General features: G+C 73.6%; 50 protein-coding genes and 2 pseudogenes (2 of these 52 running past the window's edge). 31 read left to right on the top strand and 21 right to left on the bottom strand.

Going from position 1 to position 56368, the window contains the following annotated elements; translation table 11 throughout:
• The 3 genes in view from ACFYMU_RS04520 to ACFYMU_RS04510 are tightly spaced (at most 36 nt apart) and all read right to left on the bottom strand, a layout consistent with a single transcriptional unit that may run on beyond the window.
• A protein-coding gene (locus tag ACFYMU_RS04520) for a DUF742 domain-containing protein (protein WP_388367641.1) crosses the window boundary here: on the bottom strand, window positions 1-176 show its start. 274 nt of this gene lie to the left of the window's left edge; 176 of the gene's 450 nt are visible here — the first part of the coding sequence; its start codon is at window positions 174-176; the stop codon falls past the left edge of the window.
• 36 nt (window positions 177-212) lie between these two features.
• Window positions 213-689 (bottom strand): roadblock/LC7 domain-containing protein, encoded by a 477-nt coding sequence (locus ACFYMU_RS04515; RefSeq protein ID WP_388367638.1) that lies wholly within the window; start codon window positions 687-689, stop codon window positions 213-215.
• Complete coding sequence (locus ACFYMU_RS04510; protein WP_388367635.1) at window positions 686-3382, bottom strand: ATP-binding protein; 2697 nt, start codon at window positions 3380-3382, stop codon at window positions 686-688. The genes ACFYMU_RS04515 and ACFYMU_RS04510 overlap by 4 nt, the downstream gene beginning before the upstream one ends.
• A gap of 421 nt (window positions 3383-3803) precedes the next feature.
• Here ACFYMU_RS04510 and ACFYMU_RS04505 point away from each other — a divergent pair, with 421 nt between their 5' ends.
• Both ACFYMU_RS04505 and ACFYMU_RS04500 read left to right on the top strand, forming a co-directional pair.
• A complete protein-coding gene (locus tag ACFYMU_RS04505; RefSeq protein ID WP_388367633.1) occupies window positions 3804-4766 on the top strand; it encodes an ABC transporter substrate-binding protein in 963 nt (320 codons plus the stop codon).
• A 10-nt stretch (window positions 4767-4776) separates the two neighbouring features.
• Window positions 4777-6273: an aromatic amino acid ammonia-lyase gene (locus tag ACFYMU_RS04500; protein ID WP_388367630.1), complete on the top strand. Its 1497-nt coding sequence runs from the start codon at window positions 4777-4779 to the stop codon at window positions 6271-6273.
• A gap of 46 nt (window positions 6274-6319) precedes the next feature.
• Here the strand turns inward: ACFYMU_RS04500 and ACFYMU_RS04495 are convergent, their stop codons facing one another.
• The 3 genes from ACFYMU_RS04495 to ACFYMU_RS04485 form a co-directional block, all read right to left on the bottom strand.
• Window positions 6320-7135, bottom strand: coding sequence for an SAM-dependent methyltransferase (locus ACFYMU_RS04495; RefSeq protein ID WP_388367627.1), 816 nt, complete (start codon window positions 7133-7135; stop codon window positions 6320-6322).
• Between the two features lie 103 nt (window positions 7136-7238).
• Window positions 7239-7451, bottom strand: coding sequence for a DUF397 domain-containing protein (locus ACFYMU_RS04490; protein WP_388367624.1), 213 nt, complete (start codon window positions 7449-7451; stop codon window positions 7239-7241).
• 26 nt (window positions 7452-7477) lie between these two features.
• Window positions 7478-8353 (bottom strand): helix-turn-helix domain-containing protein, encoded by an 876-nt coding sequence (locus tag ACFYMU_RS04485; protein WP_388367622.1) that lies wholly within the window; start codon window positions 8351-8353, stop codon window positions 7478-7480.
• 266 nt (window positions 8354-8619) lie between these two features.
• On the opposite strand from ACFYMU_RS04485, the gene ACFYMU_RS04480 reads away from it, so the two are divergent.
• From ACFYMU_RS04480 to ACFYMU_RS04470, 3 genes are all read left to right on the top strand, one after another.
• Window positions 8620-9162, top strand: coding sequence for an ATP-binding protein (locus tag ACFYMU_RS04480; protein WP_388367619.1), 543 nt, complete (start codon window positions 8620-8622; stop codon window positions 9160-9162).
• Entirely contained in the window at window positions 9140-9628 is a 489-nt protein-coding gene (locus ACFYMU_RS04475) for a hypothetical protein (protein ID WP_388367616.1), read from the top strand. The genes ACFYMU_RS04480 and ACFYMU_RS04475 overlap by 23 nt, the downstream gene beginning before the upstream one ends.
• A gap of 161 nt (window positions 9629-9789) precedes the next feature.
• On the top strand, window positions 9790-10590 hold the full coding sequence (locus ACFYMU_RS04470) for a VOC family protein (protein WP_388367999.1): 801 nt from the start codon (window positions 9790-9792) through the stop codon (window positions 10588-10590).
• Between the two features lie 55 nt (window positions 10591-10645).
• Here ACFYMU_RS04470 and ACFYMU_RS04465 read toward each other — a convergent pair whose 3' ends face one another.
• Complete coding sequence (locus ACFYMU_RS04465) at window positions 10646-11581, bottom strand: helix-turn-helix domain-containing protein (protein WP_388367613.1); 936 nt, start codon at window positions 11579-11581, stop codon at window positions 10646-10648.
• Window positions 11582-11829: 248 nt separating this feature from the next.
• Here ACFYMU_RS04465 and ACFYMU_RS04460 point away from each other — a divergent pair, with 248 nt between their 5' ends.
• From ACFYMU_RS04460 to ACFYMU_RS04440, 5 genes are read left to right on the top strand one after another with little or no spacing between them, the layout of a single operon-like run.
• Window positions 11830-13176, top strand: coding sequence for an ATP-binding protein (locus ACFYMU_RS04460; RefSeq protein WP_388367610.1), 1347 nt, complete (start codon window positions 11830-11832; stop codon window positions 13174-13176).
• Window positions 13173-13604, top strand: coding sequence for a roadblock/LC7 domain-containing protein (locus tag ACFYMU_RS04455; RefSeq protein ID WP_388367607.1), 432 nt, complete (start codon window positions 13173-13175; stop codon window positions 13602-13604). Before ACFYMU_RS04460 ends, ACFYMU_RS04455 begins: the two co-directional genes overlap by 4 nt.
• Window positions 13601-13960, top strand: a complete 360-nt coding sequence (locus ACFYMU_RS04450; protein ID WP_388367604.1) for a DUF742 domain-containing protein — start codon at window positions 13601-13603, stop codon at window positions 13958-13960. Before ACFYMU_RS04455 ends, ACFYMU_RS04450 begins: the two co-directional genes overlap by 4 nt.
• On the top strand, window positions 13938-14546 hold the full coding sequence (locus tag ACFYMU_RS04445; protein WP_388367601.1) for an ATP/GTP-binding protein: 609 nt from the start codon (window positions 13938-13940) through the stop codon (window positions 14544-14546). The genes ACFYMU_RS04450 and ACFYMU_RS04445 overlap by 23 nt, the downstream gene beginning before the upstream one ends.
• Window positions 14547-14602: 56 nt before the next feature.
• A complete protein-coding gene (locus ACFYMU_RS04440; RefSeq protein ID WP_388367599.1) occupies window positions 14603-15943 on the top strand; it encodes a cytochrome P450 in 1341 nt (446 codons plus the stop codon).
• A 13-nt stretch (window positions 15944-15956) separates the two neighbouring features.
• On the opposite strand, the gene ACFYMU_RS04435 is transcribed toward ACFYMU_RS04440, so the two are convergent.
• Window positions 15957-17201: a cytochrome P450 gene (locus tag ACFYMU_RS04435; RefSeq protein ID WP_388367597.1), complete on the bottom strand. Its 1245-nt coding sequence runs from the start codon at window positions 17199-17201 to the stop codon at window positions 15957-15959.
• Between the two features lie 236 nt (window positions 17202-17437).
• Here ACFYMU_RS04435 and ACFYMU_RS04430 point away from each other — a divergent pair, with 236 nt between their 5' ends.
• Window positions 17438-17782 (top strand): hypothetical protein, encoded by a 345-nt coding sequence (locus ACFYMU_RS04430; RefSeq protein ID WP_388367594.1) that lies wholly within the window; start codon window positions 17438-17440, stop codon window positions 17780-17782.
• A 125-nt stretch (window positions 17783-17907) separates the two neighbouring features.
• Here ACFYMU_RS04430 and ACFYMU_RS04425 read toward each other — a convergent pair whose 3' ends face one another.
• Window positions 17908-18327 (bottom strand): DUF6114 domain-containing protein, encoded by a 420-nt coding sequence (locus ACFYMU_RS04425; RefSeq protein WP_388367591.1) that lies wholly within the window; start codon window positions 18325-18327, stop codon window positions 17908-17910.
• Complete coding sequence (locus ACFYMU_RS04420; RefSeq protein WP_388367588.1) at window positions 18327-18989, bottom strand: DUF6230 family protein; 663 nt, start codon at window positions 18987-18989, stop codon at window positions 18327-18329. Before ACFYMU_RS04420 ends, ACFYMU_RS04425 begins: the two co-directional genes overlap by 1 nt.
• 631 nt (window positions 18990-19620) lie before the next feature.
• Here ACFYMU_RS04420 and ACFYMU_RS04415 point away from each other — a divergent pair.
• Window positions 19621-20283: a Tat pathway signal sequence domain protein gene (locus tag ACFYMU_RS04415; RefSeq protein ID WP_388367585.1), complete on the top strand. Its 663-nt coding sequence runs from the start codon at window positions 19621-19623 to the stop codon at window positions 20281-20283.
• Window positions 20284-20375: 92 nt separating this feature from the next.
• On the opposite strand, the gene ACFYMU_RS04410 is transcribed toward ACFYMU_RS04415, so the two are convergent.
• The 3 genes from ACFYMU_RS04410 to ACFYMU_RS04400 all read right to left on the bottom strand — a co-directional run bounded on the left by ACFYMU_RS04410 (window position 20376) and on the right by ACFYMU_RS04400 (window position 23564).
• A complete protein-coding gene (locus tag ACFYMU_RS04410; protein WP_388367582.1) occupies window positions 20376-21296 on the bottom strand; it encodes a lytic polysaccharide monooxygenase in 921 nt (306 codons plus the stop codon).
• Between the two features lie 157 nt (window positions 21297-21453).
• Window positions 21454-22722 (bottom strand): cytochrome P450, encoded by a 1269-nt coding sequence (locus ACFYMU_RS04405; RefSeq protein WP_388367579.1) that lies wholly within the window; start codon window positions 22720-22722, stop codon window positions 21454-21456.
• Window positions 22719-23564 (bottom strand): alpha/beta fold hydrolase, encoded by an 846-nt coding sequence (locus tag ACFYMU_RS04400; protein ID WP_388367576.1) that lies wholly within the window; start codon window positions 23562-23564, stop codon window positions 22719-22721. Before ACFYMU_RS04400 ends, ACFYMU_RS04405 begins: the two co-directional genes overlap by 4 nt.
• Before the next feature lie 135 nt (window positions 23565-23699).
• Here ACFYMU_RS04400 and ACFYMU_RS04395 point away from each other — a divergent pair, with 135 nt between their 5' ends.
• The 6 genes from ACFYMU_RS04395 (at window position 23700) to cyc2 (ending at window position 30960) form a co-directional block, all read left to right on the top strand.
• Entirely contained in the window at window positions 23700-24671 is a 972-nt protein-coding gene (locus ACFYMU_RS04395) for an ABC transporter substrate-binding protein (protein ID WP_388367573.1), read from the top strand.
• A 22-nt stretch (window positions 24672-24693) separates the two neighbouring features.
• Window positions 24694-25473 (top strand): ABC transporter permease, encoded by a 780-nt coding sequence (locus ACFYMU_RS04390; protein ID WP_388367570.1) that lies wholly within the window; start codon window positions 24694-24696, stop codon window positions 25471-25473.
• The gene (locus tag ACFYMU_RS04385; RefSeq protein WP_388367567.1) at window positions 25470-26288 is read left to right on the top strand and encodes an ABC transporter permease; all 819 of its coding nucleotides are present in this window, start codon (window positions 25470-25472) and stop codon (window positions 26286-26288) included. The genes ACFYMU_RS04390 and ACFYMU_RS04385 overlap by 4 nt, the downstream gene beginning before the upstream one ends.
• Window positions 26285-27907 (top strand): benzoylformate decarboxylase, encoded by a 1623-nt coding sequence (mdlC, locus tag ACFYMU_RS04380; RefSeq protein ID WP_388367564.1) that lies wholly within the window; start codon window positions 26285-26287, stop codon window positions 27905-27907. Before ACFYMU_RS04385 ends, mdlC begins: the two co-directional genes overlap by 4 nt.
• Window positions 27908-27916: 9 nt before the next feature.
• Window positions 27917-28678, top strand: a complete 762-nt coding sequence (locus ACFYMU_RS04375; protein ID WP_388367561.1) for an ABC transporter ATP-binding protein — start codon at window positions 27917-27919, stop codon at window positions 28676-28678.
• A 110-nt stretch (window positions 28679-28788) separates the two neighbouring features.
• Window positions 28789-30960 carry a germacradienol/geosmin synthase Cyc2 gene (gene cyc2 / locus ACFYMU_RS04370; protein ID WP_388367558.1) on the top strand — a complete coding sequence of 724 codons (2172 nt, stop codon included), beginning with the start codon at window positions 28789-28791 and terminating at the stop codon, window positions 30958-30960.
• A gap of 124 nt (window positions 30961-31084) precedes the next feature.
• Here the strand turns inward: cyc2 and ACFYMU_RS04365 are convergent, their stop codons facing one another.
• Window positions 31085-31822, bottom strand: coding sequence for a hypothetical protein (locus tag ACFYMU_RS04365; RefSeq protein WP_388367555.1), 738 nt, complete (start codon window positions 31820-31822; stop codon window positions 31085-31087).
• Between the two features lie 94 nt (window positions 31823-31916).
• On the opposite strand from ACFYMU_RS04365, the gene ACFYMU_RS04360 reads away from it, so the two are divergent.
• From ACFYMU_RS04360 to ACFYMU_RS04350, 3 genes are all read left to right on the top strand, one after another.
• On the top strand, window positions 31917-32867 hold the full coding sequence (locus ACFYMU_RS04360; protein ID WP_388367553.1) for a LysR family transcriptional regulator: 951 nt from the start codon (window positions 31917-31919) through the stop codon (window positions 32865-32867).
• A 384-nt stretch (window positions 32868-33251) separates the two neighbouring features.
• Window positions 33252-34397: a M24 family metallopeptidase gene (locus ACFYMU_RS04355; protein ID WP_388367550.1), complete on the top strand. Its 1146-nt coding sequence runs from the start codon at window positions 33252-33254 to the stop codon at window positions 34395-34397.
• 47 nt (window positions 34398-34444) lie between these two features.
• Entirely contained in the window at window positions 34445-35368 is a 924-nt protein-coding gene (locus ACFYMU_RS04350) for an aminoglycoside phosphotransferase family protein (protein ID WP_388367548.1), read from the top strand.
• Between the two features lie 239 nt (window positions 35369-35607).
• On the opposite strand, the gene treZ is transcribed toward ACFYMU_RS04350, so the two are convergent.
• Window positions 35608-37353, bottom strand: coding sequence for a malto-oligosyltrehalose trehalohydrolase (gene treZ, locus ACFYMU_RS04345; RefSeq protein WP_388367545.1), 1746 nt, complete (start codon window positions 37351-37353; stop codon window positions 35608-35610).
• Between the two features lie 170 nt (window positions 37354-37523).
• Here treZ and ACFYMU_RS04340 point away from each other — a divergent pair.
• From ACFYMU_RS04340 to ACFYMU_RS04330, 3 genes and pseudogenes are all read left to right on the top strand, one after another.
• Window positions 37524-38069: pseudogene (locus ACFYMU_RS04340) on the top strand (FHA domain-containing protein); the annotation flags it as partial.
• 289 nt (window positions 38070-38358) lie between these two features.
• Entirely contained in the window at window positions 38359-39684 is a 1326-nt protein-coding gene (locus tag ACFYMU_RS04335; protein WP_388367542.1) for a M14 family zinc carboxypeptidase, read from the top strand.
• The gene (locus ACFYMU_RS04330; protein ID WP_388367539.1) at window positions 39681-40121 is read left to right on the top strand and encodes an SSI family serine proteinase inhibitor; all 441 of its coding nucleotides are present in this window, start codon (window positions 39681-39683) and stop codon (window positions 40119-40121) included. The genes ACFYMU_RS04335 and ACFYMU_RS04330 overlap by 4 nt, the downstream gene beginning before the upstream one ends.
• Window positions 40122-40276: 155 nt before the next feature.
• Here ACFYMU_RS04330 and lpdA read toward each other — a convergent pair whose 3' ends face one another.
• A complete protein-coding gene (lpdA, locus tag ACFYMU_RS04325; protein WP_388367536.1) occupies window positions 40277-41695 on the bottom strand; it encodes a dihydrolipoyl dehydrogenase in 1419 nt (472 codons plus the stop codon).
• A gap of 96 nt (window positions 41696-41791) precedes the next feature.
• Between lpdA and ACFYMU_RS04320 the strand changes: the two genes are divergently transcribed.
• Complete coding sequence (locus ACFYMU_RS04320; RefSeq protein WP_388367533.1) at window positions 41792-42712, top strand: LysR family transcriptional regulator; 921 nt, start codon at window positions 41792-41794, stop codon at window positions 42710-42712.
• A 78-nt stretch (window positions 42713-42790) separates the two neighbouring features.
• On the opposite strand, the gene treY is transcribed toward ACFYMU_RS04320, so the two are convergent.
• Both treY and glgX read right to left on the bottom strand, forming a co-directional pair.
• Complete coding sequence (gene treY / locus ACFYMU_RS04315) at window positions 42791-45139, bottom strand: malto-oligosyltrehalose synthase (RefSeq protein ID WP_388367530.1); 2349 nt, start codon at window positions 45137-45139, stop codon at window positions 42791-42793.
• A gap of 76 nt (window positions 45140-45215) precedes the next feature.
• Complete coding sequence (gene glgX, locus ACFYMU_RS04310; RefSeq protein ID WP_388367527.1) at window positions 45216-47324, bottom strand: glycogen debranching protein GlgX; 2109 nt, start codon at window positions 47322-47324, stop codon at window positions 45216-45218.
• A gap of 206 nt (window positions 47325-47530) precedes the next feature.
• On the opposite strand from glgX, the gene ACFYMU_RS04305 reads away from it, so the two are divergent.
• The 4 genes from ACFYMU_RS04305 (at window position 47531) to ACFYMU_RS04290 (ending at window position 51937) form a co-directional block, all read left to right on the top strand.
• A complete protein-coding gene (locus ACFYMU_RS04305) occupies window positions 47531-48337 on the top strand; it encodes a Tat pathway signal sequence domain protein (RefSeq protein WP_388367524.1) in 807 nt (268 codons plus the stop codon).
• A 110-nt stretch (window positions 48338-48447) separates the two neighbouring features.
• Window positions 48448-49758 carry a copper amine oxidase gene (locus ACFYMU_RS04300; protein ID WP_388367521.1) on the top strand — a complete coding sequence of 437 codons (1311 nt, stop codon included), beginning with the start codon at window positions 48448-48450 and terminating at the stop codon, window positions 49756-49758.
• A 115-nt stretch (window positions 49759-49873) separates the two neighbouring features.
• Complete coding sequence (locus ACFYMU_RS04295) at window positions 49874-51112, top strand: SAV2148 family HEPN domain-containing protein (RefSeq protein ID WP_388367518.1); 1239 nt, start codon at window positions 49874-49876, stop codon at window positions 51110-51112.
• A gap of 102 nt (window positions 51113-51214) precedes the next feature.
• Window positions 51215-51937, top strand: coding sequence for a 3'-5' exonuclease (locus ACFYMU_RS04290; protein WP_388367515.1), 723 nt, complete (start codon window positions 51215-51217; stop codon window positions 51935-51937).
• 10 nt (window positions 51938-51947) lie between these two features.
• On the opposite strand, the gene ACFYMU_RS04285 is transcribed toward ACFYMU_RS04290, so the two are convergent.
• Entirely contained in the window at window positions 51948-52445 is a 498-nt protein-coding gene (locus tag ACFYMU_RS04285; RefSeq protein ID WP_388367513.1) for a YbaK/EbsC family protein, read from the bottom strand.
• Window positions 52415-53389 (bottom strand): DMT family transporter, encoded by a 975-nt coding sequence (locus ACFYMU_RS04280; protein ID WP_388367511.1) that lies wholly within the window; start codon window positions 53387-53389, stop codon window positions 52415-52417. The genes ACFYMU_RS04285 and ACFYMU_RS04280 overlap by 31 nt, the downstream gene beginning before the upstream one ends.
• Before the next feature lie 81 nt (window positions 53390-53470).
• Here ACFYMU_RS04280 and ACFYMU_RS04275 point away from each other — a divergent pair, with 81 nt between their 5' ends.
• The gene (locus ACFYMU_RS04275) at window positions 53471-54394 is read left to right on the top strand and encodes a LysR family transcriptional regulator (protein ID WP_388367510.1); all 924 of its coding nucleotides are present in this window, start codon (window positions 53471-53473) and stop codon (window positions 54392-54394) included.
• 39 nt (window positions 54395-54433) lie between these two features.
• Here the strand turns inward: ACFYMU_RS04275 and ACFYMU_RS04270 are convergent, their stop codons facing one another.
• Window positions 54434-55297: a phosphotransferase enzyme family protein gene (locus ACFYMU_RS04270; protein ID WP_388367509.1), complete on the bottom strand. Its 864-nt coding sequence runs from the start codon at window positions 55295-55297 to the stop codon at window positions 54434-54436.
• A 110-nt stretch (window positions 55298-55407) separates the two neighbouring features.
• Between ACFYMU_RS04270 and mgt the strand changes: the two are divergent.
• Window positions 55408-56368, top strand: a pseudogene (mgt, locus tag ACFYMU_RS04265) (macrolide-inactivating glycosyltransferase); it runs 300 nt beyond the window's last position.

Genomic DNA, 56368 nt, shown 5'->3' with positions numbered 1-56368 from the left:
GCGGTGGCCACCACCTGGGTCTCGACGGGAACCGGCCGGCCGGACGCGGTGGGCGCCACCCGGCCGGCGGTGACCAGGAACGGCCGTACGGCGGGTGCGGGGCCGACCGGGTACGGCGGGCCCGGGGGCGAGAAGCCGTCTTCGCCGGCACTTCGCGGAGTGCGGCCGTCCGCCATCGGTGGTACTTCCTTCCTCGACCGGGCCGAATCCGGTCACCCCGTCGATGTGGCGCCGACGTTGTTCTTCAGCTCCAGCACCAGCTGGGGGCTGAGCGCCGCACCGGCCCGGTTGGCGAACAGGGTCATCTCGTAGGCGATGTTGCCCAGTTTGGCCTCCTTGTCGGTGACCACGCCGAGCACGGCGCCGCTGCCGATCGCGGAGACCAGGACGTGTCCGCCCTCCAGATCGATGATGACCTTGTTGAGGCCGCCGAGGCCGTAGTTGCCCGAGGCGCCGGCGGCCAGGCTGGTGATGCCGGAGACGATGGCGGCGAGCCGCTCCGAGTCGGCGTGCTCGCGCAGTTCGGAGACGGCGATGAGCAGTCCGTCCGAGGAGACGGCGATGGCGTCGACGACGCCCGCGGTCTCGGTCGCGAAACGGTTGAGCAGCCAGGTGAAGTCGGCTGCGGCGGCCTGCAGGTCGGTCGGCGTGATGCCGTCTGCCGAGGTGTCACCCGTCGACGTACTCACTGCTCCGCTCCTTCCGTGAGGTGGTTCTGGTCGCGCCTGTCGCGCGGGGCGGTCTGGCCGGAACTGTCGCGGTGCGCGCGCTCCACCGCGGCCTCGAACTCCTCGAGGGCGGAGCGGACCGCGTCCGCGTCGGCCGGTCGGGGAGCGGGCGCCACCTGGCGGGCGGCATCGGCGGTGCTGCGCAGCGTCGCGCCCCGCACCCGCCGGCGCAGCGGGCGGGGTGCGCCGGCGGCGTCCTCGGCCGGGCCGGGGGCGGTCGGCCGAGGGGCGGCGGCGCCGGGCGCCGGTGCGCCGGCCTCGTGCCGGGGGCGGGGGACGAGCGGGGCGGCCTCGGCGCGGTCGTGCGACGCGGCACCGTCCAGGGGACCGGGGGAGTACGCGCCGTCGCGGTCCGTGCGTCCGCCGGAGGCCCGCACCGTTTCGCCGCCCGGTCCCGGCTCGCGGCGGGGGACCCGGCGGGGCAGGGCATCGGGCCACTCCGCGGCCCACGGGTCCTCCGCGGTGACCGCCCACGACGGCACGGGCCCGGACGGGGCCTCGGCGGGTTCCGGCCCGGTCCCGGCCGCCACTCGGGTGCCCGGCTTCGCCTCGGCACCGCGCGGCGTCCGGTGGGCCGGCCTCGCGCCGGCGGCCGTCACCTCGGTCCCGGACTCCGCCCGGGCGATCGGCGCCGCAGTGACGGCGGTGGCCGCCGGTTTCGGCTCCGCCGCCGGGGCGCTCAGCGGGCTCATCGTCAGCAGCAGCGACGAGGGGATCTCCACCGTCGCCGTGACGCCGCCGCCGGGCGTGCGGGACAGCGCGACCGCGACCTCCCAGCGGCGGGCCAGCGTGCCGACCACGAACAGACCGAGCACCTTCGTCGGGACGAGGTCCAGGCGTTCGCGGCGGATCAGCCGGGCGTTCTCCTCGGTGAGCCGCTCGGCGCTCATGCCGAGACCGTGGTCGGCGACCTCGATCAGCGCGCCCTCGCCGCCCACGCGCACCGTCACCTCGACGGGGCTGCCCGCGGGCGAGAACGCGACGGCGTTCTCCAGCAGTTCGGCGATCATCAGCGTCAGGTCGCCGACGATGTCGGGCTCCACCACGATCTCGGTCTCGGCGTGCAGCCGTACCCGCTGGAAGCCCTCGATCTGGCCGAGCGCGGCACGCACCACGTTGGTGAGGGCGGTGGGACCGGCGTCGAGGACCGTCTCGCGGATGCCGGCGAGCAGCATCAGGCTGTCCGCGTTGCGGCGCAGGCGTACCGCGATGTGGTCGATGGAGTAGAGCCGTTCGAGGACCGCGGGGTCGGTCTCGCCGCGCTCCACCGCGTCGATGAGCGCCAGCTGGCGGGTCGTCAGGTTGCTGACCCGTCGCCCGACGTTGCCGAACATCTCGGCGACGTTGCGGCGGCTGAGCACCTGACGCTCCAGCAGTGCGGCCGCGGTGGTCTGCACATGGTTGAACGCCTCGGCGAGTTCGCCGATCTCGTCGTGCGCGGTGACGGGCATGTCGCGCAGCATCGGCGAGGTGTCGTCCTCGGCGTCGTCGTCGGCCACCCGGGCGAGTTCGCGGCCGGCGACCTCCGCGACCTGCTGGGCGGCGCCGGTGAGGGCCTGCACCGGGCGGACCACCGAGCGGCGCACCGCCACCGAGAAGGCGATCCAGACGCCGAAGCCGAGCAGGGCGAGGCTCAGCAGCAGCCCGGCCCGCCACTGGGCGTCGGAGGAGGCGCTGTCGGCGCGGTCGGCGATCTGGCCGATGAGCGAGCCGATGATCTTCAGCCGGCTCCCGGCCTGCTGAGGATAGGCGGGGTAGTCGCTCAGCGCGTCCGCGAACGTCCTGCGGATCTCGTCCCGGCCGTCCGCCTGGAGCCCGCTGGGGTCGACCTGGAGTTCCGCGTACGCCTCGGCGATGGACCGCTGCGCGACGGTGTGCTCGATGCCGGAGAGCTGGTCCGCCTGCTGCTCGGTGGCGAAGCGCCTGAACCGGTCGGCCTGGTAGGTGTACAGCTCGTAGGAGCCGACCGAGCCCGTGAACTCGATGAGCGCGTTGGTGTCCCCGGTCGTCGCCGAGAAGACGCCGGTCTCGAAGGCGGCGTGCGCGGCGTCGGCGCGCAGCAGGGAGTCGAGCAGATTGCCGGTGAAGGTGGCCGCGAGGTCCCCGTTGCGGTCCAGGCCGAGACCGTCGATCAGGCCCTTGGCGGCGTTCATGTAGGCCGGGTCGATGTTGTCGGCGGGCAGATAGCTCTGGGAGACGGTCTCACGCAGACTGCTGAGGCCCTCGATCTCCTTGAGGGCCTGGGCCTCGGTGGCCGGCAGCCGGTCGCCGAAGGTGCCGCGCACCTTCTCGACCTGGGCGTCCACGGCGGCCTGTGCCCTGCGGTAGGCGGCCGGCGAGGGCTTGGCCCCGACCCCGGCCTCGTAGCGCACGGAGAGCAGGACGGCCTGCTGGTGCTCGCGCTCCACATGGTCGACGAGGACCGCCACCTGCTCGCTGTCGCGGACGAGCCGGGCCGCCGACTCCGCGCGGTCCGACTGCTGCCACAGGTCGACGATCAGGTAGCTGAGCAGCACGGCGACCACGGCCAGCGGCACACCGACGAGGACATTGAGTTTGCGCCGGAACGGCCATCGGTCGGCGAAGCCGCGCCGGCCACCGCCGGACGGCGACGGGGCCGGGCGGGTCGACGCGTCCACCTTGTTCGTGGACACCAAGCCTCCTTCGAAGGCGTCTTGGGGCGCGCGAAGAAATCACGTGACCGTTGTGGAGCGACCGGAGTCGGCAGGACCAACCGAAAGGGTCGGCGCAAGAACGGTGCTGGACGGCCCGGAACGCCTTGTCGGACCGCAGCCCGTCGCCAACTCCCCCGGAGACTACCGCCTCTTCAGGGGCCCAAACCGGTCGCCCTACGTCAAGAATCCATTACAAAGAGCGTGTGGTTCCGCCTCGGTCCGTTCGCGACTTCTCCACAAGTGAAACCCGGCAACCCGCTGTGGGTCTAGGCCAATTGATGCCCAGAAGGCCCTTGACCGAGGCGGAACGAGCTGTATTGGATCAGTGCATGTGCGGAGCCCGTACCTCCGCACGCCTTTGCCACGTCCTGCCAGAACCTCTGAGCCCGGAACGGGAATCGTGACCTCTACCGCGAACACCAGAACGTCCAGCAGAAGACTCCCCGTGGCGGCCGCCGTCGCGCTCGCCGTCGGCGCGACGCTGCTCGCCGGGTGTTCCTCGTCCTCCGACAACAAGTCCGACGACCCCCTCTCCGGTGACAAGGGGGGCGGGAGCACCGTCGTCGTCGGCTCCAACAACTTCGCCGAGAGCATCCTGATCGCCGACATCTACGGAGAGGCCCTCAAGGCCAAGGGCGTCAAGGTCGACTACAAGCCCAACATCGGCAGCCGCGAGACCACCTACGGGCTGCTGAAGAACGGCGCCATCACCGTGCTGCCGGAGTACAACGGCGCGCTGCTGGCCTACCTCGACCCGAAGGCGACGCCGAAGACGGTGGCCGCGACGACGGCCGCCATCGACGCCAAGCTCGACGCCAAGTTGACGCTGCTCGAACCGGCGCCCGCACAGGACAAGGACTCCGTCACCGTCAACGCGGCCACCGCCAAGAAGTACAACCTCACCGACAAGTCCAGCATCGCGGACCTCAAGGACGCCGCCAAGGACCTGGTGATCGGCGGCTCGCCGGAGTTCCAGACCCGGCAGCAGGGGCTGGTGGGCCTGAAGTCCGTGTACGGCGTGGAGTTCAAGTCCTTCAAGGCGCTCGACGCGGGCGGTCCGCTGACCCAGGCGGCGCTGAAGAAGGACACCGTGCAGGCGGCGGACATCTTCACCACGGACCCGACCATCTCCAAGGAGAAGTTCGTCGTCCTCCAGGACCCGCAGAACCTCTTCGGGTTCGAGAACGTGCAGCCGCTGGTCTACAAGTCGGGGCTGCCCCAGAAGGGCGTCGACGCCCTCAACGCCGTCTCGGTCAAGCTCGACACGGTGACGCTGCTCGACCTGGACGCCCAGGTGCAGCTGGAGAACAAGGACCCGCTGGACGTCGCCAAGGCGTGGCTGAAGTCGGCCGGCCTCGTCTGACCTCCGCTCCGTGGACACCGCCGCGGACGGACCCGTGCGGGTGCCTCCGTCCTCCGGGACCGACGGCGCCCGCGTCGTCCTGGACGGCTGCGGCCTCGACGCCGACGGGGTGGTCCGCCTCGCCGACGCCGAGGCCGTGCCCGTCGTCACCCCGGAGGCGCTGGAGCGGGCCCGGCGTGCCTGGCGCACGGCACAGCGGCTCGCCGGTACGGGTCGGCTGTACGGCCGCGGCACCGGCGTCGGCGCCCACCGCTCGGTGGCGGTCGCGGCGGACGACGAGGCCGGGCACGGCCTGCGGCTGCTGCGCAGCCACGCGGGCGGCGCCGGCGGTCTGCTGCCGGCCCGCGAGGTGCGGGCGATGCTCGCCGTACGCGCGAACCAGCTGCTGGCGGGCGGCTCCGGCATCCGGCCCGCCTTCGTCACCGCGCTCGCCGAGGCGCTGCGGCTCGGGGTCCTTCCCGCCGTCCACGAGTACGGGGGCGTGGGCACCGGCGATCTGACCGCGCTGGCCCAGACCGGGCTGACCCTGATCGGTGAACGCCCCTGGCTCGGTGACACGGCGGGCGGCCTGCCCGCACCGGTGGCCCCGCACCCCGGTGACGCGCTGTCGCTGCTCAGCAGCAACGCCCTCACGCTCGGCCAGTCCGCGCTGGCCTGCCACGACCTGACGGTGCTGCTGCACGCCACGCACGCGGTGGCGGCCCTGTCGCTGGCGGCGGTGTCCGGCTCCCTGGAGGCGTATGCGGCGCCGGTGCACGCCCTGCGCCCGTACCCGGGGCCGGCCCGCGCCGCCGCCGAGGTACGGCGGCTGCTCGGCGCCCCGGACCGGCCGGTCCCGGCGCAGGGGCGGATCCAGGACCCGTACGGCTTCCGGGCGTTCCCGCAGGCGCACGGGCCCGCCCTGGAGGCCGCCGACGCGCTGCGGAGGATCGTCCGGGTGGAGGTCAACTGCCCCTCCGAGAACCCGCTGATCGGTGCGGACGGCACGGCCCTGCATCACGGCGGCTTCTTCGCGGCGCCGCTCGGGCTCGCCCTGGACGGGCTGTGCCTGGCCCTCCTGGGGACCGCGCAGCTGTCCGCCGCCCGGCTGGCCGCGCTCGGCAGGCCCGACCTCACCGGGCTGCCCGCCTATCTCGCCTCGGGTCCGGCGAGCAGCTCCGGCACGATGATCCTGGAGTACACCGCCAACTCCGCGCTCGCCGAACTGCGCACGTGCGCGGCACCCGCCTCGGCCGGCCACGCGGTCCTCTCGCACGGCCTGGAGGAGGCGGCGAGCTTCGCCCCCCAGGCGGCCCGCCAGGCCCTGCGCGCCGCGGACGCCTACCGCACCGTCCTCGCGTGCGAACTGGTCGTTGCCGTACGGGCGCTGCGGCTGCACCCGGCACCGCCGCGCGTGCCCGCGTTCACGGTGGCCGCCGCGGCGCTCCCGGCGGGCACCGAGGACCGCCCGCTGACCGCGGACGTGGCGGCGGCGGCCGAACTGCTGCCCGCGCTGGCGCGGTTGTAGCGGGCCCCGCGCCCGCCCGTACCGGACGCGGGCCCCGACGCGTGCCTCACGGCTTACGGGCGACCGCCCCGTACATCGCGATGTCCTCGTCACGGATGCCCTGCTCCCCGGTGCCGTCCGGGCGCCACTTGTGCACCTGGACCACGCCGGGCTCCACCAACTCCAGCCCCTCGAAGAACTCGTGGGCCTCGCCGATGGTCCGCAGCCGCATCGGCATGTTGCGCGCCGCGTACTCGCGGGCGACGCGCCCCACCTCCTCCGGCGCGAACTCCGCGGTCCCGATGGACATCGCGAGACAGCTGCCGGACGGCAGCGGTTCGAGCAGCCGGCGCACGATGCCGGCGGCGTCGTCCTCGTCCAGCATGAAGTGGACGATCGCGATCACCGTCAGGGCCACCGGCCTGGCGAGGTCCAGGGTCTCGCGGAACTCCGGGGCGCGGAGGATGGCGTCCGGGTCGCGGAAGTCGGCCTCGATGTACGACGTCTTCCCCTCGGGCGAGCTGGCGAGCAGCCCCTGGGAGAGGGTGAGCACGATCGGGTCGTTGTCCACGTACACGACCCGGGACTCGGGCGCGACCGACTGGGCGATCTCGTGCAGGTTGGGGGAGGTGGGGATGCCGGTGCCGATGTCCAGGAACTGGCGCATCCCGGCCTCCTCGGCGAGCCAGCGCACCGCCCGGTTCATCCAGTCGCGGTTGGCGCGCATGTGCACGGGGAGGGCGGGCCACTCCCTGGACATGGCGTCCCCGGCCTCCTTGTCGGCCGGGTAGTAGTCCTTTCCCCCCAGGATGTAGTCGTAGATGCGCGCGGAGTGCGCGCTCTCGGTGTCGATACGGTCGGCCGGCCATCCGTCGTCGGGCAACGCCGCCTCCTCTTCCAGAGGTCTCGTCGGTGGGGTGGGTGGGGAGCACGAGCGGTCAACGGGGAGGGCGCACGGGCAGTGCGCCGCAACGCACAACAGGGTGTCAGAGAAGGAAGTCGGCAGCGCCCGCCCTCACACCCGCCAGGAATTCCGCCAGTTCCCTCGGCGTGAGGACGAGCGCCGGGCCGTCGGGGTCCGTGGACTGCCGCAGCGCCACACTGCCGTCGGCCAGTCTCTTCGCCTCCACGCACGCGCCGCCCGCGTCGTCGCTCCACGGCTTGCACCAGCCGCGGCTGCCCAGCGTGTGGGACGGCATACAGCTCCGTATCGAACGGGGCACTCTCACAACTCCTTGCGTATCGCGCCGAGAACGGCCTCGGTCTTCGTCGCGGGCGCCGACTGCGCGCCCAACCGGTCCAGTGCCTCGCGGTAGACCACGACGTCGTCCGCCTTGTCGAGGTAGACGGCGCCCACGAGGCCGCTCAGGTACACGATGTCCGGCAGCTCGGGGACCCTGAACCGGAAGAGGTGGAACGCACCCGCGCGCATCGCCGGGTGCGGGCCGTTGCGGAACTGCATGATCTGCACGGTGACATGGGGCAGCGAGTTCACCGCGATCAGATGGTCGACCTGGGCGCGCATCACCCGGGAGCCACCGACCGGCCAGCGCAGCACCGTCTCGTCCATCACCACCCACACGCGCGGCGGCGAGGGCCGTGACAGCAGCTCCTGCCGCCGCATGCGCAGCGCGACCCGACGCTCGGTCGCCTCGGCCGGGGCGTGCGGATTGCCGGCGCCCAGCAGGGCGCGCGCGTAGTCCTCCGTCTGCAGCAGCCCGTGCACGAACTCGGGTTCGTAGGCGCGGATGTGGAGCGCCGCCTGCTCCAGGCTCAGATACGCGGCGAACCAGTCCGGCAGCACGTCGCGGTAGGTGTGCCACCAGCCACGCTTGTTGGCCTCGCGGACCGACTTCAGGAACGTGTCGATCTCCTGCCGGTCGGTGACGCCGTACGTCTGCAGGAGCTTCTCGGCGTCCGTGAGGCGCAGCCGGGCCACCTTGGCCGACTCCATGCGGCGGATCGTGGAGTGGCTCACGCCGATCGCCTCCGCGGCCTGCTCATAGCTCAGGCCGGCACGCGTCCGCAGCTCCTCCAGCTGCCGGCCGAGGATCATGCGCAGCACGGTGGGGGCGCCGCCCCAGTCGGTTTCCGCGGTCACGCCTACCCCCTCACCAGGGCTGCACGGTCGCAGGGTGTCACGACCACCCGCCGACGGGAGCAGCATGCACCCGGCGAATTGCAATTTTCAACTTGCCGGTTGCGAGGCGTTGTTGGCAGGTGCCACAGTGGTCATACCGTCGGCAGTCGGTGAACGAGGCTGCTGAGCAGCGCAGTTGGGGGAGACGGGGCTGCTGTTCGGTGCGCTGCGGCGTCCGGCGGTGGGCACCGGCCAGGGTGCCCAGGCAGACGAAAGGCGAACGGCTGATGGCTCCGCCCTCCCTCCCCCAGCCCGTGGACCGCCTGTCCGGGCACACGCGGTCCCACAGATCCGACGTCTTCCACCTCCCGGCCGTCCCCGCGGCCGTGGGCACCGCCCGCAGGAACGTGCGTGCCCTGCTCGAACGGTGGGGCACCGGACGGGAGACCTCTGACAACGCTGTCCTGGTCACCTCCGAGCTCGTCACCAACGCCGTCATGCACACCGGGAGCGAACGGGTCGTCTGCCGGGTGCGCACCGACGGCCGCCGGCTGCGCATCGAGGTGGAGGACGAGAACCGGGCCGCGCCCGTCGCGCTCAGCTCCGGGCCCGACGACCAGGGCGGCCGCGGGCTGGCACTGGTGTGCGCGCTCAGTGGCGACCGGGGGGTGCGGGACGCCCCGGGCGGCACCGGGCACGTCATCTGGGCCGAGATCGTCCCGGAGGCGGGCGAGGCGGTCGCGACCGGCCCGCCGTCCGCCCCGTACCTCGGGCCCGTCCCCCACCCGGCCGAAGGACCGCCACCCCATGGAACGACTGCACGTCTTTGAACCCCGGTCGCACCGCGCCCCGGCCCCCGTCCCGGACCGGGCCCTCCCGCCCGGGCCGGTCGGCCGTCTCCTCCTTCCCGAGGAGCTGCCCGCCACCCTGGGGTACGACGCCGTGGGCACCCCCAGGGACCAGGGCGAGAGAATCATGAAGTGCCTGCCTCGCGTCGGATGCGTCTTCGCCGACGACCTGCGCTGGTGGTGGATCGTCCCCTCGGGCTCGCAGATCGGCGTCACCTGGCCGCCCTCGACGAGCTACGCGGTCGATGCGCGTGTGGGGCGGCAGGCGGTACCGGCGACCGGCGTCCGGCCGGCCGACCCCTCCTGGAGCGGCCCGCGCCCGGATCACCCGGTGCTGATCCACCGCCCGGACGGTGACTCTCCGTACACGCCCCCCATCCCGCTGTACTTCCTGACCTGCCGACTGGCCGGTATCGCCCCCCACTGGTCGCCGGGTGTGGGCGCCTGAGGCTGTTCCGGGCCTCGGGCGCCCGGGCAACGCCTCCTCCGGATGACGCCCGGCGCCCGGTGGCGCATCCTTGCAGGGGTGCGATCGGGGTACCCGTGGGCCCTGAGCGAACGGCGGAGGAGGTGCCCGGCATCTCCCTCCCGGAACCGGGCGGTGTGGTCATGGTCAAGAACGAGGCACGCGGCAGGGGGGACGTCTCCGGTCAGGCGGTGTTCGGCGCACCGTGCTGGGTCAGTCTCACCACGCGCGACGTCGAGGCCGCGGAGGAGTTCTACCAGGCCGTTTTCGGGTGGGAGTGGCGGCCGAACAGCCTCGGCGACCGGTTCCGGATGGCGCAGGCGGACGGCGTGCCCGTCGCCGGGATCGCCGCCGTGGCCTCGATGTGGCAGATGGCCGTCGCCTGGACCCCGTACTTCGCGGTGTCCAGCGCCGACGACGCCGTGGCCCGCTGCCGGGAGCGGGGCGGTACCGCGGCCGTCGGGCCGCTGGCCTTCCCGCCCGGCCGGGCGGCCGTGCTCGCCGACCGGGACGGGGCCGTCTTCGGCATCTGGGAGGGCCGGCTCGTGTTCGGCTGGGCGGAGTGGCGCGAGGCCGCCCCCACCTTCATCCGGCTGCACACGCGTGACGCCTTCGACGCCGCCATCTTCTACGGGGAGGTGCTGGGCTGGGCGACCGCGCCCCCCGGCTGCTGCGAGGTCCACTACGACGGCGACGAGGTCGTCCTGAGGAGCGGCGGGTCGGTGGTGGCGCGCATCCACTCGGGTGCGGTGGAGGCCGCACCCGACCCCACGATCCGCCCGCACTGGCAGATCCACTTCGCCGTCGCCGACGTCGACGCCTGTGTGCGGACCGCCCGCGCCCACGGCGGCAGCGTCCTGCGCTGGCAGGAGGGCGCCGAGGAGGCGGTACTGGCCGACCCGGACGGCGCCCGCTTCACGGTGACCGCAAGACGAGAGCCCTGACCGGCCGTCCGGACCCCACCCGACCGACGACCTCACACCCCGGGACGCCCCGCCGTCAGCGGCTGCCGTAGCGCATCTCGCGCGGGCTCATGCCGAAGCGCCGGCGGAATGCCGTGCTGAGCGTGCTGGCCGAGGAGAAGCCGCACGCGTGGGCCAGGTCCGTGATCGTCAGGTATGCGCAGTCCGTGCAGCGGAGCCGGTCGCGCACCAGCCGCAGCCGCTCCTCGCGGATCAGGTCCCGGGGCGTGGTGCCCACCCGCTGGAGGGCGAGCTGTATCTGCCGCAGGGACCAGCCCAGGTCCCGCGCCACCGACGAGCCGGTGAGGGTGGGGTCGGCGGCGTGCTCGCGGACATGGCGGCGGACCATCGCCTCGACCTCGCGCAGGTGGCCCGGCGCGTCCGGGCGGTCGTCGCCCGCGGCCAGCATGCACAGCAGTTCCACGATCCGGTCCGAGACCGCGTCGAACTGGGTGCCCGTCATGTGGTCCCGCTCCTCGTGCAGCGACCGCACCATCGAGTCCACCACCCGGCCCAGCCCCCTCGTCAGATCGAGGCCGGTGGCCAGCGGCGCCTTGCGGCCCAGCGGCCCGTCGATCTCCTGGGAGGGGATCGACAGGATGATTCCCTGCATCGAGGCGTCGTGCGCCAGCTCGAAGGGCGCGCCGAGCGTCAGCAGACTGGCGGTGCCCGGGGTCAGCCGCGCCTCCTGGTCGTCCTGCCGCAGCACCAGCTCACCGGAGACGGGAAGCACCAACCGGTAGGCGTCGTCGGGCTCCCGGCGCACCAGGCCGGGGGTGCGGACGTACTCGATCTGGTCGCAGTTCCAGCTCACCAGCTGGTACACGTCGCTGCGCTGCCGTGTCATCTCCCCGCGGAACGCCTCGGACTGCCCGTACCTGAAGTCCAGCGGTGTCTGGAAGGACACCACGTGCTCGCTCCAGAAGTCGGTGCGCTCCCGAGCGCCGACCTCGCCGGTCCTGACCGATTCCACGACATAGCTTCCCGCGGGCAACGATCCCCCTTCGGTGCGGCGTGTGCCGACCGCCTACACAGGCAATACAGCAACTACCGCGTGACCGGGCGGAAGTTACTCCCGGTCATCCTAGAGCACACGCTGCGTCCCCACGCCCGCGGTGTGCGCCCCGTGGCGTATTCCTTTCGTCTGGGCGAAAGTCGGCCCGCCCGAAGGCCGCTAGCCTGTGCGCCGCCCGTCCACTCGCGTCCGCTCTTGGGGACTTCATGACCGAACGGATACCGGAGCCGCTGTTCTGGTGCCTGGTAGCCCTGCTGCTCGCCGTCGTGCTGCTGCTGATACGTCAGCGTGGCATCACCCGGCGCCAGCGCCTGCTCGCCGAGACGCTGGCCGCAGACGTGCGGGCACGCGAGGACGAGGTGAGACACCTGGTGTCGGTCCGGCTGCCCGCCCTCGCCGACTCCCCGCACGACACCGTCCCCGGCACCCGCCCGCTCGATCCGCGCCTGGCCGACACCGACTTCGGCAAGTGCCTCGACGGCGTGCTGGAGAGCTTCTCGGGCGCCGTGGCCCACGCCCAGGTCCGCGCCGACCAGTCGGCGAAGGCCGCCCTGAAGGCGTCGATGCACTCGATCCAGGCCCTCGCCAACGAGCAGCAGGTCGCGATCGCCGAGATGCAGGACCGGCACGACCATCCGGACGTACTGCGCGACCTGCTCGAAATCGACCACACCAACGCCCAGTTCGGCCGCCGCGCGCAGGCGATCGCCGTCCTGTGCGGTTCCTGGCCCGGCCGCCAGCGCGCCACCTCCCCGCTGGTCGAGGTGGTGCGCGGCGCCACCTCCCGCATCCGCGACTACCGCCGCGTGCGCATCACCGGAGAGGTCGACATCGCCGTCGAGAGCCGTGCCGTGGAGCCGGTCGTCCTCGCCGTCGCCGAGATCCTCGACAACGCGGCACGCCACTCGCAGCCGAACACGACCGTCGAGGTGGGCGTCAACACGGTGCACAACGGCGCCTGCGTCATCATCGACGACGCCGGGGTCGGCATGGACGCGCAGTCCGTGGCGAGCGCGACCGAACTCCTGACCGGCCGTCGCTCCGTCGACGTCACCCGGCTCGACGACCCGCCCCGGTTCGGCCTCGCCGTCGTCGGTGTGCTCGCCGTGCGGTACGGGTTCAGCGTGTCCGTGGACACGCGGTCCCCCTACGGGGGCGTACGGGCCGTGGTGTTCCTGCCGAGTGCGCTGCTCACGCACGCCGATCCCGACGCGCCGGAGGACCCGGCACCCTCCGCGGTCCCCGCCCCGGCCCCGGAGGCGGCGCCGTCCTCCGGCACGGACGACTCCGCGCCGCGCCCCGCCGAGGTCGTGGGCAGCACGCCCGGGGGACTGCCGAAGCGGCGGCGACGGACACCGCGGGCGACGCAGCCGCCCGCACCGGCCGCCGCCCCCGCGGACGACGTCGAGCAGCGCTCCGCCGAGGAGAACGCCCGCCGGATGGGGGCGTTCGCCCGCGGCACCCGCTTCGGCCGGACCGCGCAGGACCCGCCGGACGAAGTCCGTGACACCGAGAACCACAGCCCCACCGATGAAGGGACCACCCAGCCATGATCGAGTCCACGACCAACGAGCTGGGATGGATGCTCGACGACGTGCTGAAGGTGCCCGAGGCCCGGCACGCGATCCTGCTCTCCGCCGACGGCATGCTGCGCGCGCACTCGGCGGACATCGGACGTGACGACGCCGAGCGGCTGGCCGCCGGGCTCTCCGGCGTCCAGTCGATCAGCCGCAGCACCGCCGAGTTCTGCGGCACACCGGGCACCCCCTGGCGGCAGACGCTGATCGAGTTCGCGCACGGGTACGTGTTCCTGGCCGCCGCCGGGGAGGGGGCCTACCTCGCGGTCTCCACCAGCCAGGACGTGGACATGGAGGCCGTCACCTACCGCATGCACAAACTGGTCGACCGGCTCGGCCGGGAGCTGACCAGCCCGGTCCGCCGGGACACCGGCCCGGTCGCACAGGGTGGCAGCCCGGCATGACGCCCCGGCGCCGCCCCGGGGAGCGGCTCGTGCGCTCGTACGTGGTCACCGACGGGCGCGCCCACCCCACCCGCAGAAGCCTGGACCTGGTCACCCTGATGATCGCCACCGGTGACGCCTCACCGCCCGGGCTGAGCCCCGAGAAACGCCGGATCCTCGAACTGTGCCGGCCCGGGGCGCTGTCGCTCGCCGAGGTGGCCGGGCACCTGGAACTGCCCGTCAGCGTCACCAAGGTGCTGGTCGCCGACCTCATGGACAGCGGCCATCTCGTCTCCCGCGCCCCGGTCCCGGCCGCCGAGCCGTCCGACACCCGCATCCTCCAGGAGGTCCTCGATGGGCTCCGCGCCCGCCTCTGACGTCTACCTGCGCAGCAGCGTACGGACCGCGGCCAAGCTGCTGATCGTCGGTCATTTCGCGGTCGGCAAGACCACGTTCGTCGGCGCTCTCTCCGAGATCCGCCCGCTGCGTACCGAGGAGGTCATGACCCAGGCGGGTGCCCTCGTCGACGATCTCGCCGGCACCAAGGACAAGACCACCACCACGGTCGCGCTGGACTTCGGCCGGCTCACCCTCAACGACCAGCTGGTCCTCTACCTGTTCGGCACCCCGGGCCAGCAGCGCTTCACCGAGCTGTGGCAGGACATGACCCGGGGCGCGCTCGGCGCGCTCGTGCTGGCCGACACCCGCCGTCTGAGCCAGTCCTTCGGCGTCATGGGGGTGCTGGAGGAGCTGGGGCTGCCGTACGCGGTCGCCGTCAACGACTTCGACGGCGCCCCGGTGTACGAGCTGGACGAGGTGCGCGATGCCCTCGACCTGCTGCCCGAGACCCCGCTGGTCCGCTGCGACGCCCGCGACCGCGTCTCCTCGACGCGGGCGCTGATCGCCCTCGTGCAGTACCTGCTGAACCGGACCGGTACCGGTGAACCGCCGGCCGGTTCCTGACCGGGCCGGCGACGCACCGGCCGCATGACGAACCGCACCGGCGAATTGGAGTACGCGTGAGTGCCGTACCACCCCCGGGCTGCCCGGCCCACGAGTCCCTGTACGGGCCCGAGTTCGCCGCCGACCCGGCGGCCGTCTACCGGCGGCTGCGCGAGGCCGGGCCCTTCGCGCCCGTCGAACTGGCCCCCGGCGTCCGGGCCACGCTGGTGGTCTCCTACGACGCCGCCCTGCACGTCCTGCGCAGCCCGGAGACCTTCTCCAAGGACTCCCGCCGCTGGCAGGACCTCGCCGACGGCATCGTCCCGATGGACAGCCCGGTCGTGCCGATGATGGTGCACCGGCCCAACGCCCTGCTCACGGACGGCGAGGAGCACCGGCGGCTGCGCGGGGCGATCACCGACAGCCTCGCCCGGGTCGATCCCCACACCCTGCGCGGCTATGTGGAGTCCAGCGCGGACACCCTCATCGACCGGTTCGCGCCGGCCGGTCGGGCGGATCTGCTCGGCGAGTACGCACAGGTGCTGCCGCTGCTGGTGTTCAACCATCTCTTCGGCTGCCCCACCGAGTACGGGCTGCGGCTCGTCGAGGGCATGTCCGGGATCTTCGACGGCGTGGACGCCGACAAGGCCAACGAACTGCTCAGCACGACCGTGGCGGATCTGGTGGCGCTGAAGCGGGCGAGGCCGGGCGCGGACGTGACGAGCCGGCTCATCGCCCACCCGGCCCGCCTCACGGACGAGGAACTGGTCCACACGCTGGTGCTGCTGATGGGCGCGGGCACCGAGCCGCAGCAGAACCTCATCGCCAACGGCCTGCGGCTGCTGCTGTCGGACGACCGGTTCGCGGGCGACCTGTCCGGCGGAAGCCTGCCGGTGGAGGACGCCCTCGACGAGGTGCTGTGGACGGATCCGCCGATGGCCAACTACGCGGTGCACTTCCCGATCCACGACGTCACCTACGAGGGGGTGCGGCTGCGCGCGGGCCATCCGCTCGTGATCAGTTTCGGAGCCGCCAACACCGACCCCGCCCTGACCGCCGACCAGCGGGCGGGCAACCGCGCCCATCTGGCGTGGAGTGCGGGCCCGCACACCTGCCCGGCGGTCAGCCCGGCCCGGCTGATCGCGGCGGTCGCGGTGGAGAAACTCCTCGACCGGCTGCCGGACGTGGAACTGGCCGTGCCGGTGGCCGAGTTGGTGTGGCGGCCCGGTCCCTTCCACCGGGCGCTGGCCGCGCTGCCCGTGACGTTCCCGCCGGCTCCCGCGGCCAACGCGCCGGCCGCGGGACCGGCCGCCGGGGCGCACCCGCCCCTCCTGCCGGAGCCGGCGTCCGGGCCCGTGGCGGCCGACCGGCCGAGGAACGGCTGGGCCCGGCTGCTGGCGTGGTGGCGCGGGGAGTGACCCGGGACGCCGATCAGGCCAGGCGTACCGGAAGGCTCCGGTGGCCGTTCGAGATGAACGAGTCGACGGGCTCCAGGTCCCCCTCGGGCACGGCGAGCCGGAGGTCCGGGAACCGCTCGAACAGGGTCGGCAGCGCGATGCGCGCCTCCAGCCTGCCGAGCGGTGCTCCCAGGCAGAAGTGGACGCCGTAGCCGAAGGCGAGGTGCTCCTTGTCGGCGCGGGTGACGTCGAAGCGGTCGGCGTCCGGGCCGTACCGCTCCGGGTCGCGCCCGGCGGCGGCGTACGCGGCCAGGATCGCGTCGCCCTTGCGGATCGACACCTCCTCGGGGCCGCCGAACTCGCTCATCACCAGGTCCTCGACGGCGTACCGCAGCGGCAGGCTGGCGACGGGGGCCTCGACCCGCAGGGCCTCCTCGATCACGTCGTCCCAGGCCGCGCGGCCCGCGCGCACGTGCGCCAGCTGGTCCGGGTGGGTGAGCAGGGCGTGGATGGCGTTGTCGATGAGGTTGACCGTCGTCTCGTGGCCGGCACTGATCAACAGGACAAGCGTGTCGAGGAGTTCCTGCTCGGAGAGCCGCGTGTCGCCCTCCTCGTCCCGGGACGCGATCAGCCCGGAGGTCAGGTCGTCACCGGGCGACTCGCGTTTGGACGCGACCAGTTCGCCCAGGGTGGCGTACAGCCGTGCGTAGGTCCCGGTGACTTCCTCCGGGCTCGCCGAGGTGTGGAAGATGCTGTCGACCAGGGTCCGCAGCTCGTCGCCCTTCTCCTCCGGCAGGCCGAACAGTTCGCTGATCACCTGGATCGGCAGCGGGTAGCAGAACTCCTCGCGCAGGTCGACGGGTTCGCCGGTGCTCCCGGCCTGCTCCACCCGGTCGAGCAGCTGCGCGGTGATCTCCTCGATGCGGGGCTGGAGCGCGGCGATGCGGCGGGCCGTGAACGCCCTGGAGACGAGCCCGCGGAGCCGCTTGTGGTCGCCGCCGTACGCGGTGAACATGTTCTGCACCGCGACCCAGGTGAACAGCGGCCACTCGGGGGAGACCTCGCCGTTGATCCAGGTGGGCCAGTGCTGCCGCGGGTCCTTGGAGACCCGGGGGTCGGTGAGCAGCCGTTTCAGCAGGTTCGCGTCGCTCACGGCCCATGCCGGCACCCCGCCGGGGAGCTCGACGAGGGTCACCGGTCCCCGGGCACGGATCCGTGCGGCCTCGCCGTGGATGTCACGACCGGTCGCGTCAATCACTACGGGGGTCGGGTTCCCCATCAGAGCCTCCCTCAATTCGGACGTTCGTACGACGCGACACCGTACGCCGGGCCGGAGCGTCGCCGTGACGGCGGGGGGGTGGCACTGCGTGTGCGCGCAACTTCCCTGCGCGTACAGGCAAGTTCACCAGGGAGCCCGGTCCTAGGGTGATGCCGGAGGGGGTGGGGGGAGGTCAGTTGTTCGGAAGCCTGGGAGGGCTCGTGTTCGGCAGGACGGACGGTGGAGCGCCTCGATGGATGCGCCCCTACAGCGCCGAGGTGCGGACGCTGCCCGCGGGGCGGTGGTGGGACGCGGTCCGCGTGCCCCTCGCGCTCGGGGCGCGCACGCTGCAGCACCTCGGGGACGAGACCGGCGCGGTGATCAAGGACGGTTTCGGGGGCATCCTGTACTGGCTCGTGGTGCCGAACGCGGCGGACGGCTGGCGGCTGCCGGAGGTGCAGGTGCTCGGCTCGGGCTGCCATGTGGCCGTGCCTCCGCTGCACCGTACGACGGGCCCCGGCCTGTACTGGCGTGTCCCGCCTTCCCGTGAACGCGAGTGCACCAGTGCCCACCGCCTCCACTCGGCCCTGACGGCGCCCTGAACTCCGCGGACTCCCGCCGGGCAGGTCCGTCGCCGTCCCGGCCTCGGCGGGCGGGGTCCGGTGGGGGAGCCCCGCGCCGTGTGGCGCGGGGGCGTCGGAGGCCCGCCCGCCGAGGTGCGGAAGGGTCAGGACGTGGCCGTGTCGGCGGTGGGGGACGGTGTGCGACGACGGCGCAGCAGCCCCCGGCGGGGCTCCTGGTCCGGCAGCCAGCCGAAGGCGAGGCAACTGCCCGTCGCCCCCAGCAGCAGACCGATCAGGAAACCGCCCAGGTTGGACGTGAGCCAGGTGCCCAGCGACAGCAGGATGCCGATGATCGAGTAGAACAGCCGCTGCTGCGGATTGAAGAGGATCAGCAGACCGCACAGCAGCATCACGGTCGGCAGCAGATACCCCGCCAGTCCCTGCATGCCGATGTGCATGACGACCTTCAGGGACGCCTTCTCGGTGAGGAGGATCTCCGCCCCGCCCAACGTCAGCAGCAGCCCGCCCCAGAAGGGACGGGCCGCTCGCCACCGCCGGAAGGCGGTTCGTGCCGGGCCGCTCATCAGCAACCCGTGTCGCTGAAGCGGAGCTTGAGCCCGGGCAGCTTGAACACGCCCGCTGTCGTGGCGTAGTTGGTCTGCCGCAGGTTGCCGATGTGCACCGTGTCGGCCTGCTGGCTGAAGACGCCCTTGGGGCCCTGGACCCCCGCCTTGTCCAGCGTGCTCGCGTCGTTGCCGATCTCGATGTTGTTGAACGACGCGTCGCCGGACAGCACGGTCGAGTCGGTGGTCAGATCGCTCGCGCTCACCTTCTCGGCACCGCTGCCCGCGGTGATGAGCAGGTTCGTGCCGCCGAGGTCGACGCTCTGGCACAGCTTGGTGAGCGTCGCGTTCTTGATCGCGGAGGTGACGACCAGCACCTGGCCGCCGGTGTCGCCGGCGTTCGGGCTGTCCTCGGCCATGTTGTCGAGGGAGCCGAACTGCTCGAAACCGGTGCCGTCGAGGTTCGTGGCGGTGACCGTGAACGGCATTCCGGAGATGGCGAACTGGACGCCGAGCGCACCCTCGGCCGTGAGGATCATGAGTCCCGCCGCGATCGCGGTGGCAGGCACCGCCATCACCGCGGCGCGGCGCAGGCGGACCCGCCCGCGTCTTTCGGTCGACCCCTCGTCGGGGCGCTCGGGGGTGGAACCGGTGGACACCGTGGCGTCCGAGGACGAGGCCATGTCTGCTCCTGGGCATAGTCAATGCAAGTAGGGCTTCGCTGGCACGTTGTCCTGGCGCGGACAGCTGGCGCGCACGCCTCCTCACGCCTCCCGGCATGCGCAAGGGCTTACTCGTGGCGCGGCAGTGGGCCGCACAGGAAGTTACCCGGGGTTACAGCAAGGGGTCAAGGGAGTTGTGGCAAAGAGGTGTCGATTATGTGACGCCGGCGCACGAGCCACTCCCGGATCCGGCCCACAAATGCACGTCTGCTTGCGCAGTTGAGCAAGTCTGAGCGCCAACTTGGTTGAAACTTCTTGACGTTGACGGTTGATCAGGTCTACAACTTCCACTGTTTTCCCACGGATCCGTGGCGCCGGATCCGTCGCACGGCGCACGTCGCTCTCCCGGCCCCGTCCCTCAGGGGCGTTGGTGACACCTCTGCAAGGCACCGTGCGATGTACGGATCCATCACACCCGCTCGTGATCCTGTACCACCCCTCCGCGGCACCGGTACGGCCGCCTTCCCCTGTCCGCGGTCCGTCCTCGGTACCCGTTCGTCGCTGTTGGTCCGTCACGTACGGAGAAGGCGTCACGGGCCGGCAGCGGCACCCCACCCGCACAAGCCCCCACTTCGGAGAAGAGGCACCCCCCATGCGTTCGACCCGATCCCTGCTCGCCGTCGCCGGCGCCGCAGCCGCCCTCGCCGTGGCCGCGGCCGCCCCCGCCTCCGCGGACGGCACCGTGCTCACCACCGGCAGCGCGGGCGGCACCGCCGTCGCCGTCGGCGACGTCCTCAACGCGTCGCTCGCCAGCGGCACCGCGGCCACGCTCTACTCCAGCAGCACCGGCACCAGCGGCGTCACCTGCACCTCGTCCTCGTTCACCGCCACCGTCACCGACAACCCGGCCGCGCCCGGCACCGCGACCGAGTCGCTCACCGGCCAGAGCTTCGGCAGCAGCAGCTGCACCAGCAACGTCACCGGTGTCCTGAGTGTCTCCAGCATCAACGTCGACAACCTGCCCTACGCGACCTCCGTCACCTCCGACGGCACGGTCACCGTCACCCCGGCGGCCGGCTCCACCATCCAGACCACGGTGAAGCTGCGCACCCTGCTGGGCACGATCACCTGCGTCTACCAGGCCCCGAGCCTGGTCGGCAAGGCGAGCAACGCCGACAACAGCATCAAGTTCACCAACCAGCAGTTCACCAAGTCCTCGGGCTCGTCCCTGTGCTTCGCCAACGGCTTCTTCACGGCGAAGTACGCCCCGGTGACCGACACCACCCAGGGGGGCAGCCCGGTCTTCGTCAACTGACGGCCGGCGACCCAGGAGGACGACCGCTTCCGGCGCTCCGCGGAGCCGGGGGCGGTCGTCCTGTCCGTGCGGCCGTCGTCGGGTGACCTCCCTCATCCGCGGCGCCGGCGCAGCGCCAGCGCGGTGCCCCCGGCGAGCAGCGCCACCGCCGCGGCGCCGCCCGCCAGCAGCGGCATCGACGGCCCGCCGCCGGAGCGGGGCGTGGTGGCCGCCGCCGGGGTGCCGGGCACGGTGCTCGCCGGGGCGTCCGGCGACGCCGCGGGCCCGGCCGGCGTGGCGCCGGTCCCGGTGGTGCCGGAGCGGCCGGAGGAGGCGGAGGCGTCCGTGGTGCCCGGGGTTCCGGACGCACCCGGGGCCCCGGAGCCACCACGGGCACCGGACGCGCCCGACGCCGGGAACACCACGTCCGAGCACGAGTAGTACGTGTCCGTCGTGCTCGAGTTCTGCCAGATCGTGTAGAGGACGTGGTGCCCCGACCGGTCCGCCGGAAGCTTCACCCCGATCCGGTAGGCGCCCTTGACCAGCGGCGGGTCCGTGACCTGGGCGAACGGCTCGGCCGGGAGATCGGCCCAGGTCAGCGGCTTGGCGGCGTCGTACCCCTGTTTCGTCAGGAACAGCTTGAACGTGCCCGCGTGCGGGATCGTGGAGCTGTACGCCATCGTCAGCGACGCGCCCGGCCCGAGCCGTGTCGACGGCCAGTCGGGGCGTGCCAGGTCGAGGCCCCGGTAGGCGGGCAGTCCTCCGCTGCACAGCCGGCCGTCCGGAATGAGCTGCCGGTCCCGGCCGTTCACGTCCGCGACCCGGAGGTTGTCCCAGGCCGTGAACGGCGCGCCGTTCGCGGCGACCGCGGCCCGGCACGCGGCGCTCCCGGCTCGGTCACCGCCCTCGGGCGAGCACGCGACCACCCGGCTGACCGGGTCCGTGGGCGCGCCGTGGGCGAGGGCCGGGGTTGCGGACAGCAGCGTGACCGCCACGGCGACGACGGTCGCGGCGGTGGTGCGGGGTGCGGTCATCCGGGTCTCCAGGGCGCGTCGGTCCGGCGGGTGCGTGCCGAGGAGTACGGGCCCGCGAAGCGGGGCGTTCAGACGCGGGGCGCCACCGAAGCGGGGCGTTCAGACGCGGGGCGTTCAGACGCGGGGCGCCACCGAGCCGGGGAGCGGAACCCGGCCGTCAGGCGATCCGCAGGGTAAGGGACTTGATGCCGTTGATGAAGTTCGAGACGAGCCTCCTGGGCGGCGCGGCCAGGCCGGGCGCCGCGGGCAGGACGCGCAGCGCCTCCTCGTAGAGCACCCGCAGCTGCAGCCGGGCGAAGTGCGCCCCGAGGCAGACGTGCGGGCCGTCCCCGAAGGAGACGTGCGGGTTGGGCGTCCGGGACAGGTCGAGCCGGTCCGGTGCCGAGAACACACGCTCGTCCCGGTTGGCGGAGGCATGGAAGACCACCACCTTGTCGCCCGCCCGGATGCGCACGCCGGCCAGTTCGGTGTCGACGGCGGCGGTCCTGCGGAAACTCAGCACGGGCGGATGCCAGCGCAGCAACTCGTCCACCGCGTCGGGCAGTCGGTGGCGGCCGGCGCGCAGCTCCTCGTACGCCACCGGGTGCTCGGCCAGCGCCAGCAGGCCGCCCGGTGCCGCACCGCGCACCGTGTCGTTGCCCGCGACGGTCAGCAGGAAGAAGAACATCTCCAGTTCGGGTGCGCCGAGTTCGGGGTCGGTGGCCAGCGTGGTCATGATGTCGTCGGCCGGATGGTCCCGCTTGTACCCGGCCAGGCGGTGCGCGTACGCGAACATGTCCCGCAGCGCGGCCGGAGAGCGCGGATCGACGGGCCGCCCCGCCGTGTCGGTCACCGGCGCGCCCGCCTCGTCGGGGTCCTGGTAGCCGATCACGCGCCGGGTCCAGTGCAGCAGCAGGCCACGGTCGGAGTCGGGTACACCGAGCAGGTCGGCGAGGTTGAGGACGGCGTAGTCGTCGGTGACGGCGGCGACGACGTCGCAGGTGCCGTCCTCCGCGCGCGCCCGATCGAGGGCGCCGGCGAGCAGGGTCCGGGCGCGGTGGCGCGCGACGGCCGTGAAGCGGTCGATGCGGCGCGGGGTGAAGGCACGGCTGACGAGCCGCCTGAGCCTTCCGTGGTCCGGCGGGTCCTGATTGAGCATCATGCGCCGGATGAAGGGCAGGTCCTGCGGGTCGGGGTCGCGGATCTGGGTGGCGCCGAGGTGCGAGGAGTACGTCGCCGAGTCCTTGAGCACGCGCACGACGTCCGGGTGCCGGGTCACCGCCCAGAACCCGGGCCCGGCGGGCCAGCCGAGCACCTGCGGCTCCTCCTGCCAGGCGACCGGGTGGTGATCGCGCAGGGTGCGGTACGCGGAGTGCGGGACGCCGTCGGCGTACCGGCGGGGGTCGAAGACGTCGGGGACGGGCACGGCGGTCTCGCGGACGCTCACGCGCCGGAGCCTTCCGTGCCCTGCGGCCGCCGGCCCGCGCCCTGCCCGGCGCCCGGCGCCGGGCAGGCCTCCGGGTCGTCCGCGCGCAGGAAGTCCTCCACGGCCCGGACCAGGTCGAGCGGCGTCTCGTCCATCGCGTAGTGGCCGGCCGAGGGCAGTTCGAGGAGGGAGCCGTGCGGGTACCAGCGCAGCCAGGTCTCCCGCAGCAGCCCCGCGGTCAGCGCCGGATCGAGAGCGCCCGCGACGGCGAGCGCGGGTACCGCCGACCCGGTGACCTCGGTGTGGAAGTCCTCTCCGGCCCAGGAGTCCAGCCACTGCCGGAACGCCTTGGCGTCGCTGTGCGCCAGCGAGCGCGCGACCATCCGGTCCAGCCAGGCGGCCGGCCGCCGGCCGCCCGTGGTGAGGTCGATGATGGCGCGCCGGTTCTCGGGCCGGTGCGCGGCGTCGGCGAACAGCTCCCACTGCTCGGCCGGCATCGGCATCCCGGAGGCGGGGACGGGCGAGATCCCCACGATCCGGCGCAGCCGTCGCGGGGCGAGGGCCAGCAGCCGCTGGGCGACGGCGCCGCCCATCGAGTGCCCGACCACCGAGAACCGTTCCCAGCCCAGCCGGTCGGCCAGTTCGACGAGGTCGGCGGCGGCCTCGGCGGTGGTGAACGCCCCGGGCGCGTCCTTCGCCGCCCCGTATCCGCGCAGATCCACCAGCGCGTAGGAGAGGGCGCCGCGGTCGAGGTCCGGCAGCACCGCCGCGTACGCGGCCCGGTCGGCGAACCAGCCGTGCACCGCGAACACCTTGTGGGCGCCGTCGCCGTGCACTTCATGAGGCAGCACGAAGGAGGTCATGCGACCACCGTGGCCCGGGGGGCAGAGGTCGGCAAGGGGGCGGGCGGCGCGTTCGCCCCGCGCATTCCGTCACGGCACGGGCACTTGACGTTCCCTATGTGGTGATCATGTCAAACGACTGGTAGGTATGCATGCATGGCGTTACCTCGACTGCGCTCCGGAACGGGAAGACTGGCGGCGGCGCTGGCCGCCCTCGCCCTGGCGGTCACCGCCTGCGGCGGCGACGGGAACTCCACCTCCCCCAAGAGCGGGCGGCAGCGGATCACCGTGGCCGCCGTCCCGCTCGCCGACGAAGCCGCGCTCTACCTCGCACAGGATCGCGGGCTGTTCCGCAAGGAAGGGCTGGACGTCCGCATCCAGCCCGTGCAGCAGAGCATCCAGGCGCTGCCCGCGCTCGCCAAGGGGCAGGTCGACCTCATCGCCGGGGCGAACTACGTGACGTTCCTCCAGGCGTACGACAAGGGGACGCTGGACCTGCGCATCGTCGCCGAGGGCGCCCGGGCCGCGTCGCACATGATGGACGTGCTGGTGCCCAAGGACTCGCCGATCAAGAGCGTCTCCGACCTCAAGGGCAAGAAGGTCGCCGTCAACATCCTCAACAACATCCAGTCGCTCACGCTCGACGCGATCCTCGACGCCCGGGGCGCGGGGCGGCCCGTGTACCGGCAGATCACCTTCCCGCAGATGGGCCCCGCCCTGCAGAAGGGACAGGTGGACGCCGTGCACGCGGCCGAGCCCTTCGACAGCGCCCTGCAGAGGGATCTCGGCGCACGGGTGCTCGTGGACGGCGCGTCCCCACCGGTGCGGCTGATCCCGATCAGCGGGTACGTCACCACGGGCCGGTTCGCCGCGAAGAACCCCGGGGCGGTGGCCGCGTTCCAGCGCGCGCTGGCCGCCGCCGCGGCCCTCGCGACGCGGACCCCGGACGCCGTACGCCGGGAACTGCCCACGTTCACCAAGGTGACCGCCGGCCAGGCGAGGACCATCCGTCTGCCGGCCTATCCGGAGAAGGCCGACGTGGCGCAGCTGCGACGGCTCGTCGCGCTGATGCGGGCGCAGGGACTGCTGACGAAGGACGTCGATCCCGGATCGCTGTTGGTGAAGTGAGCGGCGACGTCGGGTGGCTCGGATGAGGCGACGGCGGGAACTGGGGCTCGGCGCCCTCGGCGTGCTGCTCGCCTTCGGCGTCTGCGAAGCCGTGAGCCGGGCCGGGATCGTCCGCGAGAGCTATCTGCCACCGGCGTCCCGGGTGACCGCGCGAGCCGTCGAACTGGCGGGCGACCCGGTCTTCCTGAACGGTGTCGCGGCGACCCTGAGGGCCTGGGCACTCGGACTCGGCCTCGCCTGCGCGCTCGCCGTCCCGGCCGGGCTGCTGCTCGGCAGTGTGCCCGTGGCCGACGCCGCGGTGCGGGCCGTCGTGGAGTTCCTGCGGCCGCTGCCGTCCGTGGCCCTGATCCCGTTGGTCTCCCTGCTGCTCGGCTCCGGCACCCGGACCGAGGTCGCGCTCATCACGTACGCCTCCGTGTGGCCGGTGCTCTTCAACACGGTGTACGGGCTCGGCGGGACGGACCCCCTCGCCAAGGACACGCTCCGCGCCTTCGGCTTCGGCCGGCTGTCGGTCCTGGTCCGCGTCGAACTCCCCGCCACCGCGCCCTTCATCGCGGCCGGGATCCGCATCTCGGCGGCCGTCGCGCTCGTCCTCGCCGTCGCCACGGAGATCCTGTCCGGCTTCGGCGAAGGGCTCGGCATCTTCATCGCCCAGGCGGAGTCGGCGACGGACGGGGCGCGGGACGTACTGGCCGGGGTCGTGTGGGCCGGAGGTCTCGGGCTGGTGATCAACGAGGTGCTGGAGCGGGCGGAGCGGCGGCTGTTCCCCTGGACGCCGGAACGGCGGGGAGCGCCGACGTGACGCGGGGGCGTACGCGGCGGGCGCGTGCCGTCGCGGTGCGCGGCGCCCTGCTGCGCTGGGCCGTGCTCGCGGCCGCCGTCGCCGGCTGGGAGTCCGCCGCGCGCGCCCACGGCAGCGTCTACTTCCCGCCGCCCGGCCGGATCGCGCGCCACGCCTACGACCTGTGGTTCTCCGGACCGGCCGGGCACGCCTTCCTGACCCGGGAGGCCCTCGACACCATCCTCCCCAGCCTGGGGCGGATGACCGCGGGCTTCGCCGTCGCCGCCGTCGCCGGCATTGCGCTCGGCGTGCTGCTGGGACGCTCGCGCCGGGCGTACGCGCTGTGCAACCCCGTGCTGCAGTTCGCGCGCGCCGTGCCGCCGCCCGCGCTCGTCCCCGTCTTCGTGGTGGTCTTCGCGTTCGGCACCCCGATGCAGCTGGCGTCCATCGTGTTCAGCGCCGTCTGGCCGGTCCTGATCAACACGGCGGAGGGGGCGCGCGCCACCGACCCGCTGCGCCTGGAGGTCGCCGCCGTGCTGCGGCTGACGGCCGCCGAGCGGCTGTGGCTGCTCCACCTGCCGTCCGCGCTGCCGCGCATCTTCGCGGGGCTGCGCCTGAGCCTGTCGCTCTCGCTCGTCCTCATGGTGTTCTCGGAACTGCTGCCCGGTACCGCCGACGGCATCGGATTCGCGCTCACCGACGCCCAGTCGCGCTCCGACCTGCTCACCGTGTGGGCGGTGCTGGTGCTGCTCGGCGTCCTCGGGAACCTGCTCAACACCGGCCTGCTCACAGTGGAGAAGCGGCTGGCCGGACGGGGAAGGGAAGGTGCCGCATGACCGAGCGGACCGTTCTGGAATGTGCCCTGGAGTTCTTCCGGGACACCGGTATGACCACCGTCTTCGGCAACCCGGGCTCGACGGAGCTGCGCATGTTCCGGGACTGGCCCGGCGACTTCACCTATGTGCTCGGACTCCAGGAGTCCGTCGCCGTCGCCATGGCCGCCGGACATGCGATAGGAACCCGCCGCGCCGCCCTGGTCAGCCTGCACTCGGCCGGCGGGGTCGGCCACGCCCTCGGCGCCGTGTTCAACGCCCACCGCGACCGCGTCCCGCTGGTCGTCGTCGCCGGGCAGCAGTCCCGTGCCCTGCTCCAGCTGCGTCCCTTCCTCGGCGCGGACGAACCGGCCCGGTTCCCGCGCCCCTACGTGAAGTTCAGCCGCCAGCCGGAACGCGCGGCCGACGTGCCGGCCGTGCTCGCGGAGGCGCACCGGATCGCCATGGCGCCGCCGCGCGGGCCCGTCTTCGTCTCCGTGCCCGAGGACGACTGGGACCGGCCGGCGCACCCCGTGGCGCCGCGCGCCGTGCACGCCTCGTACACGGCCGACCCGCAGGCGCTGCGCGGCCTCGCCGCGCGCCTCGACGCCTGCGCCCACCCCGCCCTGGTCGTCGGCCCGGGAGTCGACGACGAACACGCCCTGGACGAGGCGCGCGCCCTGGCCGAGCGGCTCCGTGCCGCCGTGTGGATCAGCCCGCTCTCGGGCCGCTCCGGGTTCCCCGAGTCGCACCCCCTCTTCCAGGGGTTCCTGCCGCCGGTCGCCGACCAGCTGGCGGCGCGCCTGGAACCGTACGACGTGGTGGTCGCCCTGGGCGCGCCCCTGTTCACCTACCACGTGCACACCGAGAGCCCGCCGCTGCGCCCGGGCACCGAACTGTTCCACCTGGACTGCGACCCCGCCCAGGCGGCCTGGCTGCCCACCGGTACGAGCATCGTGACGACCCTCAAGCCGGCCCTGACCCGGCTGACCTCCCTGGTGGCCGGCTCCGGCCGCACGCCGCCCCCGCCCCGGACCCCGCGCCCGCCCGCCGCCCCGGGTGCGCTGACCCCCGAGCTGCTCTTCGACCTCCTCCAGGAGCGGCTGCCCCGCGACCGGGTGCTGGTCGAGGAGGCCCCCAGCCACCGCGACACCCTCCACGCGCGCGTGCGCGTCGACGCCGACGGCGGCTTCCTCACCACCGGCAGCGGCGCGCTCGGCTGGGGCCTGCCGCTCGCGGTGGGCCGGGCGCTCGCCGACCGGCGCCGACTGGTGTGCGTGGTCGGCGACGGCTCGGCGCTCTACTCCGTGCAGGCCCTGTGGACCGCGGCCCGGCACCGGGCGCCGGTGACGTACGTGCTCGTCGACAACGGCGGCTACGGCGCGGTCCGGGCGCTGGGGCGCCGCATCGGCATCGCCCCGGTCCCCGGCACCGACATCGGCGGCATCGACTTCGCCGCGCTCGCCGCGTCGTTCGGCTGCCCGTCGGCGTACGTCGACGACGCCGGGACCCTCGCCCGGGCCCTGGACCGGGCGCTGGCGGCGGAAGACGACGAGGGCCCGTTCCTGCTGCACGTCCGGGTGACGGGCGGGGACGGCGCACTGTACGCCGGGCACGACGCCGGCATCCCCTGGGCCGGGTGAGCCGGCCCCATGCTCGAACTGGAGGCGCTCGGTCAGCGCTACGGCGACCACGTCGTCCTGCGCGACATCGGCCTCACCGTGCCCGACGGCCAGCTCCTGTGCGTGGTGGGCCCGTCCGGCTGCGGAAAGTCGACACTGCTGCGCACCATCGCCGGACTGCTGCCCGCGCACGGCGGGCGGATCGTCCTCGACGGGAGCCCGGTGACCGGCGTTCCGGACCGGCTCGCGGTCGTCTTCCAGGACTACGGCCGCTCGCTCTTCCCCTGGCTGTCGGTGCGGGAGAACGTGGCGCTGCCGCTGCGCCGCCAGGGACTCGGCCGGGCCGCGCGACGCGCGGAGGCCGACCGCATCCTGGAGCGGGTCGGCCTCCGCGACGCGGCCCGCCGGCACCCCTGGCAGCTCTCCGGCGGAATGCAGCAGCGGGTCGCCATCGCCCGCGCGCTGGTCTGCCGCCCGGCCCTGCTGCTGATGGACGAACCGTTCGGCTCTCTCGACGCCCAGACCCGCGAGGACCTCGAGGACTTCCTCCTCGAGGTCCACCGCACGGACGGCGCGACGATCCTGTTCGTCACGCACGACATCGACGAGAGCGTGTACCTGGGCGACCGCGTGGTGGCCCTGTCCCGGGGGCCGGCCGCGCGGATCGCCCTGGACCTGCCGGTCCCGCTCCCGGGCGCACGGGACCAGATCGCGACCCGGAGCCTGCCGGAGTTCGTGGCGCTGCGGACGCGGGTGGGGCGGGCGGTGCGCGGCGGGGGCGCCATCGGCTGAACCGGCGGCGTGCGCCCCGCTCACGCGATCTCGCGCCCCCGGTTCACGCGATGGGGGGAGCATGTCCCGGTGCGCGGATGGCCCGCCCCGGCCCCGGGTAGGGCCCGGCCATGACGCAGCCGTTCGTACTCCCCCGCTTCTACATGCCGTACCCGGCACGGCTGAACCCGCATGTCGACGAGGCGCGCGCCCACTCCGCGGAATGGGCGCAGACCATGGGCATGCTGGAGGGCTCCGGCGTCTGGGAGCGGTCCGACCTCGACGCGCACGACTACGGACTGCTCTGCGCGTACACCCACCCCGACTGCGACGGCCCGGCCCTCTCGCTCATCACCGACTGGTACGTGTGGGTGTTCTTCTTCGACGACCACTTCCTGGAGACCTTCAAGCGCACCCGGGACCGCGCGGCCGGCCGGGCGCACCTGGACCGGCTGCCGGCGTTCATGCCGCTGGACCTGTCGGCGCCCGTCCCCGAGCCGGAGAACCCCGTCGAGGCCGGGCTCGCGGACCTGTGGGCGCGCACCGTGCCGTCGATGTCCCCGCACTGGCGGCGGCGGTTCGCGGTCGCCACCGCGCATCTGCTCGACGAGTCGCTCTGGGAGCTGTCGAACATCGACGAGGGGCGGATCGCCAACCCCGTCGAGTACATCGAGATGCGCCGCAAGGTGGGCGGCGCCCCGTGGTCCGCGGGGCTCGTCGAGTTCGCGACCGCCGAGGTGCCCGCCCGGGTGGCCGATGCACGGCCGCTGCGCGTGCTCATGGAGACGTTCGCCGACGCGGTCCATCTGCGCAACGACCTCTTCTCCTACCAGCGCGAGGTGGAGCAGGAGGGCGAACTCAGCAACGGCGTCCTCGTCCTGGAGACCTTCTTCGGCTGCGGCACGCAGGAGGCCGCCGACACCGTCAACGACATCCTCACCTCGCGGCTGCACCAGTTCGAGCACACCGCGCTCACCGAAGTGCCCGCGCTGGCCGTGGCGAAGGGCCTCACCCCGGACGAACTGGCGGCCGTCGCCGCGTACACGAAGGGCCTCCAGGACTGGCAGTCCGGCGGCCACGCGTGGCACCTGAGGTCCAGCCGCTACATGAACGAACGGGCCCGCACCGCGGAGCGGCCCCCCGGCCCCACCGGCATCGGCACGTCCGCCGCCGATGTGCGCGGGCTGCTCGCCGGCGCCGGGGCCGAGAGGCTGCGCGCGTACACCCATGTCCCCTTCCAGCAGGTGGGACCCTCGCTCGTCCCCGACCTCCACATGCCCTACGAGGTGGAACTGAGCCCGCACCTGGACGGCGCCCGCAGCCGGCTCCTGCCCTGGGCACGGCGGACGGGCATGCTCCAGGAGGGCGTCTGGGACGAGGACAAGCTGGCGGCGTTCGACCTGCCGTTGTGCGCCGCGGGCCTGGACCCCGACGCGACACCCGAGGAACTGGACCTCAGCTCACGGTGGCTGGCCTGGGGCACGTACGGCGACGACTACTACCCGCTCGTCTTCGGCCACCGCCGTGACCTCGCGGCGGCCGGGCTGTGCACCGAGCGGCTGTCGTCGTGCATGCCCCTCGACGGCGCCGAACCCCCGGTCCCCGTCAACGCGATGGAGCGCGGACTGATCGACCTGTGGGCACGCACCACGGCCGGAACGACTCCCGGGCAGCGACGCGCCCTGCGGGCCGCCGTGGACGGGATGACCGAGGGCTGGCTGTGGGAGCTGTCCAACCAGCTCCAGAACCGCATCCCGGATCCCGTCGACTACCTGGAGATGCGGCGCGCCACCTTCGGCGCCGACCTCACCAAGAACCTGTGCCGCGCGGGCCACGGGCCCGCGGTCCCGCCGGAGGTGTACCGCAGCGGAGCGGTTCGCGCGCTGGAGAACGCGGCCGTCGACCACGCGATGCTGGTCAACGACGTCTTCTCGTACCAGAAGGAGATCCAGTACGAGGGCGAGTTCCACAACGCCCTGCTCGTCGTGCAGAACTTCTTCGGCTGCGACTACCCGACGGCCGTGCGCATCGTCAACGACCTGATGACCGCGCGGATGCGGCAGTTCCAGCACGTGGCCGCCCACGACCTGCCCGCCCTGTACGAGGACCTCGGGCTGGACGAGGCGGCCCGCGCCGTCCTGGACGGCTATGTCGCGGACCTGCGGCACTACATGTCCGGCATCCTGAACTGGCACCGCGGCTGCCACCGCTACGGCGCGGCCGACCTGGCCCGCCGCGCCCACGGCTTCGTACCGGACCGCGCGCCGGCGTCCCCCCGGTGGGCGGCACCGGTGCCACGCTGACCGCGCGCCGGCCGCCGACGCCGGCAGGAACGCGGGCACGACGGCCGCGGCCTGAGGGCGGCCGCGCGCCCGACGGCCCGCGCCGGGCTCCGGGCCGGGCTCCGGGCGGGGCTCCGGGGGCGGGTCAGCCGGTCCGTGCCTCCTCGCGGGCGGCCGCCCGCGCCACGGCGGCTCGCGCCAGCGCCCGCACCACCGGGTGCGGGCGCGAGCCGTCGCCGCTCAGTTCCGGCTGGAAGAGGGTGGCCAGGAAGAAGGGATGGCCGGGGAGTTCGGCGATCCGGACCTGGCCCTCCTCGTCGTGGCCGCTGAACCGCAGCCCGTGCGCGCGCAGACGGTCGAGGTGGCGGGAGGGCCCGTACGAGCAGAAGTACCGCTCGACGGTCCGTGCGGAGCCGATCACCGAGTGGGCCAGCGAGTCCGGCTCGACCACGACCGCCGCCTCGTGGCCCACCAGGGAGCAGGCGAGCGGCTCGATGAGGACGTCGTCGGCGTCCGGGTCGTTCTCGGCGTGCGCTGCCTCGGTCAGGCCGCAGACGGTGCGCGCGTACTCGAGCAGCGCGTGCTGGAAACCGCCGCACGTGCCGAGGAAGGGGATGCCCTCCTCGCGCGCGCCGCGGATCGCGGCCAGCACGCCCGCCTCGCTGCGGTAGGGGCTGCCCGGCACGGCCCACACCGCGTCGAAGCCGTGCAGCGCGCCCGTGTCCCCGGCCTCCTCGGAGGGGATCCAGTAGGCGTCCAGGACGAGCCGGTCGCGCTCGGCGAGCGCCTCCAGCAGCAGCGGGATGCGGGTGTGCGAGACGACGGCGGGGGAGCGGTCGCCGACCAGGGCGAGACGGGCGGTGTGTGCGACGTGGACGTTCATGCGGACCATGCTGGGTGCCCCTCCCGTTCACGTCCAACGATGATTCCTGGAGGCTCGATAAGCGACGCTGATGGTGTGCGGGATGCTGGGCGGCATGGACCCGCACCTGCTGCGTACGTACGTCACCGTGGCCAGGCTCGCCTCCTTCTCGGAGGCGGCGCGCGAGCTGGGCTACACCCAGTCCGCGGTGTCACAGCACATCGCCGCGCTCGAACAGGACCTCGGCGCACCCCTGCTGACCCGGCGTCCGGTCACGCCCACCGCGGCGGGCGAGCGTCTCCTGGAACACGCCGGGCCGCTGCTGCTGCGGCTGGCGGCGGCGCGGGCCGACGTCGTCCGGCTGGCGGCCGCGCCGCCGTTCGGCGTGACGCTGGTGGCGACGCCGACCGCGCTCGGGCCGCACGTCCTCGCCGCGCTGCCCGCCGCCGGCGTCACGCTGCGCGTGCTCACCCGCGACGACATCCCCGCCGCGGTCGCCACGGGCGGCGCCGACCTGGGCCTCGTCGACGGGATCGCCGCGCCCAGCGATCCGCTGCGGCTGCCCGACGTGGCGCCCCTGAGGACCGAGGGCGTGGGTGAGGAGACCGTGTGCGTCGTCCTGCCTCGCACCCATCCGCTCGCCGGACGCGCCGGGCTCCGGCTCGACGATCTGGCCGACGCCCGCTGGCTCGACGCGCCCGACGCCGGCCTGCCGCTCGCCCGGTTCCGCACCGCGACGGGCAGCACCGGCTTCCGCCGGGCCCTGCGCTACGAGGGCACCGAGCTGCGCGCGCTCACCGCGCTGGCGGCCGCCGGCCACGGACTGACGGTCCTGCCGCGCTCGGCGGCCACCGGCCTACCGGGCGCGGTCGCCGTCCCGCTCACGGCACCGCGGGTGGTGCACCGCACGGAACTGGTGCACGCCGGTGCCCTGCGCGGAGCGGCGGCGGCGCTGGCCGAGCGGTTGCTCGAACGGGGGCGGCGGACGGCGGGGCGAGCCGGGTCCGGGCGCGCCGCGCGGGACGGACGTTCCGGCCGCCCCGCGCCGCCCGACGCGAGCGCGTGACCCGGTGCACGGCGCGGTGGTCTCACTCGTTCGTGGAACGCGACGCGCCGACGCGCGGGGCAGAACCCGGTCCGGGAGGGCGGGAAGCGATCCGTGAAGCGGACCGGGGCGCTCCCCGCCCCCGGCCCGGCGGGGAACCGGCGGCGGCCCACCGCCGCCGCCCGCCGCCTGGCTCCGGTCCGTACGGCGGCCCGTCACGCGCCGCCTGGCTCCGGTCCGTACGGCGGCCCGTCACGCGCCGCCCGCGACACGCCCGGCCGGGGACCGTGCCCCGCGTCGCCCGGCCCGCGGGCCGCCATGGTCGCGATGGGCTCGCATCCACCCCGGCGGAAGGGCAGGATGCTGCCCGTAGACCCTGGGAGCTCCGGAACCGCGGAGGTATGGATGACCGGCACGTCCACGCAGCCCGAGAGCGGCGGCCCCGCGCCCTTCACCGTCGCGGACCACGCGGCCCGGATGCGGCGCGCCGCGGAGGCCGCCGAGGCGGCGGGGCTCGCCGGGCTGCTGATCGCGCCGGGACCCGACCTGGTGTGGCTGACCGGGTACCGGCCGGTGCAGACCGAGCGCCTCACCCTCCTGGTGCTGCGGGCCGGACACGACCCCGTCCTCGTCGTGCCGACCCTGGAGGCGCCCGATGCGGCGGAGGCGGCCGGAGGGCCCGCGCTGACGCTGCGCGACTGGACCGACGGCAAGGACCCCTACGAGGCGACCGCCTCCGTGCTCGGGACCGGCGGCCGCTACGGCATCAGCGACAACGCCTGGGCCCTGCACCTGCTCGGCCTGCGCGAACGGCTCCCGGGCGTCGACCACGTCGCCCTCACCCGCGCCCTGCCCATGCTGAGGGCCGTCAAGGACGCCGCCGAACTCGACCGGCTGGCGGCGGCGGGCGCGGCGGCGGACGCGACGTACGAGGAGATCCTGAAGGTTCCCTTCGCCGGACGCCGCGAGCGGGAGGTCGCCGCCGACCTGGCCGATCTGCTGCGGCAGTCCGGGCACACGCAGGTCGACTTCACCATCGTCGCCTCGGGCCCCAACGGCGCCAACCCGCACCACGAGGCCGGTGAACGCGTCATCGAGCACGGCGACATGGTCGTCCTCGACTTCGGCGGCCTCAAGCACGGCTACGGCTCGGACACCTCCCGCACCGTCCACGTCGGCGAACCGACCGACGAGGAGCGCACCGTGCACGACCTGGTGCGCACCGCCCAGGAGGCGGGTTTCCGGGCCGTCGGACCGGGGGCGGCCTGCCAGGACGTCGACCGGGCGGCCCGCGCCGTCATCGCCGACGCCGGGTACGGCGAGTACTTCATCCACCGCACGGGGCACGGCATCGGCGTCACCACCCACGAGCCGCCGTACATGATCGAGGGCGAGGAGCAGCCCCTCGTCCCCGGGATGTGCTTCTCCGTGGAGCCCGGCGTCTATCTGCCCGGCCGCTTCGGCGTCCGCATCGAGGACATCGTGACGGTGACCGAGGACGGCGGACGCCGGCTCAACACCACCCCCCGCGAGATGGCGACGGTCGGCTGAGGGGACAGGGGTACCCGGTACACCCGCGAGACGACAACGGCACGATCATGACCCAGGCACCGACACCCACGGCGGAGACCGTACGCCGGCTGGTCCGTTCCCTGATCCCCGACGGCGACGGACCGGACGTGACGCCGGTCGCCGAGGGCGGCGGGTGCTCCGCCTGGTGGGTCGGGACCCGCCATGTGCTGCGACTGGCCCGGGACCGCGACGCCGCCGTGCGCCAGCGCCGCGAACTGCGGCTGCGCGACCTGGTGCGACCGCACCTCCGGCTCGCCGTTCCGACGAGCGTCGCGCACGGGGAGTGGGCCGCCGGACTGGGCTACACCCTCGACGTCCGGCTGCCCGGCGCCACCGGTGACGTACTCGCCGTGTCGGCGGTCGGCGAGGCGGACCTCGCGGACCTGCTCACCGGGTTGCGGGAGGTTCCCGCCCGCCAGGCCGAGACGTTCGGCGTCCCGCGCGCCGCGCCGCGCTCACTGGAGGCGCTGCGGACGGCCGGGGCGAGCGCCGCGCGGCGCCTGGCCGAGGCCGACGAGTTCGACCCCGCCCGGTTCGCGCAGCTCACCGCCCCCGCCGCCCGGCAACTCGTCGCGCAGCCCGGCGCCGCCGTGCTGGTGCACCACGACCTCAGCCGTGACCACCTCTTGGTGAGCGGCGACGGGCGCGTCCGCGGCGTCCTCGGGTGGACCGAGGCGGTCGTCGGCGATCCGGCCGAGGACATCGCCGGACTCGCCGGGGCCGTCGGCTCCCCGGCCGCCGTGCGCGCCGCCACCCTCGCCGGTTACGGCGCGCGCCCCTGCCTGCGCGGACTGTGGCTGGCGCGCTGCGACGCGCTCGTCCGCCTCGCCGACGGCCTCGAAGGCCCGGACGAGAACCGCCGGATCGCCCTGCGCGCCCGGCTGCGGCGCGCCTGGGAGGCCATCCTGCTGGAACGGGTCACGGAAGTGCCGCCCGAGGAGACGCCGTAGGCGCACGGCCGCGTGGAGCGCCCGGCGGCGGCGGGCGCACCCGCCGAGGGCCTGTCACGCCGGAGGGCCTGCACAGGCCGGAGGGCCTGCACACACCGGAAGCGCCCCGCGCATGCCTGTGAACCCGGGTGGTGCAGGGACGGGCCGCGTGCGCGCCGACGGTCCGCGGGTGCGCCGACGGTCCGCGGGTGCGCCGGCGGGCGGGACCCGTCGCCTGCCGTCCGGCGCGCCCGCCCGAGTCACTCCTGGATCAGCACCACGCACGACTCGCCCGGCAGGGTCAGCACCCCCTCCGCGTCCGGCGGCCGCACGGGCTCCCAGGCGGCCAGCACGCGCGCGTGCCGGGCGCCGAGCGGGATCGAGGCCGGGTCCGTGCCCAGGTTGAGGGCGACCCGTACGTCTCCGCGGCGGAAGGCGAGCCAGCGGGCGTCCTCGTCGTAGGCGACCCTCACGTCCCCGAGGTCGGGGTCCGAGAGGTCCGGTTCGGCGCCGCGCAGGGCGATCAGCTTCCGGTACCAGGCCAGGACACGTGCGTGGGGATCGCGCTCCGGCTCCGACCAGTCGAGGCAGGAGCGGTCCCGGGTGGCCGGATCCTGCGGGTCGGGCACGTCCTCCTCCGCCCAGCCGTGCGCCGTGAACTCCCGACGCCTGCCGCGCCGTACGGCGTCGGCCAGTTCGGGGTCGGTGTGGTCGGTGAAGAACTGCCACGGCGTGGTGGCGGCCCACTCCTCACCCATGAACAGCATCGGTGTGAACGGAGCGGTGAGCACCAGCGTGGCCGCGCACGCGAGCAGGCCCGGGGACAGGGAGGCCGAGAGCCGGTCCCCCCGGGCGCGGTTGCCGACCTGGTCGTGGGTCTGGGCGTAACCGAGCAGGCGGTGAGCCGAGACCCGGGTGCGGTCCAGGGGGCGGCCGTGCCGCCGGCCGCGGAACGTCGAGTACGTGCCGTCGTGGAAGAAGCCGCCCGCCAGCGTCTTGGCGAGGGCGGGCAGGGGAGCACGGGCGAAGTCCTCGTAGTAGCCCTGCGCTTCGCCGGTCAGCGCGGTGTGCAGCGCGTGATGGAAGTCGTCGTTCCACTGGGCGTGCAGCCCGAGGCCGTTCTCCGCGCGCGGGGTGATGACCCGCGGGTCGCCCAGGTCCGACTCGGCGATCAGGAACAGCGGCCTGCCCACCTCGTCGGCCAGCGCGTCCACGGCCGACGACAGCTCCTCCAGGAAGTGGATCGCGCGGGTGTCGCGCAGCGCGTGCACGGCGTCCAGACGCAGCCCGTCGAGCCGGTAGTCGCGCAGCCAGGCCAGGGCGCTGCCGACCAGATACGCGCGCACCTCGTCCGATCCCGGCGCGTCCAGGTTCACCGCGGCACCCCAGGGGGTGTGGTGGGTGTCCGTGAAGTACGGGCCGAACGCGGGGAGATGGTTGCCGGAGGGACCGAGGTGGTTGTGGACCACGTCCAGCACGACCCCGAGGCCCAGCTCGTGCGCCCGGTCAACGAACCGTTTCAGCGCCTCGGGCCCGCCGTACGGCTCGTGCACCGCCCAGAGCGAGACCCCCTCGTACCCCCAGCCGTGCCGCCCGGGAAACGGGCACAACGGCATCAACTCCACGTGGGTGACGCCCAGTTCCGCCAGATGTCGGAGTCGCTCGGCGGCGGCGTCCAGCGTGCCCTCGCGGGTGTACGTCCCCACGTGCAACTCGTAGAGCACCGCGCCCGGCAGCCCGCGCCCCGCCCACGGGACGTGCCACGCGTACCGCCCGTGATCGACCACCGCGCTCAGCCCGTCCGGGCCGTCCGGCTGACGGCGCGAGCGCGGATCGGGCAGCACGGGGCCGTCGTCCACGGCGAATCCGTACCGCGTGCCGTCCCCGGCCTCCGCGTCGCCCGTCCACCACCCCGCCCGGTCCGCGTCCCGCGCCAGGACGTGCGCGGCTCCCGCGCAGTGGAGCGTCACGCCGGCGGCCTGCGGTGCCCACACCTCGAACTGCACGGACGGTTCCCCCTCGTCTGCTCATCGTGATGTAGCCCGTCCATGGTGCGTCACCAGAGATCAATTCGCTTCCGGATCCCCCCTTTTGACACGCGGGACGACCCTGACGGCGGTAGCGGCCGTGCCGGGTTTCCTGGACACCCCGGCCCGACTGACCGACAATCACGTGCGTGACGTCGTCCTTCGAGTTCCACACCTACCCCGCGCGGCTCTCGGACGCCGAGCGCGACAGGGCGTTGAAGGTGCTCCGTGACGGCGTCGCCCTGGGGCGTCTGTCGCACGACACGTTCATCCGGCGCATGGAGCTCGCGCTGGTCGCCCGGCAGCCCCACGAACTGGCCGAGCTCACCGCCGACCTGCCCACCGAGAAGCGCTGGTCGCGGATCGTGTTCGGCACGGTCGAGGCGGTGTCCGGGTTCACCGTGCGGCTGCGCCGGGCCTGGCAGGCCGAGCGGCTGCCCAAACTGCTGCTGCCCCACCCGGGCAGTCCCTATCCCCTGCGGATCGGCCGTGACCCGGCGTGCGGCCTCAGGCTCAGCCACGAGACGGTCTCCCGCCTGCACGCGGAGCTGAGCCGTCGGGGCGGCCTGTGGGTGCTGCGCGACCTCGGCTCGACCAACGGCACGACGGTCAACGGCCGCCGGGTGATCGGCGCCGCGGTCGTCCGCGACGGCGACCAGGTCGGTTTCGGGACGATGACGTTCCGGCTGGCCGCCGAGAAGCCGGACGGACGCGCCGGGCCGACGCCGGAGGCGACCGGGGGCCGGCTCCCCGGGTGACACCGGCCCACCGCGCCGGAGCGGCCCCCGGCGTGCGGCGTGCCGCGCCGGAGCGCGGTGCGTGGCCGAATTCCTCCCCCGCACCCTGCCCGCCCTCCCTCGCCCTCCGCGCTGTTGACGTACCTGCCGAGTCATGACTGACTGTGCGTACGCCATGTACGTGTGGTGAAGCGACGGTGCCGCAGAGTGGAGGTGTGCCCTGCCGCCACTCCTCCGCTACCCGACCGTGGACGAGCTCGGCGCCCGTGCGGCCGCGCTCGTCGCCCGCCGCCCACGGGACGCCAGGCTGCGCCGTGTGGGCACGTCCCGGGGCGGCACGCCCCTGTGGCTCCTGTCCGTGGGTCACGGCAGCCGCCAGGCCCTCGTCGTCGCCGGGCCCCACGCCAACGAGCCCGTCGGCGGCGCCACCGTCCTGCGCCTGGCCGAGCGCGCGCTGGCCGACCCGCGGCTCGGTGCGGAGGCCGACGCCACCTGGAACCTGCTGCTGTGCCTCGACCCCGACGGCGCGCGCCGCAACGAGGGCTGGCTGACGGGCCCGTACACGCTCGGCCGGTACTTCCGGCGTTTCTTCCGTCCCGGCTTCCTGGAGCAGCCCGAGTGGCTGCCCGACGGCGCGGAGCGTGCCGCGCTGCCCGAGACCCGCGCGCTGCTCGACGTGCAGGACGAACTGCGGCCGTTCTTCCAGTGCTCCCTGCACGGCGTGGACGTGGGCGGCGGCTTCGTCGAACTCACCCGCGACCTGCCGGGGATCGCCCAGCGGCTCGCCCACACCGCGGCCCGCCTCGGCATCCCGCGCGAACTCGGCCCGTACGACACCCTGTACTGGCCGGCCCTCGGGCCCGCCGTCTACCGCATACCGCCGCCCCGCCGCGGCGACCTCGCCGCCGCGATCACGGAGGCCGCGGTCGAGTCGACCTGGTTCCATCCGCACCACTACGGCACCGTCACGGCGGTGGTGGAGGCACCCATGTGGGGCGTCGAGGCCGTGGAGGACGGCTCGCCGCCCCCCGACGCCGAGGCGGTGCTGCGGGCCGTGAGCCGGACCCTGCGGCGCGACACGCGGCTTCTGGAAGGGTTCCTGGCCCATATCCGCCCCCATCTCGCCGCCGTGCCGGACGCCGCCCGGCTGCTCGCCCCGGTCGACGACTATTTACTGGTCGGCCCCGGTCTCGCCGACTCCTGGGACCCCGACACGTACGCCGCCGGACAGCGGACGCTGCCGCCGCTGGACACCGCCCGGCTGACGGCCCTGGGCATCTCCGGGCGCCGGGTCGCGCTGCGCACCGCCGGGCTGCTGCACCAGCTCGCCTCGGCCGCCGGGCGCGAGACGGCCTGCGTGGTGCGGGCGCTGGACGGGCTCATCGACGAGTGGTGCGCCGACTACCGCGACGGCTACGGCGCGCGCTGGATCCCGGTCGCACGCCAGGCCGAGTACCAGGCGCGCATGGTGCTCGCCGCCTTCGAGCTCGCCGGGCGGTACGCGCCGGCGCGCTCCCATTCGGGTGAGTCGGGCTGGGGTCCGGGCGCCGCCGTGCCGATGCACACGGAATGAAGAACACCACACTGGCCCTGAGCGGCGCCCTGGCCGCCGCGGCGGCCCTGCTCGTCGCGGCCCCGGCCCAGGCCGTGCCGCGGCCGGCCGGCACCGGCAACTGGCTCTACCTCACCGTCACCAGGAGCGACGACCGTTCGATGGACGTCAACGGCACGCTGCTGCTGTGCGACCCGCCCCGGGGACACGTACTGGCCGGCCAGGCCTGTGCCGAACTCGCCGCGGCCGAGGGCGACATCGGCCGCATCCCCCGCAGGGACGCGATGTGCCCGATGGTCTACGCGCCCGTGACGGTGTCGGCGCGCGGCCAATGGAACGGCCAAGCGGTCGACTACAGCCACACCTTCTCGAACGCGTGCGACCTCCAGGCGAGGACGGGGGCGGTGTTCGCGCTGCCGGACCGTACACCGGTCCGCACGGTGCCGGGCCTGCGCTGACCGCGCCCCGCGCACCGGGACGCCGACGACACCTCACACGCGCGTGGCGGAACGGGACGGGACGGGGCGAGTGCCGGGCGGAGCGGTGCCACCCGGCACTCGGAGCCTGGGCACAAGCCCGTGCCCGGGCCGGAGGGTGGCGTGTGCACAGGCTCTCACTGCTGGTGCAGCGCGCGTCCCGCGAGCGTGAGGAACACCTCCCCGACCGCCTCCGAGAGCGTGGGATGCGGGTGGATGTGCCGGGCCACGTCGGACGGGTGGGCGTCCCAGCCGACGATCAGCTGGCTCTCCGCGATCATCTCGGAGACGTGCGGGCCCACCATGTGCACTCCCCACACCTGTCCGCCGCCCTTCTCCGCGACCACCTTCACCATGCCGCCCTGCCCGTGCACCATGCCCTTGGCGACGGCGGTCAGCGGCATCGTGTCGACATCGACCTCGTGCCCCCGCGCGCGTGCCTCCGCCTCGCTCAGTCCCACGGACGCGGTCTGCGGCGAGGAGTACGTGACCCGGGGCACGGCGGCGTGGTCGACGGGAGCCGACGGCACACCGGCCAGAGTCTCCGCCACCAGCAGGCCCTCGGCGAACGACGCGTGGGCAAGACCTGGGGACGGCGGCGGCAGCAGGTCGCCGACGACATGGACGCCGGGCACGGCGGTCTCCAGCCGGGTCCAGTCCACCGGGGCCACGAACCCCCGGTCGTCCGTCGCCAGGCCCGCCGCGGACAGGCCGAGCCCCTCCGTGACCGGTGTCCGCCCGACGGCCACCAGCAGCCGACAGGCCTCGACGGCAAGGGTCTCGCCGCGGACGGTGCGCACCCGCGCGCGTACCCCCGCCTTCCGTACCTCGGCGTCGAGCAGTCGTGCACCCGTCCGGACGTCGATGCCGCGCCTCTTCAGCGCGCGCGTGAGGTGACGGCTCACGTCGGCGTCCTCGAGCGGCAGGATCCGGTCGGCCGCCTCCACGAGGGTGACCTGCGCGCCCATGGAACGGTGGAAGGAGGCGTACTCGACCCCGATCGCGCCCCCGCCGAGCACCAGCACCGAATCCGGCAGCCCCGGCGCGAACAGGGCGTCGTCGCTGGTGACCACGCGACTCCCGTCCGGCACGAGCCCCGGCAGCGTGCGCGGTCGTGAGCCGGTGGCCAGGACGACCCCGCGGCGTGCGGTGAGGTCGAGCGCGCCCTGCCCCGGAACGCCCTCGACGCGCACGCTCCGCGCGGTCGTCAGCCGTGCCGTGCCCGCGACGACCCGCACCCCGGCGTGGGCGAGGTGCGCCTCCACCCCCCGGTGGTTGCGCGCCACGATGTCGTCACGGGTGGCGGTGAGCGCGGCCCAGTCGACATCGTCCAGGGTGGCCTTCACCCCCCAGCGTTCACGCGCCTCGGCGATGCCGTCGACCAGCTCGGCGGCGTGCAGCATCGCCTTGCTCGGGATGCAGCCGCGGTGCAGACAGGTTCCGCCGACCTTGTCGCGCTCGACCAGAACGACGGTCAGTCCGAGGGCGGCGGCGCGCAGGGCGGTGCTGTATCCGCCCGTGCCGCCGCCGACGACGAGGACATCGGGTGTGCTCATGGCATCCATGCCCCCACCTTCCGCCCGCCCATTGCCATGAGTCCAAGGCAATGTTGTTGTGGATCCCATGCAGAACCTTTATGGGAGGCGGCCGTTGTGAGCCTGCGGCAGATGGAGTACTTCGTGACGGTCGTCGAGGAGGCGTCCTTCACCCGTGCCGCGGAGGTCCTGCACGTCACGCAGCCCGCCCTCTCGCACCAGATCAAGGCCTTGGAGAAGGCGGTCGGCGGCGCCCTGCTGGAGCGCATGCCACGCGGGGTGCGCCTCACACCCATGGGCCGCGCCTACCTGCCGCACGCCGAACTCGCCGTCCGCAGCGCGGCGCAGGCCCGGCGCGCCGCCCGTGCGGCGGCGGGAGCCGAGGGCGGCGAACTGCACATCGCGGCCGTGCACTCGGTTGCCGTGGGCGTCCTTCCGGACGTCTTCGCCCGCTGGAGCGCCGCCCACCCCGGTGTCCGGTTGCACCTGCACGAGTACGCGACCTCCGAGTCGCTCCAGGAGCAGGTCGAGCGCGGCACGGCCGACCTCGCCGTCGGTCCTCCACCGAAGGAGTGGCCCGGCAGCGTGCTCCCGGTCGGCGAGGAGGAGATCGTCCTCGTGGTGCCCTTCGACGACCGGTTCGCGGGCCGCACGGCGGTGGCGCTGCCCGAGTTGTCGGACCGGCCCTGGATCCGCTGCGCCATGGAGCCCGTCGTGCACGGCGAGCGCTTCCTCGACCGGGTCTGCCGCCGGGCGGGTTTCAGGCCGCGTACCGCTGTGTTCACCGAGCACACCTCGACGGCCGTGCGCATGGCGGCGGCCGGCGTCGGCGTGACCACCGCGCCCTCGCACGTCGTGCGCGGCGCGGTCGGCGAGGACTGCGTCGTGCTCTCCGCCGACCCGCCCTGGAAGCGCGCCCTGACCGTCTTCTCGAGGGTGCCGCCGACGGGCGCCGCCGAGGCGTTCGTGGAGCTCCTGCGGCGGTACGGAGGATGGTCGGCGCCGACCGCCCCCGGCAACGGGACCTGCGCCCCGTAGGCGGACGGCGCCGACGCGGACGGCGCGGGTGAGGCGTCGGGCCGGGGCGGGCCGGGGGCGCGGGGCGTCCGGCTCCCGTCAGCCGTCGGTCCGCTCCAGCAGTGCCACCGGACGCGGTGCGAACAGGTCCGCCACGCGGGTGTGTCCCTCGAACCGCCGTTCCGGTGCGAGGACATCGGCCCACCGGCCCGGCGGCAGCGTGAGGGACGTGTCGCGCCAGCCGCCGGCCTCGGCCAGCCGCAGCGACAGCCGGGTGACCGCCGTGAGCACCGCGCCGGAACGCACGAAGGCCAGACAGTGCGCGGCAGCCGGGCCCCGGGCCGCCAGGGGCGCGTACGTGCCCGACGCGCCGAAGGCGTCCGGGCGTCGCCGGCGCAGCCGCAGTGCCGCCGTGGTGAGCCCCGCCTTCTCCGAGGACGCCTCGCGCGGCGTGAAAGGCCGCCGGTTGTCCGGGTCGACCAGGGCCCGGTACTCGTCCTCCGCGCCCTGGTAGACGTCCGGTACGCCCGGCATGGTCAGCTGGACCAGCGCGGCCCCGAGGACGTTCGCCCGGATGTGCGGCGCCAGCGTGTCCCGGAAGTCGAGGACGAGCCGCCCCGGCGCGCCGCACGGGCCCTGGGCGACGAAGGCCGCCACCGCCTCCTCGTAGCCGGGATCCTGCTCGGTCCACGTGGTGCGCAGCCCCGCCTCCCGCACATGCTTGAGCAGGGCGCCCCGAAGGCGCTCCCCGGCGGCCTGCCCCAGCCCGAAGAGCGTCTGCCAGGCAGCCCACGCCAGATGCGGGTCCGGCACCTCGCCGACCGCGCGCGTCACCTCGGCCAGTACGTCGGCCCAGTGCTCCGGGCACTGCGTGAGCACCGAGACCGCCGCCCGTACGTCCGCGCTGCGCTTGGTGTCGTGGGTCGACAGCACGGTCCCCGTGGCGGGCCAGTCGCGCTGCACGCGCGCGCAGTGGGCGTGGAAGTCCTCCGCGGGGACGGCGGGGGCCCCCGGGTCGCCGCCGACCTCGTTCGCCGACAGCAGTGGCACATAGCGGTAGAAGGCCGTGTCCTCCACGGACTTGGCGCGCAGCGCGGACGCGGTCTGTGCGAACCGGGCCCGGAACTCGGCGTGCCCGGGGCCGTCCCCGGCCCGGCCCAGCGCCAGGTCCCGCACCACGGTCACCGCGTGCGCCTCCTCGGGCACCGTGAACACGGCACGGGCCTCGGCGGCGGCCTCTTTCGTGATCACCGCGGCGGCGTCGTCGCGGGAGTACGGGCGGTACACCTCCAGGCGGACGAGGAGTTCCCGCAACGCGGTGCGCAGCGCCCAGGGGGCGTGGTCGCGCAGCTCCGGGTCGGGGGACGCGGCGCACAGCCGGCTCGCCACCCGCGTCAGGCGGTCCACCTCGGCGGCCAGCTCGTGGCTGACGACCTGGTGCGCGGCGCGCCGCACGGTCGCCGCCCAGTGGCCGCCGCGGTCGCCCTGCGGGGCCGCGAACCGCCGGTAGTGGCCCAGCAGGGACCCGGCGCCCACCGGGTCGGTGAACACCCCGTCCACCTGCCGCAGGGCGTCGTACCCGGTGGTGCCCGCGACCGGCCAGGCGGCGGGCAGGCGCTCACCGTCCGCGAGGATCTTCTCGACCACCGTCCACCGCCCGGAGGTGGCCTCGTGCAGGCGGCGCAGATACGCCTCCGGGTCGGCCAGGCCGTCCGGGTGGTCGATCCGCAGACCGTCGACCAGGCCCTCGTCGAGCAGCCGCAGGAGCGTGGCGTGCGTCGCGGTGAAGACCTCGGGGTCCTCGACGCGGACCCCGATGAGCTCGGAGATGCTGAAGAAGCGCCGGTAGTTCAGCTCCGTACGGGCCAGCCGCCACCACACCGGCCGGTACCACTGGGCGTCGAGCAGCCGCGGCAGCGGCAGCGTCCGCGTGCCCTCGCGCAGCGGGAACACATGGTCGTGGTAGCGCAGCACGTCGCCGTCGGCCTTCAGGTTCCCCAGTTCCTCGCCGAGCCGGCGCCCCAGCACCGGCAGCAGCAACTGCCCGCCCTGCGCCTCCCAGTCGATGTCGAACCAGCGTGCGTAGGGCGAGGCGGGGCCCTCGCGCAGCACCTCCCACAGGGCGTGGTTGTGGCGCGGGGACATGGCCATGTGGTTGGGGACGACGTCCACGACGAGACCCAGCCCGTGCTCCCGCGCGGTGCGCGCCAGGGAGCGCAGTCCCGCCTCCCCGCCCAGTTCGTCCCGCACGCGCGCGTGGTCGACGACGTCGTAGCCGTGCGCCGATCCCGGCACCGCCTCCAGGACCGGCGACAGATGCAGGTGCGAGACGCCGAGCGAGGCGAGACGGGGCACGGCCGCCTGCGCCGCACGGAACGGGAACTCGGGCCGCAGCTGGAGCCGGTACGTGGCGGTGGGCGCTGCCGGGCCGGGGCGCTCAGGTGTCATGGGAATCTACGTACCCGCCCCGCGGCCCTTCGTGTCACCGACGCGCCGAAGCCCGAGGGCCTGTGTGCACAGGCCCTCAGGCGGGCCGCTGCAGCACCGTCAGGCTCCGGTCCAGCAGGGTCAGCCGGTCCCCGGCCCCGACCTTGGCGCCGGTGCCCGGTGCCACCCCCTCCGCTACGGCCGTGTCGACGACCACCTGCCACTGGCGCCCGTGGTCGACCGGCACCACGAACTCCAGGGGCTCGGGCGAGGCGTTGAACATGAGCAGGAAGGAGTCGTCGCCGATCCGCTCGCCGCGCGGTCCGGGCTCGGAGATCGCGTTGCCGTTGAGGAACACCGTCAGCGCGCCCGCCTGCGCCGACGTCCAGTCCTGCTGGGTCATCTCATCGCCCTGGGGGGTGAACCACGCGATGTCGGACAGCTCGTCGTGCGTGCCCTGCACCGGCCGGCCGTGGAAGAAGCGGCGGCGGCGGAAGACCGGGTGGTCGCGGCGCAGCCACACCATCGCGCGGGTGAAGTCCAGCAGGTCGCTGCCGTCCTCGGGCCACTCGAGCCAGGACAGCTCGTTGTCCTGGCAGTAGGCGTTGTTGTTGCCGGCCTGCGTCCGGGCGAACTCGTCGCCGTGGCTGAGCATCGGCACTCCCTGGGAGAGCATCAGCGTGGCGATGAAGTTCCGCATCTGCCGCGCCCGCAGCTCCCGCACCGCCGGGTCGCCGGTCTCGCCCTCGACGCCGCAGTTCCAGGAGCGGTTGTGGCTCTCCCCGTCGCGGTTGTCCTCGCCGTTGGCCTCGTTGTGCTTGCCGTCGTACGAGACGAGGTCGTGCAGTGTGAAGCCGTCGTGGCAGGTCACGAAGTTGATGGAGGCGAGCGGGCGGCGCCCGTCGTCCTGGTAGAGGTCCGAGGAGCCCGTCAGCCGGGACGCGAACTCCGCGAGCGTGCGCGGCTCGCCGCGCCACAGGTCCCGCACCGTGTCGCGGTACTTGCCGTTCCACTCGGTCCACAGCGGCGGGAAGTTGCCCACCTGGTAACCGCCCTCGCCCACGTCCCACGGCTCGGCGATCAGCTTCACCTGGGAGACCACCGGGTCCTGCTGGACCAGGTCGAAGAACGACGACAGCCGGTCCACCTCGTGGAACTGCCGCGCCAGCGTCGCCGCCAGGTCGAAGCGGAAGCCGTCCACGTGCATCTCGGTGACCCAGTAGCGCAGCGAGTCCATGATCAGCTGGAGTACGTGCGGCGAGCGCATCAGCAGGGAGTTGCCGGTCCCCGTGGTGTCCATGTAGTACCGCGGGTCGTCCGCCAGCCGGTAGTAGGAGGCGTTGTCGAGGCCCCTGAAGGACAGGGTCGGGCCCAGATGGCTGCCCTCGGCGGTGTGGTTGTAGACGACGTCCAGGATGACCTCGATGCCCGCCTCGTGCAGCGCCCGGACGGCCGACTTGAACTCCAGGACCTGCTGGCCGCGGTCGCCCCAGGAGGCGTACGCGTTGTGCGGGGCGAAGAAGCCGATCGTGTTGTAGCCCCAGTAGTTGCTCAGCCCCATGTCCGCCAGCCGGTGGTCGTGCACGAACTGGTGCACCGGCATCAGTTCCAGTGCGGTCACGCCGAGTTCGGCCAGGTGTTCGATGACGGCCGGGTGGGCGAGCCCCGCGTAGGTGCCGCGCAGCTCATCGGGCAGCGCCGGGTGGCGCATCGTCAGGCCCTTCACATGGGCCTCGTAGATCACCGTGCGGTGGTACTCGGTGCGCGGCCGCCGGTCGTCGCCCCAGTCGAAGTACGGATTGATCACGACGGACGACATGGTGTACGGGGCCGAGTCCAGGTCGTTGCGCCGGTCGGGCGCCCCGAAGGGGTAGCCGTACACCTCCTCGCCCCACCTGACCGAGCCGCTGACGGCGCGCGCGTACGGGTCGAGCAGCAGCTTCGCCGAGTTGCAGCGCAGGCCGCGGTCGGGGGCGTAGGGCCCGTGCACCCGGAATCCGTACCGTTGCCCCGGCATCACCCCCGGCAGATACGCGTGCCGCACGAAGGCGTCGGTCTCCCGCAGCTCCACCGCCGTCTCCGAGCCGTCGTCGTGCAGCAGACACAGCTCGATCCGGTCGGCGGCCTCCGAGAAGACCGCGAAATTGGTGCCGGCGCCGTCGTACGTCGCGCCGAGCGGATACGCCTCTCCAGGCCAGACCTGCATGGATATGACTCTCCCAGTTGTCCTGGGCCCCGGAGGGCGCCTTGGTGCCGAGTCTCCCCGAAAGTGAGGGAACCTCCCATGACATGCATCCCTCTTAACGGCCGACCGGTGCAGACGCGGCGGGCGCAACGACCGGCGGCGGCCGCGACTGCCGAACCAGTGGGGCTTTGACCACTCCCGGGAACACAGGGGGAGTAGGGGGAGACGTGCGCGAAACAGTGCGCCGCCACCTGGGCAAGGTGGTGGCAGGTGCGGCCATTGCGGTGACGGCGACCGCCGCGATGGTCGCGATCACGCTGCCGGGCTCGGTGTCGGCGGAGGAGTCCGGCGCCAGGGGCGGCGGGAACTCCGCCCAGCAGGGGCAGGGGCAGGGGCAGGGGGCGGCGCTGACGGGCGTCGTCGAGAACGCACCCGCCGAGGGGACGAAGGGCACGGGCCGTGACCCGCTGACCGAGGACGAGATCACACGCGCGGAAGGCATCGCGCTCAGCCGGCAGCAGTTCGCCGCCGGCGAGGACGTCGGCGGGAAGAAGGGGCCGCAGCGCCTGGGCGTCGACCTCGCGGACCCGGACGCGGCCGAACTGGACGACCCGGACGCGCCCCGCCGCGCGGCCGTCACGTTCTACGACTACAAGGACGACGCGCTCCTCACCAGGACCGTCGGCCTCGACACCGGGAAGGTCGAACGGACGGGCGTCCAGCACGGGGTGCAGCCGCCCCTCGCCCCGGAGGAGAACGCGGAGGCCGCCCGGCTGCTGATCGCGGATCCGCTCGGCGCGGGCCTCCGGACCGACTACAGGGACGCCACGGGCAAGGACCTCACCTCGCCCGGCCAGTTGATGCTCACCGGCATCGTCTACCGGGCGGTTCCCGGCGCCCAGCCCGCACTCCTGGACAAGTGCGGCGAGCACCGCTGCGTGCGGCTCTTCCCGAAGATCCCGAACGGGTCGTGGATCGACGCCCGTTCCTTCGTGGTGGACCTGAGCGCCCGCCGGGTGGGCAAGCTCGGCTGAGCCGCGCACCACCGCCCGGCGGGGGACAGGTCCGTCCCGGCCGCGGGCGGGGTGCTCCACCTTCCTCACGTTCCGTCCTTCCGTCTGTGTGCAAGAGGAGTCTCTTCGTCATGCGCGTGAACAGAAACAGCCGTACCGCCCGACGGGTCCTGACCGGCCTCGTGGCGGCCGGACTCGCCCTGGGGGGCACGGCCGCGGCACCCGCCGTCGCCCGGCCCGCCGCCGCGGCGGCACCTGACTGCAGTGCGGCCTACCGGATCGAACAGAAGCTGTCCACCGGAACCACCTGGCGGATGTGCTGGCACTACGACGGCAACGCCGGGCTCGTGCTGGAGCACGTCTCCTACCAGCCCCCGGGCGAGAGCCGCCCGATCAAGGTCCTGAACAGCGCGCGACTGGCCCAGATCGACGTCCCCTACGACGACGGCTCGGCCGAGTACAGCGACCTGACGGGTGCGGGCTTCGCGCAGGGCCTGATGAACATGGCGCCCGGTGAGTGCCCCGGCGGCACCATCAAGACGGTCAAGGTGCCGAACGCCTGGGACCCGCAGCACCCGAACGTCAAGGGCCTGTGCGCCACGACCCGTTCGCGCGGCCACGCGTACCGCATGCAGAGCGACACCGGGAACAGGGTCTACCAGACCCAGGGCAAGGACCTGCTGGTCTACACGGTCAACAAGGTCGGCTGGTACGAGTACATCACCGAGTGGCGCTTCCAGGACGACGGCATGGTGCACATGAACGTCGGCGCCACCGGCAGCCTCTCGCCCGGGGACTACGACGCGGGCGACGGCCGGGGCTGGCCGATCGGCAAGGGTGCCCGGGCCTATGCCACCAGCCACAGCCACAACGTCTTCTGGCGGCTCGACTTCGGCCTCGACGGTTCGTCCAGGAGCAAGGTCGAGCAGTACGACTCCGTGGTCAGCCCGCCCGCCCGGGGAGCCGAGGCGCCGAGCGCCAGGACCACCCGCACGACGATGACGAAGGAGTTCGCGGGCGACGCCAAGAACATGCGCTGGTGGCGGATCGTCAGCGCCACCGGCAAGAACAAGGACGGCCACGCACGGTCGTACGAGATCGTCCCGGGCCCCACGACCAGGTACCCCGGTCGCGCCTTCACCCGGCACGATCTGTACGCCACCGAGTACAACCCCTGCGAACGGTTCGCCAGTGACAACCTGGGCAACTGCGGGAGCCGGGCCGGCAAGTCCGTCGACACGTGGGTCAACGGACAGACCCTCACTCACCCGGTGGTGTGGATCAACGTCGGTTTCCATCACATCGCCCGAGACGAGGACCAGCAGCCCATGCCCGTCCACTGGCAGGGCTTCTCCATCGCTCCGCGCGACGTCACGGCTATGAATCCGCTCACGCCGCCCGCCCTCGCCGACCAGAACGGACATGTGCAAAACGGTAGTTGAGAAACGACCCTGTGCATCCGGCTGCACCGCCCCGCGGTCCCGGAGTACCCTTCCTTGATCGTTGGCTGGGGCCTGGCCCCTGGGCAGGCTCGGGGGAGCGGAAGGCGGTGCGCGGGTGGGCTCGGGAGGGCTGGAGCTGCCCCCTGGTGACGAGGGTCGCGAGGGGAGCTCCACGGATGTCCCGCCCGGGGCGGTGTCCCTGGCACGTCCGATGGACCTGGGATCCATCGGACCGGAGCTGGAGTGGAACGCCGACGCGTGGCGCGAGGTGCGCACCCGCGCCCAGCGGGCGGGACGGGCCTACATCTGGCTGAACCTGGTGGAACAGCGGCTGCGCGCCGTCGTGGCCGCTGTTCTGCGCCCCATCTACGAACCCGTCCACGGCGACGACTGGGTGGTGGCCGCGGCGGGGCCCGCCGGCCAGGAGTGGGTGCAGCGCGCCGTCGCGGTCCGCGAGGTCAGCCGGCGCAAGGGGTATCTGCTGGACCCCGCCGACGACAACGTGCTGAGCTTTCTGACCCTGCCGCAGCTGCGCGAGCTGATGGTGCAGCACTGGCCGTGCTTCGAGCCGTACGTCGACGAGCGCCGGGACATCGAACTCGCCCTGGACGAGCTGGAGGTGACCCGGAACGTCGTCTCCCGCAACCGGGCCCTGTCGGAGGCCGTCCTCGCCCAGGCCGAGCGCGCCTCGGCCAGGCTCCTGGAGACCCTGGGCGCGGGCGGCGACGTGCCCTCCGCGCGTCGGCTGCCCGTCGACGCGGTCGAGGACCTCGTGGGCGACCGGTACGCGGACGTGGTCGCCGTCCACCCGGACCGGGTGCGGCTGCTGCGGCAGTTCCCGGCCGAGGACATCTTCGGCGGCGCCCGCCGTCTCGACGCCATCGGCATCGGCCTGAATCTGCTGGTGCAGAACTTCTCCGGACGCCGGCTGGTGCGCCTGGCCGAGTCCGGCTGCCGGGTGCGGCTGCTGTTCCTCAACCCCGCCTCCAGCGCGGTGAAGCGGCGCGAGCGGGAACTCGGCATCAAGAAGGGCGAACTGAGCCGGTCCGTCGAGATGAACATCCTGCACATGCGCCGGGTGCGCTCGAAGCTGCGCGACCCGGGCGCCTTCGAGATCCAGGTCTTCGACGAGACGCCCCGCTTCACGGCCTACCTGGTCGACGGGGACGGCTCCGACGGCATCGCGGTCGTGCAGTCCTATCTTCGGCACACCCGCGGCATGGAGGCGCCGGTCTTCGTGCTGCGGGGCGGCGGCAAGCTCGTCAGAACGGGGGACCTGGACGAGAGCGGCCTCTTCCCTACCTACCGCGAGGAGTTCGAAGTGGCTTGGGCGGATTCGCGCCCCGTGTCCTGACCCGCTCCACCGGCACAAGCGGAACGCGGTCCTCGGGTTGTCAGTGGTACATGCGAAGGTGGAGGCCACTGGGGGAACGCACCACCGAGAAGGGGGGCCGCCATGGCCTGGCACCGGGAGCTGCTGATCGGCTTCGACCTGGAGACGACCGGGACGGATCCGTACGAGGCACGCATCGTCACGGGGGCGGTGATCGAGGTCAAGGACGGCGAGCCGCTCGGCCGTCGCGACTGGCTGGCCGACCCGGGCGTGGAGATCCCGGCGGACGCGGTGGCGGTGCACGGCATCAGCAATGAGCGCGCGGCGGCCGAGGGCCGGCCGGCCGACCGGGTGGCGGACGCGATCGCCGAGGTCCTGGTGGCGTACTGGCGGACGGGCGTCCCGGTCGTCGCCTACAACGCGGCCTTCGACCTGACCCTGCTCAACGCCGAGTTGCGGCGCCATGGACTGCCGTCCCTGCGTGAGCGCCTGGGCGGCCCGGAGCCGGCCCCCGTCATCGACCCGTACACCATCGACCGCTGGGCCGACCGCTACCGCCGGGGCAAGCGCAACCTGGAGGCGGTCTGCGCGGAGTACGGGATCGTGCTGGACACGGCGCACGACGCCGGGGCGGACGCGCTGGCCGCGGCCCGGCTCGCCCGCGCGATAGCCGACCGCCACCCCAAGGTCGCCGCCCTCGGCCCGGCGGAGCTGCACCGCCGTCAGATCGAGTGGTACGCGGCCTGGGCCGCGGACTTCCAGGACTTCCTGCGTCGCAAGGGCAACGCACAGGCGGTGGTGGACGGCACATGGCCGCTGCGGGAGGCCGCGGGCGACAGGGTCTGACCCGGGCCCCTCATGCCGGGGCCGGGCTCGCGATGTGTTCCACCCGCGGGCGGGCGAGCCGGGCGTAGTCGACGCCGGAGATGACCAGCGACCTGTCCAGGCGGGCCGCGTTGAAGTAGAGCCGCGGCTGCGCCACGACGTCCGGATCGGCCACGACATCGAGCGCGGGATCGAAGCTGAACGGCAGCACGGCGCCGGGGACGGCGCGGGCCAGCCGCTCGGCGGTCTCCGCGTCGCTGAAGCCGGCGTAACGGGCCGAGAACAGCGCCCGCACGGCGTCGAGGTCCACCCGCCGGTCCCCGGGGACGACGGCGAGGACATGGCGCGTGGTGCGCCGGTCGACCTTGACCCGCAGCACGATGCACTTCGCGGCCTGGGCCACCGGGTGTCCGCGCAGGGCGCTGACGGCCACGGTGCCGCCCTCGGGGGCGTGGTCGATGAGGCGGTAGTCGACGCGGGAGGAGTCGAGCAGGGAGATCAGGTGCTGGTACGTGTCGCGGTCGGGCACGGGATGTCCTCTTCCGTCGGGTCGGCGGTGCGGATGGTTCGGGCGGTCGGGGACCCGGCGGTTCCGGCGGTGCGGTGGGCGCGTTCGACGGCCTGACCCCAGAAGGTGCCGGCGACCATCAGGACCGCGCCGAGGGCGGAGAGCGCGGTGAAGCGTTCGCCGCCGAGGGCGAGGCCCACCACCGCGGCCCAGACCGGTTCGGTCCCCAGCAGCAGGCTCGCCCGGCTCGCCGAGGTGCGCTGCACGGCCCATGTCTGGGCGAGGAAGGCGAACACGCTGCAGAACAGGGCGAGGTACACCAGCTGGGACCAGACGGTGGCGTCCGCGTGCGCCACGGACGGCAGGTCGCGCGCCGCGCAGGCCAGGAAGAGCACGGAGCCGACGACCGTCTGCACGGCCGTCAGATGCAGGGGACGGATCGCCCCGGCCGAGGTGAGCCGGCCGACGAGCGCCACGTGCACGGCCCGGACCCCGGCCGCCGCGAGCATCAGCAGGTCGCCGAGGCGCGGCGTGTGGAAGCCGCCCGCGGACATGAGGAGTCCGACGGCCACGACGCACACACCGGCCGCGGCGAAGAAGGCGGGCGGCAGCCCCTCCCGGTGTCCCTCGCGGTCGAGCAGCGGGGTGAGGACGATGGTCAGGCTGATGATCAGTCCCGCGTTGGCCGCGCTGGTGTGCGCCACACCGTACGTCTCCACGGCCAGGACCGCGGCCTGGGTGACGCCCAGCGGCACTCCCCTGCGGATCTCGTCGCGGGTCCACCGGCGCCGCCCCCGCCGGGCCGCGACCAGACCCAGGCAGGCGAGCGCCGAGAGCGCGTACCGCAGGAACAGGACCGTCAGGACGGGCAGGGCGAGGACGGCCGTCCGGGCGGACAGATAGCTGGAACCCCAGACGAGCGCGACCAGGAGGAGTACCGCATCGGTACGGCGGGCGTCGGACACCCGCCCACGGTGCACCGTCCACGTCCTTGAAGCCCAGAACCACTTTCTACAACGATCTTTTAGCATCCCTACACTGAGGCCATGGACGAACGGCAGCTGCGGATCCTGCGGGAGCTGGGCGAACTGGGAAGCGTCACCGCGGTCGCGGAGGCGCTGCTGGTGACGCCGTCGGCGATCTCCCAGCAGCTGCGGCTGCTGCAGCGGTCGATGCCCGTGCCGCTCACCGAGCGTCTCGGGCGGCGGGTGGTGCTCACCGACGCGGGGCGGGCGCTGGCGGACGCGGCCGTCGAGGTGGAGACCGCGCTGGCGCGGGCACGGGGCGCCGTCGCGGAGTTCGTCGGCAGACCGGACGGCGAGGTGTCGGTGGCCGCGTTCCACAGTGCGGGCGCGGCGTTCTTCCCGCTGCTGCTCCGGGGCCTGGCCGGTCCCGGCGCGCCGGTCCTGGCGCTCGCCGACGAGGACGTACCGCAGGGGGACTTCCCGCGGCTGACCCGGGAGTACGACCTCGTGCTGGCCCACCGCCTCGACCATGCCCCGCCGTGGCCGCGCACGGTGGCCTCGGCCACGCTGCTGCGCGAACCGCTCGACGTGGCGATGCCCGCCGGGCATCCGCTCGCCGCCAAGCGGCGCCTGACGCCGCGGGACGTGGCCGACGAGCGGTGGATCACCGTGCACGAGGGCTTCCCGGTCATGGCGACCATCGAGGCCATCGCCGCCGCGGCGGGGCGGCGGCTGCACCTCGCCCACCGCATCAACGAGTTCGCGGTGGTCGCCGAGGCCGTGGCCGCCGGCGGCGGCATCGCGCTGATGCCGCGCTGGACCATGCGCCCGCATCCCGCGCTCGTCCTCAGGCCGCTCAGCGGCGTGCAGGCCAGGCGGCACATCGACGCGCTGTGCCGCCCCGAGCGCACGGCGCGGACGGCGGTCCGCACGGTGCTGGCCGAACTGCGCCGCGCCGCGCGCACGATCCGGGAGCGGGACCCGGAGCAACGCGCCGAGCCGTGACGGGACCCGCGGCGCCGCGCGGGCGGCCGGGGGACCGGCTCAGAAGGTGTGCCAGCGGACCGTCTCGTCCCCGTCCCGCAGGGATGCCACCCGCCGCTCGAACTCGGCCAGCGCCGTGGGGTTGCCGGGCGCGTGCTGGGCGACCCAGGCGCAGCCGGCGGTCTCGCGCGCCCCGCGGAGCACGGCACAGCCCTCCCACTCGCGCACGTCCCAGCCGTAGGCCCGGGTGAACGACTCGTACGCCTCGGCCGGCAGCCCGTAGCGGTCGAGGGAGAGGGCCATGACCACCAGGTCGTGCTCGCGCAGGTCGGCGGAGAAGGTCTCCAGGTCGACCAGGACGGGGCCGTCCGGGCCTATGTGCACATTGCGGGGCAGCGCGTCGCCATGGATCGGACCCGGTGGCAGATGCGGGGTCAACGCGGCCGCCGCGGCGGCGAACCCGTCACGGCGCTCCCGCAGATACGCCGCGTCCCGCGGGCGGATCGCGTCGCCCGCGAGCCGCAGCCAGCGCTCCACGCCGCCCAGCAGATCGCGGGCCGGCAGGGGGACGGAGGGGGAGGGCAGGGCGTGCACGATCCGCAGCAGCGCGGCCAGGTCCCCCGGCTGCGCGGGGCGTACCGGACCGGCCACCCGGTGCCACACCGTCACCGGGTGGCCGTCCACCAGCAGCGCTTCGGAGCCGGCGGCCCGTACCGCGGGGACGTCCGCGTCGGCGAGCCACCGGGCGATCTCCAGCTCCCGGCGGGCGCGGCCGAGGAGTTCGGCGTCGCGCCCCACCTTGACCACCAGGTCGCCGGCGGCGAACACCGCGTTCTCGCCCAGGGCGAGGAGCCGAGCGTTCCGTGCCGGGGCGGGCAGCACACCCGCCGCGGCCAGAACGTCGCGCGCCCTTGCCTCGTCCATCGTCCGCCTCCGTGACCTCGACGCGCTCCCGCCTCCTGTGCCGCTCAGTGTCGCATTCGCGCAGGTCGGACCGGCGGGAACGGGACGGGACCGGGCGGGAGGGGGTAATCATGTTGTACGAGACGTCTCGTCTCGCCTATGGTCCCGGTCATGACCACCCCGCATCCCGCCCACATCGCCATGTTCTCCATCGCCGCGCACGGCCATGTGAACCCGAGCCTGGAGGTGATCCGCGAGCTCGTCGCCCGCGGGCACCGCGTCACGTACGCGATTCCACCCGTGTTCGCACAGAAGGTCGCCGGCACCGGAGCCCGGCCCGTCCGCTACACCTCGACGCTGCCCTCCCCCGACGACGACCCCGACGCCTGGGGCACCACGCTCCTCGACAACGTCGAACCGTTCCTGGACGACGCCGTGCAGGCGCTGCCGCAACTCATCGAGGCGTACGAAGGGGACCGGCCCGACCTCGTGCTGCACGACATCGCCTCCTACCCCGCCCGCATCCTCGCCCACCGCTGGGGCGTCCCGGCGATCTCCCTGTCCCCCAGCCTCGTCGCCTGGGAGGGCTACGAGGAAGAGGTCGCCGAACCGATGTGGGCCGAGCCCAGGAAGACCGCGCGCGGACGGGCGTACTACGCGCGCTTCGCGTCCTGGCTGGCGGAGAACGGGATCACCCAGCACCCCGACCCGTTCGTCGGCCGCCCCGCCCGCTCGCTCGTGCTGATCCCGAAGGCGCTCCAGCCGCACGCGGACCGGGTCGACGAGCGGATCCACACCTTCGTCGGTGCCTGCCAGGGCGACCGCGCCGCCCAGGGCGACTGGCGGCGGCCGGACGGTGCCGGCAAGGTGCTGCTCGTCTCGCTCGGCTCCAGTTTCACCAAACAGCCCGCCTTCTACCGCGCCTGCGTCCAGGCGTTCGGCGGACTGCCGGGCTGGCACATGGTGCTGCAGATCGGACGGCACGTCGATCCGGCGGAGCTCGGGCCCGTCCCGGACAACGTCGAGGTGCGCACCTGGGTGCCGCAGCTCGCCGTCCTGAGGCAGGCCGACGCGTTCGTCACGCACGCCGGG

Source organism: Streptomyces sp. NPDC007264, assembly GCF_042869095.1.
In the GTDB taxonomy this organism is placed as follows: domain Bacteria; phylum Actinomycetota; class Actinomycetes; order Streptomycetales; family Streptomycetaceae; genus Streptomyces.
Note: the sequence above shows the minus strand (reverse complement) of the source record. Positions and strands in the feature narration are given on the sequence as shown.

Excerpts from the sequence above, each read along its gene's own strand:
- treY (WP_388367530.1), bottom strand. The coding sequence starts at position 45,139 with ATGACACCTGAGCGCCCCGGCCCGGCAGCGCCCACCGCCACGTACCGG.
- lpdA (WP_388367536.1), bottom strand. The coding sequence starts at position 41,695 with ATGAGCACACCCGATGTCCTCGTCGTCGGCGGCGGCACGGGCGGATAC.
- ACFYMU_RS04410 (WP_388367582.1), bottom strand. The coding sequence starts at position 21,296 with ATGACCGCACCCCGCACCACCGCCGCGACCGTCGTCGCCGTGGCGGTC.
- ACFYMU_RS04430 (WP_388367594.1), top strand. The coding sequence starts at position 17,438 with ATGCGCCCCTACAGCGCCGAGGTGCGGACGCTGCCCGCGGGGCGGTGG.
- ACFYMU_RS04390 (WP_388367570.1), top strand. The coding sequence starts at position 24,694 with ATGAGGCGACGGCGGGAACTGGGGCTCGGCGCCCTCGGCGTGCTGCTC.
- ACFYMU_RS04490 (WP_388367624.1), bottom strand. The coding sequence starts at position 7,451 with ATGCCGTCCCACACGCTGGGCAGCCGCGGCTGGTGCAAGCCGTGGAGC.
- ACFYMU_RS04445 (WP_388367601.1), top strand. The coding sequence starts at position 13,938 with ATGGGCTCCGCGCCCGCCTCTGACGTCTACCTGCGCAGCAGCGTACGG.
- ACFYMU_RS04455 (WP_388367607.1), top strand. The coding sequence starts at position 13,173 with ATGATCGAGTCCACGACCAACGAGCTGGGATGGATGCTCGACGACGTG.
- ACFYMU_RS04480 (WP_388367619.1), top strand. The coding sequence starts at position 8,620 with ATGGCTCCGCCCTCCCTCCCCCAGCCCGTGGACCGCCTGTCCGGGCAC.
- ACFYMU_RS04435 (WP_388367597.1), bottom strand. The coding sequence starts at position 17,201 with ATGGGGAACCCGACCCCCGTAGTGATTGACGCGACCGGTCGTGACATC.
- ACFYMU_RS04425 (WP_388367591.1), bottom strand. The coding sequence starts at position 18,327 with ATGAGCGGCCCGGCACGAACCGCCTTCCGGCGGTGGCGAGCGGCCCGT.
- ACFYMU_RS04415 (WP_388367585.1), top strand. The coding sequence starts at position 19,621 with ATGCGTTCGACCCGATCCCTGCTCGCCGTCGCCGGCGCCGCAGCCGCC.
- ACFYMU_RS04470 (WP_388367999.1), top strand. The coding sequence starts at position 9,790 with ATGGTCAAGAACGAGGCACGCGGCAGGGGGGACGTCTCCGGTCAGGCG.
- ACFYMU_RS04355 (WP_388367550.1), top strand. The coding sequence starts at position 33,252 with ATGACCGGCACGTCCACGCAGCCCGAGAGCGGCGGCCCCGCGCCCTTC.
- ACFYMU_RS04475 (WP_388367616.1), top strand. The coding sequence starts at position 9,140 with ATGGAACGACTGCACGTCTTTGAACCCCGGTCGCACCGCGCCCCGGCC.
- ACFYMU_RS04450 (WP_388367604.1), top strand. The coding sequence starts at position 13,601 with ATGACGCCCCGGCGCCGCCCCGGGGAGCGGCTCGTGCGCTCGTACGTG.
- ACFYMU_RS04290 (WP_388367515.1), top strand. The coding sequence starts at position 51,215 with ATGGCCTGGCACCGGGAGCTGCTGATCGGCTTCGACCTGGAGACGACC.
- ACFYMU_RS04300 (WP_388367521.1), top strand. The coding sequence starts at position 48,448 with ATGCGCGTGAACAGAAACAGCCGTACCGCCCGACGGGTCCTGACCGGC.
- ACFYMU_RS04395 (WP_388367573.1), top strand. The coding sequence starts at position 23,700 with ATGGCGTTACCTCGACTGCGCTCCGGAACGGGAAGACTGGCGGCGGCG.
- ACFYMU_RS04275 (WP_388367510.1), top strand. The coding sequence starts at position 53,471 with ATGGACGAACGGCAGCTGCGGATCCTGCGGGAGCTGGGCGAACTGGGA.
- mdlC (WP_388367564.1), top strand. The coding sequence starts at position 26,285 with ATGACCGAGCGGACCGTTCTGGAATGTGCCCTGGAGTTCTTCCGGGAC.
- ACFYMU_RS04420 (WP_388367588.1), bottom strand. The coding sequence starts at position 18,989 with ATGGCCTCGTCCTCGGACGCCACGGTGTCCACCGGTTCCACCCCCGAG.
- ACFYMU_RS04365 (WP_388367555.1), bottom strand. The coding sequence starts at position 31,822 with ATGAACGTCCACGTCGCACACACCGCCCGTCTCGCCCTGGTCGGCGAC.
- ACFYMU_RS04375 (WP_388367561.1), top strand. The coding sequence starts at position 27,917 with ATGCTCGAACTGGAGGCGCTCGGTCAGCGCTACGGCGACCACGTCGTC.
- glgX (WP_388367527.1), bottom strand. The coding sequence starts at position 47,324 with ATGCAGGTCTGGCCTGGAGAGGCGTATCCGCTCGGCGCGACGTACGAC.
- ACFYMU_RS04330 (WP_388367539.1), top strand. The coding sequence starts at position 39,681 with ATGAAGAACACCACACTGGCCCTGAGCGGCGCCCTGGCCGCCGCGGCG.
- ACFYMU_RS04400 (WP_388367576.1), bottom strand. The coding sequence starts at position 23,564 with ATGACCTCCTTCGTGCTGCCTCATGAAGTGCACGGCGACGGCGCCCAC.
- ACFYMU_RS04460 (WP_388367610.1), top strand. The coding sequence starts at position 11,830 with ATGACCGAACGGATACCGGAGCCGCTGTTCTGGTGCCTGGTAGCCCTG.
- cyc2 (WP_388367558.1), top strand. The coding sequence starts at position 28,789 with ATGACGCAGCCGTTCGTACTCCCCCGCTTCTACATGCCGTACCCGGCA.
- ACFYMU_RS04360 (WP_388367553.1), top strand. The coding sequence starts at position 31,917 with ATGGACCCGCACCTGCTGCGTACGTACGTCACCGTGGCCAGGCTCGCC.
- ACFYMU_RS04270 (WP_388367509.1), bottom strand. The coding sequence starts at position 55,297 with ATGGACGAGGCAAGGGCGCGCGACGTTCTGGCCGCGGCGGGTGTGCTG.
- ACFYMU_RS04350 (WP_388367548.1), top strand. The coding sequence starts at position 34,445 with ATGACCCAGGCACCGACACCCACGGCGGAGACCGTACGCCGGCTGGTC.